Below are 45,995 nucleotides of genomic sequence, written 5' to 3'. Positions count from 1 at the left end.
GCGCTGCACCTGCCCGGCATCCCGCCCCTGCCCGGCCCGCCGCCCGGCCCCGCGCGCGGCGCCGAGCTGCCCACGCTCCTTGCCGAGGCAGCGCAGTCGCCGCCCTACCTCCCGGCTGCGCAGCCGGTCCGCGAAGGCGCACGGCCCCGGCGCTGGTCGGCCGATGCCTGGGCCTTCTGGCGCCAAGGATCGGAGACCGGGGCGCCGGTCTCGCAAGGGCGGGTGCCGATCTACGGGGCGAGCCAGATGGGCGCGATCCTGCATTACCGGCTCGGGATGCTGGGCGGACACGCGCCCCGGCTGCACCTGCGCGGCTACCGCGCGCTGATCGCGGGCGGGGAAAGCGAGGCCGCGTTCGGCGCCTCGCTGCGCCCGCTGCCGCGCGTGCCGCTGCGGCTGTTCGCCGAAGGCCGCTACACCGCCCCGGCGAGCGGCAAGGGCGAGCTTCGCCCGGCGGCCTATGCCGTCACCGAGATCGCGCCGGTCGCCCTGCCGCTCGGCACCCGGCTCGATGCTTATGGGCAGGCAGGCTGGGTGGGCGGCAGCTTCAACACCTGGTTCGCCGACGGGCAGGCGACCCTCACCCGCGAGCTGGGCTTCACGCGCCGCTTCAGCAACGATGCTGTCGGCCTAAGCCTCGGCGCGGGCGCGTGGGGCGGGGCACAGAAGGGCGCGCAGCGGCTCGATGTCGGGCCGACGGCGCGGCTCGACTTCCGGCTGGGCCGGGTGCCCGCCCGCGTCTCGGTCGACTGGCGCCAGCGGGTCGCGGGCGATGCCGCACCCGGATCGGGCGTGGCGGCGACGATCGCGGCGGGCTTTTAGGGTTCGCCGGCGCGAACCGCGGGGCGGGCGGTCTGCGCCACCCCAGGAGGCACGCAAACACGACGTTTGCATCGCGCGCCCGCGCGATCGGCGAACAAGTAGCGCTCGCGGCTTCAATCCTTCCGGCGCCTCGGCTAGCGTCCGCGGCATGGACGTGTACCTGCCCATCGCGAATCTCTCGGTCAACGGGCTTTACATCGTCCTGCTCGGCGGGCTGACCGGCATCCTGTCCGGCCTGTTCGGGGTCGGCGGCGGCTTCCTGACGACGCCGCTGCTGATCTTCTACGGCATCCCGCCGACGGTCGCAGCCGCCTCGGCGGCGACGCAGGTGACCGGCGCGAGCGTGTCGGGCGTGCTCGCCCATTCGCGGCGCAAGGGGGTCGACTACCGGATGGGCGGGGTGATGGTCGCGGGCGGCATGGTCGGCGCGCTGATCGGGGCGGGGCTGTTCAGCCTGCTCCAGCGCGCCGGGCAGATCGATGTCGTGATCTCGGTGCTCTACGTGCTGATGCTCGGCTCAATCGGGTCGCTGATGATGCGCGAGGCGATCGAGGCGCTGCGCCCGGGCCTGCTCGGCAAGGCCGGGCCCCGCGTGAAGAAGCGCCGCCACCACCCGCTCGTCGCCAGCCTGCCCTATCGCTGGCGGTTCTATGCCTCGGGCCTCTACATCTCCCCGCTCGCCCCGCTGCTGCTGGGGATGGGGGTGGGGGTGCTGACCATGCTGCTGGGCGTGGGCGGCGGCTTCCTGCTGGTGCCGGCGATGCTCTACATCCTCGGCATGAGCGGCAACGTCGTGGTCGGCACCTCGCTCTACCAGATCCTGTTCGTGACCATGGTGACGACCATGACCCACGCGCTGACCACCCGCGCGGTCGATCTTGTGCTGGCAGGCCTGCTGCTGCTGGGATCGGTGCTGGGCGCGCAGTTCGGCACGCAGATCGCGATGAAGGCCAGGCCCGAATACCTGCGCCTCGCGCTCGCCACGCTGGTGCTGCTGATTGCCCTCAGGATGCTCTACGGCCTCGGCGTCGCGCCGGACGAGATCTACACCGTGGAGCGCCTGTGAGGGGCGCGGCGTGAGCCTCGCCGCGCGTCTCGTGGTGGTGCTGGTCGCCTGGGCCGCGCTCACCGCCCAGCGCGAGCCGGTGTTGGTCCCCGAGGTCAGCCAGTCGCTGATCGAGGTGCGCCAGGGCTTCACCGGCGCGCGGCTGCTCCTCTATGGCGCGGTGATCGACCCGGAAGGCGCGGGCGGCTCTGGCGACTATGACATCGTCGTGGTGCTCAAGGGCCCGACCGAGCCGGTCCGCATCCGCGAGAAGGCGCGCATCGCCGGCATCTGGATGAACGCGCAGGACAGCGACTTCCGCTCCGCGCCCTCGTTCTTCGCGGTCGCCTCCTCGCGCCCCATCGGCGACATCGTCGACGAGCGCACCGCGGCGATATACGAGCTCGGCACCGAGTTCATCCAGCTTTCGCCCTCGGGCACGATCGACCCGGAAGAGCAGGCCCGCTTCGCCCGCGGCCTTGTCGAGCTGCGGCGCAAGCAGGGCCTGTATCAGGAGAACCCCGGCGGGGTCCGGATCAGCGAGAAGGTGCTCTATCAGGCGCGCATCGACCTGCCCTCCAACGTCACCACCGGGCGCTACACCGCGGAAACCTTCGCCATCGCCCGCGGCCGGGTGGTGGCGAGCGCGACGGCGCGGATCGAGGTGGTGAAGGCCGGGCTCGAGGGCCAGGTGGTGACCGCCTCGCAGCGCTTCGCATTCTTCTACGGCCTCGGCGCGATCGCCCTGTCGCTGGGCATGGGCTGGCTCGCCGGTCGGCTTTTCGCGCGCGGTTGAACCTGCATTACTTCGCAGGAAAGCGCAGCGTTGACCCCATCTTAACTTCGTCCCGGCTACAGCCGCGAAGGCCAGCAGGGGGCGCGCGAGGAAGGGCGCAGATGAGCGAAAGTTACGGGCAGAATTTCGAACGCTTCACCGGGCCGGGGCCCGCGACCGCCGATGAAGCGACCGCCGCCTACGCGCGCGGACCGCAGGACAATGCCCGCCTGCCGATCGGCGTGGTGCTGGAAATCTCCGGCTCGGGCTCGCAGATCGCGCTCGATATGCAGCGCATTACCGAATGCATGGCCGATGCCGATCCCTCGATCGCCATGACCGGTCAGGTCGGCAGCCAGATCAAGATCCGCGTCGGCGATGCCTGGCTGCTCGCCAACGTGCGCGACCAGCGCAAGGACCGCCGCACCGATGGCGGGATCATCGCCCATATCGACTTTTTGGGCGAGGGCGGCGAGGAGAAGCTGACGGGCCGCATCCACGGTTTCAAGCGCGGCGTCACCCGCTATCCGATCCCCGGCGCGCTGATCTACCCGGCGACGACCAAGGACCTCGAACAGATCTACGCCAGCGACGGCCGCGCCAGCATCACCATCGGCAAGGTCTTCCCGACCAAGGACATCCGCGCCGGGCTCTATATCGACGCGATGCTCGGCAAGCACTTCGCCCTGCTCGGCTCGACCGGCACCGGCAAGTCGACCAGCGCCGCGCTGATCCTGCACCGCATCTGCGAAGCCGCACCCAAGGGTCACATCGTGATGATCGACCCGCACGGGGAATATTCCGCCGCCTTCCGCCAGACCGGGCAGATCCTTGACGTCTCGAACCTCCAGATGCCCTACTGGCTGATGAACTTCGAGGAACATTGCGAGGTGCTGCTGTCCTCGAGCGGGAACGAGCGGCAGACCGACAGCGACATCCTCGCCAAGTGCCTGCTCGCCGCGCGCAGCAAGAACCGGCTGGCGCAGACGATGGGCAAGATCACGGTCGACAGCCCGATCCCCTATCTGCTGAGCGACTTCGGCGCGATCCTCCAGGACGAGATGGGCCGCCTCGACAAGGCGACCTCGAGCGCGCCTTATATGCGCATCAAGCAGAAGCTCGACGAGCTGAAGGCCGATCCGCGCTACCAGTTCATGTTCTCAGGCATGCTGGTGGGCGACACGATGGTCGAATTCATCGGCAAGATCTTTCGGATGCCCGGCCACGGCAAGCCGATCTCGATCATCGACGTCTCGGGCGTGCCGTCCGACATCACCTCGACGGTGGTCGCGGTCCTCTCGCGCCTCGTCTTCGACTTCGCGATCTGGGGCCGCGACGAGAAGACGCGCCCCGTGCTGCTGGTGTGCGAGGAAGCGCACCGCTACGTGCCCAACGAGAAGAACGCCGACGGTTCCTCGGTGGGCAAGATCCTCTCGCGCATCGCCAAGGAAGGCCGCAAATACGGCATCAGCCTCGGCCTCATCACCCAGCGCCCTTCCGACCTTGCCGAAGGCGTGCTTTCGCAGTGCGGCACGATCATCTCGATGCGCCTCAACAACGACCGCGACCAGGCCTTCGTCAAGGCCGCCATGCCCGAAGGGGCGCGCGGCTTCCTCGATTCGATCCCCGCGCTCAGAAACCGCGAATGCATCATCTGCGGCGAGGGCGTCGCGATCCCGATCCGCGTGACCTTCGACGCGCTCGAAGAACACAAGCGTCCGGCCTCCGAAGACCCGAGCTTCTCCGAGCTGTGGAGCCGCGACGGCGGCGAGGAAGAGCTGGTCGAGCGCGTGGTGATGCGCTGGCGGAGTCAGGGCTAGGTCAGGGCTGCTTCACATCGTCGAACACCGCCTTGCGGTAGCTGCCGTCGATATCGAAGATGCGCCATCCGCCGGGCACCGCGATGAGATCGAGCGTGCGCTTCTGCGATGTGCCGAAATTGGTGAAGGTCACCACCGCCTTGGCCCTGTTGCCGTCGAAGGTGATGCTGTCGATGGCGTGCGAGACCTCGCCATAGTCCTGGCAGGCGCAGATCGGGTCGGCATCCTGCGAGGCTTCGATCATGCCGGTCTTCTCGGTGCGCTCGTTCAGCGCGGTGATGGCGGCGGCGAGTTCGGGCTCGAAGCTTTCGTTCGGCGCGAGGAAGAGGTTCGGCTCCCCATCGTTGGCATAGGCGGCGAACAGCGTGTCGACGAAGGCACGCGCCGCCGCCTCGTCGCCCGTCGCGGGGCTCGTCGCGGCTGGCGGCGTCTCCGCCGCGACCGCTTCGGCCGTGTCGCCAGGAGCCGCGCCGCCGCATCCGCCGAGCGCCATCGCCAGTGCGCCAGCCGCGCCAAGCGTCGCCCATCGTGTCTTGATCATCATACCCCCCTTGTTCGCGCCCCTCAGGTCCCCCGTGTATCCCCATACAGGTGGATATGCATCCGGTCGCTCATCCTGAAGCCGTGTTCGAGGCATAGCGCGCTGAGCCACGCCTGCCGCGCGCGCAGGGTCGCGCTGTCGGTGCCCTCGGCCATCAGGAACACGCGTTCGGGGCGGAAGCGGTAGCGGCGGTGGAGGGCGAGCACCTCGTCTACATCCTCCGGCGCGGCGATCACGAACTTCAGGAAGGCGCGCGGTTCGGTGGCCCAGGCGTCAAGGCGTTCGGGGATCAGCGCAAGGCCGGCAGGGTTGCCCGAGTGCGCAAGCTTGGGGCTGACATTGTACTGGTCGACCCGGATATCGAGCCGCACCGGCGGGGCGACGGTGCCGTTGGTCTCGATCTCGACCGTCATGTCGGGCAGGTGCTCGAGCATCTCGGCGAGCGCGCCCGCCTGAAGCAGCGGCTCTCCCCCGGTGATGACAAGGCGTTTCTGGCCCAGCGCGGCGATCCGCGCGGCGGTTTCCTCGGGCGAGAGCGTCACCTGGTTCGCCTTGCGGTCGAACGCGATCCCGTCCCGGTGGGGCCGGTTGTCGCCCTCGAACCGCCAGGTGTAGGCCGTGTCGCACCACTGGCAGGCAAGGTTGCAGCGCGACAGCCGCACGAAGGCGACCGGCACCCCCATGCTCGGCCCCTCGCCCTGGAGCGAGGCGAAGATTTCCGGCCCGCCGGTGTCGTCGGTGGCGAGTGTGAGGTTCATATCCTCCCCCACCGGGGGAGGGGGACCATGCGCAGCATGGTGGAGGGGCAGGCGCGCGCGATCCGGACGGGCGCGCAAGCGGAACGGGGCGCGCGCCCCTCCACCCCGCCGCTGCGCGGCGCGGTCCCCCTCCCCGGTTCGGGGAGGATCGCCATCACCCCAGCCGCGCCAATGCTGCCGTTAGCCGCTCGACCTCACCCGTGTGGTGGGCGAGATCGGCGCGGGCCTTTTCGACGGCTTCGGGCTTGGCCTTCTCGGCGAAGGCGGGGTTGGCAAGGCGGCCTTCGAGGCTTTTGGCTTCCTTGCTGCTGGTCGCGAGCGCCTTTTCGAGCCGGGCCTTTTCGGCTGCGATGTCGACGATGCCTTCGAGCGGGATGACGAACACGTCCTCGCCCGCGGTCACCTGCATCGCGGGGCCAGCGGGGGCCTCGCCGATGGTCACCGGGGTGAGCCGCGCGAGGCGCTCGATCGCGGCGCTGGAGCGTTCGATGGTGCGCGCCGCGACGTCAGAGGGTGAGGCCAGCCACGCCGCCAGCTTCGCGCCGGGCGCGATGCCGAGCTCGTTTTTCGCGCTGCGGGTGTTGGTGGTGAGGTCGATCACCCAGTCGATCGCGTCGGTCGCCTCCTTGCTGACTTCCGCTTCGGGCGCGGGCCATTGGGCGACGATCAGCTCGTAAGGCCGCTCACCCAGCTTGTGCCACAGCTCTTCGGTGATGAAGGGCATGAAGGGGTGGAGCATGACGAGGATCTGGTCGAGCGCCCAGCCGGCGACGGTGCGGGTTTCTTGCGCCGGCGGGCTGTCGGTGTCCCCGGCGAAGACCGGCTTGATCAGCTCCAGATACCAGTCGCAGAACTTCGACCACGTGAACTGGTAGATCGCGTTCGCCGCCGCGTCGAAGCGCAGGTCGGCCATCGCCTTTTCGATTTCCGAGACGCAGGCCTGCACTTCGCCGATGATCCACTGGTTGGCGGCGAGGCGGGCTGCGGGCGCCTTGATCGTGTCCGAAGCGCCGATGCCGTTCGACTGGCAGAACCGCGCCGCGTTCCACAGCTTGGTCGCGAAGTTGCGGTATCCCTCGACCCGCTTTTCATCCATCTTGATGTCGCGGCCCTGGCTCTCCATCGCCGCCATGAAGAAGCGCAGCGCATCGGCGCCGTACTGGTCGATGAGGCCGAGCGGATCGACGACATTGCCTTTGGACTTCGACATCTTCGCCCCGTCCGCCGCGCGCACGAGGCCGTGGAGATAGAGCCTGTCCCAGGGCTTCTGCCCCATGTTGTAAAAGCCCATCATCATCATGCGGGCATCCCAGAAGAACAGGATGTCGAAGCCGGAGATGAGGAGGCTGTTGGGGAAGTGTTTTTGGAGGAGGTTCCCTTGTCCGTTCGCCTCGAGCGAAGTCGAGAGGCCGGGCTGAGGTGTCTCGACTTCGCTCGACACGAACGGAGTGTCCGGCCACCCCAGCGTGGCGAAGGGCCACAGCGCGGAGGAGAACCATGTGTCGAGCACGTCGGGGTCTTGCCTCAAGAAGATCTTTGACGGCTCCTTGCCATCATTAACATAATCAGCGATTTGACGAAGATTGGCCCACGGGTTTTCGGTAAAAACGATCTCTTTCGTTTCTGCATGGCGACCATAAAATTCGCGCGCCTGAGCGAGGCAATCTTCCGAGCTGAGAGCGACAAAAACCTTGTTTTTTGAGCTATCGCTCATGTTGTAAGACAACCCATCATCTTTGATGATAGGCCCAAACCAAGCCGGAATCCGGTGCCCCCACCACAATTGCCGGGACACACACCACGGTTGGATATTCTCCATCCAGTTGAAGAAGGTCTTCTCCCAGGTCTTGGGCACGATCTGGATGTCGCCCGAGCGCACGGCTGCGATCGGCTTCTTCGCCAGTTCCGCGGCGTTCACATACCACTGGTCGGTCAGCCACGGCTCGATCACCACCCCGCCGCGGTCCCCGAAGGGGGTGGCGATCTGGCGCGGTTCGGCGTCGTGTTCGACGTCGTTGCCGTCCTTGTCCTTGGTGATGTGCGGGATGAGCAGCCCAAGCTCCTTCATCCGCGCGACCACCAGCTCACGCGCGCCGTCGACGCCGTCGCGGCGAAAGCGGTGGAGGCCGAGGAATTCCTCCGGCACTAGCCCGTCCGCTGTCTGGCAGACGTTCGCCTCGGCATCGAGCATATTGAGCATCTCGCCCGCGGCAAAGCCAGCGCGCTTGCCGACCTCGAAGTCGTTGAAGTCGTGCCCCGGGGTGATCTTGACGCAGCCCGAGCCGAGTTCGGGATCGGCGTGCTCGTCGGCGACCACGGGAATGCGGCGACCGGTCAGCGGCAGGATCACGTGCTTGCCGACGACGCTCGCGTAGCGCTCGTCCGCTGGGTTCACCGCCACCGCCATGTCGGCCAGCATCGTCTCGGGACGGGTGGTGGCAACTTCGAGATAATCGCGCCCGTCGTCGAGCCGCGCGCCATCCGCGAGCGGATATTTGAAATGCCAGAAGCTCCCCGCAATCGTCTGCGTCTCGACCTCGAGATCGCTGATCGCGGTCTTGAGCTTCGGGTCCCAGTTCACCAGCCGCTTGTCACGGTAGATGAGGCCGTCGTTATAGAGGTCGACGAAGGTCTTGATGACGGCCTTCGTGAAGTGCGGGTCCATCGTGAACTGCTCTCTGGACCAGTCCATCGAGCAGCCGAGGCGCCTGAGCTGGTTGGTGATCGTGCCGCCGCTTTCGGCCTTCCACTCCCACACCTTCGCGACGAATTCCTCGCGCGAATAGTTGGTGCGCTTGTCCTGCCGCGCCTCCATCTGGCGCTCGACCACCATCTGCGTCGCGATCCCGGCATGGTCGGTGCCGACCACCCACAAGGCGTCCTTGCCGCGCAGCCGCTCGTAGCGGATCACCACGTCCTGCAGCGTGTTGTCGAGCGCGTGGCCGATGTGCAGCGAGCCGGTGACGTTCGGCGGCGGGTTGACGATGGTGAAGGCCTCGGCATCAGGCCGCTCGGGGCGGAACAGGCCCTGCGTTTCCCAATGCCGATACCAGCGCGCCTCGATGGCGGCGGGGTCGAAGGTGGTGGGCAGGGTGGTGTCTTGTGCGTCGGGCATGATGGCCCGCGCCATGCCAGCACCGATGGTGCGATGCAATCGGGGAAGGGCGCCGCGCGGGCCCGCCAAGCCTTGCGGGGGGCGCGGAAACTCCCCATAGCCCCAGGCGGGATGCAAAGCGCCGCGCAACATTCGCTCATCGACGACGGCGCCGGCGGCGCCCGGCTGGTGCTGTCCGGCGAACTCACGCTCGCCCGTATCGGCCCGCTCGAACGCGAGCTGCGCGCGATGGAAGGGCCCGTGGCGGTGATCGACCTTGCCGAGGTCGAGGAGATCGACACGGTCGGCGCCTATGTCGTGTGCCGCTTCGCGAGCGCGCATGGCAGCGACATCGCCGGGGCGAGCCCCGAGGCCGAGCGCCTGCTCGCCGCGGTCCGCGATCTCGAGACGATCGGCGACAACCACCCCCATCGCCTGCCGGTGTGGGAGCGCGTCCCCTACAAGCTCGGCGAGCACGTCTTCAATGCGCGCAGCGGCGTCTACGGGGTGATCGGCTTTCTCGGGCAGATCCTGATCGGCGCGGCCAACCTGCTGCGCCATCCGAGCCGCTTTCCCTTGAAGGCGCTGGTCCACCAGATGGAGCTGGTCGGCGTCTCCGCCCTGCCGATCATCGGGCTGATGAGCTTCCTGATCGGCATCGTCATCGCCCAGCAGGGCTCGGTCCAGCTCGAGCAGTTCGGGGCCGAGGCGCTGACCGTCAACCTCGTCGGGCGCATCACCCTGCGCGAACTGGGCGTGCTGATGACCGCGATCATGGTCGCAGGCCGATCGGGCAGCGCCTTTGCCGCGCAATTGGGGACGATGAAGCTGACCGAGGAGATCGACGCGATGCGCACCATCGGCATCTCGCCCATCGAGGTGCTGGTGATCCCGCGCATCCTCGCGGCGACCTTCATGATGATCCTCCTCGGCTTCTACGCCTCGGTCGTGGCGATCGTCGGCGGGGCGGTGGTCGGCCAGTTCGGGCTCGGCATCCCGTTCGTCACCTTCCTGCTGCGCATTCAGGAGGTGGTGCCGATCCACGACCTGTGGGTGGGCCTCATCAAGGCACCGGTGTTCGGCCTGATCGTTGCACTGGCAGGGTGCTACAATGGCCTCCAGGTGCGGAGCAATTCCGAGGAGGTCGGCAGGCGCACCACCATGGCGGTGGTCTCGGCGATTTTCGCGGTGATCGTGCTCGACGCCTTCTTTGCGGTGTTCTTTACCGAGGTGGGCTGGGAATGACGCCATGCGGATGAAGGCCAATCCCGATGACGATACCCCGGCGATCGTGGTCGAGGGGCTCGTCAACCGGTTCGATGATTTCGCGGTCCACGAAGGCCTCGACCTTACCGTCAGGAGGGGCGAGATTCTCGGCGTCGTCGGCGGATCGGGCACCGGCAAGTCGGTGCTGATGCGCTCGATCATCGGGCTCCAGCAGCCCGAAGCGGGGCGCATCACCGTGCTGGGCCGCAACCTGTGCGGCGAAGGCGCGGAGACCGATCTCGTTGTGCGCGAGCGCTGGGGCGTGCTGTTCCAGGGCGGCGCGCTGTTTTCGACCCTGTCGGTGGGTGAGAACGTGGAGGTGCCGATCAAGCAGTTTCACCCCGAGCTCGACCCAGGCCTCAGGGCCGAGATCGCGCGCTACAAGGTGATGCTCACCGGCCTGCCGGAAAGCGCGGTGCAGAAATACCCTTCCGAGCTGTCGGGCGGCATGAAGAAGCGCGCCGGCCTGGCCCGCGCGCTGGCGCTCGATCCGGAACTGCTGTTTCTCGACGAGCCGACCGCCGGGCTCGATCCCATCGGCGCGGCCAAGTTCGACCGCCTGACGCGCGAATTGCAGGAGACGCTGGGGCTCACGGTGTTTCTCATAACCCATGATCTCGATACGCTCTACGAGATCTGCGACAGGGTGGCGGTGATCGCCGACAAGAAGATCATCGCGGTTGGCACCATTCCCGAACTGATCGCCACCGGGCACCCGTGGATCGAGGATTACTTCAACGGCCCGCGCGGCCGCACCGCGCACAAGGCGCACATGAGGGGTGAGGCGTGAGCGGCGTGATGCCCCGGATAATGTTGGACAAGCGCGCCCGCCGGGCCGCATAGGAGCGCCATGGAAACGAGGGCCAATCATCTGTGGGTGGGCGCGGTGACGCTGGTGCTGCTGGCGGCGCTGGCGGCGTTCATCGTCTGGCTCGCGCGGCTCGGGCAGGGCGATGTCGAGGAATACGACATCTTCTACAACCAGTCGGTCTCGGGCCTCAACAACGGCAGCCAGGTGACCTTTGCCGGGGTGCCGGTCGGCCAGGTGACCGAGATCGCGCTCGCCAAGAACAATCCCGAATTTGTCCGCGTGCGGATCAGCGTCAAGCCCGACGTGCCGATCCTGGTCGGCACCGTGGCGACCATCCAGGCGAGCTTCACCGGGGTCTCGACGATCCTGCTCGACGGGGCGCGCAAGGACAATCCGCCGATCACCTGTCAGACCACCGCCTGCCCCGAAGGGCGCCCGGTGATCCCGCCGGGGCGCGGCGGCTTCGGCGAGATCGTCGCCAACGCCCCGCTGCTGCTCGAACGGCTGGCGACGCTGACGGAGCAGCTGAACGTGATCCTCGGCCCTGAAAACCAGGAGGAGATCGCCGGGATCCTGCGCAACACCAACCGCCTGACTGCGGGACTTGCGGACACGACGCCCGAATTGAACGCCAGCCTCAAGGACTTCCGCACGACGCTCGCCGAGCTCAACCAGACGCTCGACGCGGTCGAGAAGGTGGCAGTCACCACCAACGGGGTGCTTGACAAAGAAGGCCAGCCGCTCGCGGCCGAATTGCGCGGCACATTGCGCAGCGCCAACGCCGCGCTCGCCTCGCTCTCGGCAACGCTCGAGGACAGCCGCCCGGCGGTGCGCCAGCTGCGCACGAGCACGCTGCCCAACGCGGAGGCGACGCTCGAGGATCTGCGCGCCACCACCCGCTCCCTGCGCGCGATCACCGAAAAGCTCGAAAGCGAGGGCGCGCGCGCCCTGGTGGGCGGCAAGTCGCTGCCGGATTACAAGCCGTGAGGATGACCACCGCGATGAAACGGCCCGCTCTTCTCGCCCTGCCGCTGCTGCTGGCGCTGCCCGGCTGCATCAGCCTCGGCGGCACGCCGCCCGAGAGCCTGCTGACCCTGAGCCCGGCGAGCACCGCGCCGGTCGGGGCGGGCGCGGCAAGCGGCACCGCGCAGCCGGTGATCGCGGTGCTCAACTTCGACGCTCCCGCCAAGCTCGACGTGCTGCGCGTGCCGGTTGCCGTCAGCGCCACCGAGATCGCCTATCTCCAAGAGGCCTACTGGGTGGAAAAGCCCGCGCGCCTGTTCCGCCGCCTGCTGGGCGAGACGATCCGCGCCGGCGGGGCTGCGATGGTGGTGGATGGCGATACGACCGCGACGCTTGCCGACACGGCCTTGCGCGGCACGCTGATCGACATGGGCTATGACGCGCCTTCTTCTTCGGTGCTGGTGCGCTTCGACGCGGTGCGCACCGACAAGGACGGCAAGGTCACCACCCGCCGCTTCGAAGCACGCGAGAGCGGCATCCCGGCCGAGGCGCGGGCGGTCGGCGCAGGCCTCAACACGGCGGCGAACCGGGTCGCGGCCGAGGTCGCTGCGTGGGTGGCGCAAGGCTAGCGATTGCCGTTCGACCTGAGTGTATCGAAGGGCTGCCGCTCTCTTCGCGGCAAGAGCGCCGAGTGCAGGGAAGGCAGGGCTTCGACAAGCTCGGCACCGACCGGATTGAACGTCAGGCCCTCGCCATCCGCGCGAAGGCTGAGGCGCGCAGGAAATCCGCCTCGCGCCGCGCGCGGCGTTCCTCCGCTTCCTCGTCCCGGCCCCACAGCTCGGCCTGCCATTCCTCCTCGAGGCTCGCCGCCTGCCACAGGGCGAGCGGTTCTTCGGCATCGAGCGCGGCGAGCCCGATGACCAGCGAAGCGGCAAGCTTGGTCATCGCATCCACCCCGGCGAGCGCGAAGGGATCGAGCGCCTTCAGCCGCGCCTCCAGCACCGCAAGGCTTGCGGGCGGCTGGGGGCGGTGCAGCACGCCGCTGACCCGCGTGAGCGTGATGGCGTGCGCCTGCTCGAACCGCGCGAGGATCGGCTCCCACACCGCCTGCTGGCGGGCGTGGAGCGGCTCGTCGGGATCAGCGCGGTAGCACAGCGTGTCGGTCTCGGCATAGGCGAGGAGCCCCTCGGCTGCGCCTTCGGGGTCCGGGGCAAGGATGTCGATCGCGTAGTCGGCCATGTCGCGCAAGGGGAGGCTCCTTGGGTCGATCGTCTCGCCCTGATCGCGCCACTCCGCCGCCAGCGCTTCGCCCAGTGCTGCGGTCGGCACCACCTGCGGCGCGCCGCCGACGGTCTTCACGCCGCGCCCGTCGAGCAGCACCTGCCAGCCGCCGCCGGGCTGCGCGGCGAGCGTGACCTCTTTGTAGAAGCGCCGGATCATTGCTTGCGGCTTTCCTCGGTCCTGAAGCTGCGGGCGACGAGGCGCGGCACGAAGAAGAAGTCGAGGAAGCCCGCCACGGCCAGCACCACGCCGGCCGCATAGGGCAGGTCGATGAGCCCGCGCACCACCGCAAAGCCCGCCACGATCATCGCGATGCCCGAAAAGCGCGCCGCACTGATGACCAGCCATCCGGTGCGCGCGCGCGCCTCGTCCGCTGCGCGGTCTCGGCGCGCGGTCACGGCAGCACCTCGGCGAGTGCGGCGGCAAGGGCGGGGGTGTCCTCGGCTACCTGCCGCGCCCCGCTCGCCAGCAGCTCTGCCGCGCCGTGGTAGCCCCAGCCGACCCCGATGGCGGCGACCCCGATGCTGCGCGCCATCACCATGTCGAAGCTGGTGTCGCCGATCATCACCGTTTGGTCGCGCTGAGCGCCGGCCTCGAACAGCGCGGCCTCAAGCATCGCCGGGTGCGGCTTGGACGGGTGGCGGTCGGCGGTCTGGAGCGAGACGAACAGGTCGGCGATCCCGTGGGTCGCAAGGCAGGCGGCGAGGCCCCGGTCGGACTTGCCGGTGGCGACCGCGAGGCTCCAGCCGGCGGCGTGGAGGTCGCGCAGCAGCGCGGCGATGCCGGGGTAGAGCGGTTCGTCGAGCAGCCCCTCCTCGCGCCGCGCGCGGAAGGACGAGCGGTAAAACTCTGTGACGTCGCGGTTCTGCGCCTCGGTGAGCTGCGGCGCGAGGGCGCGCACCGCCGCGGGGAGGCTCAGGCCGACGATGCGGCGCACCTCGTGATTGTCGGGGGCGGGGAGCCCCGCGCGGGTGAAGGCGCGCTCCATCGCCCAGCACACGTCCGCCTGCCCATCGACCAGCGTCCCGTCGCAGTCGAACACCGCGAGACGGGTCATGCGGCGATGTTCCGGACGAGGTGCGCAAGGGCGGCATGGCCGGCGGCCTCGAGCCCGGCGGCGATCGCCGAGCGTTCCTCGGGCGTCTTGTTCTGCGAGAGCTTGAGGGTGGGCCGCCAGGCGAGCACCTCCATCTCGAAGCCGACGATGCCTCTGAACAGTCCGGACCAGACCTTCGCCGAGGATTCCTCCGCCCGCCACGGCGTGCCTTCGAGGCGGCCCTCGTGCTTTTCGATCGCGGCATGGAGGAAGGCTTCGAGCCCCTCGTCGGCCATGCGCCGCACCCGGCCCTCGAGTTCGAGGGCGACGTAGTCCCAGGTCGGCACCGTGTCCCGGTTGGCGTACCAGCGGGGGCTGACATAGGCGTCCGGGCCGTTGACGACGATCAGCGCTGCGGCTCCGGCGGCGAGATGGCGCGACAAGGCATTGCCGCGCGCGAGGTGGAACTGCACCGCGCCGTCGCCGGTCGAGATCAACGGCGTGTGCGCGACGCGCGGGCCGTCGAGGGTCTGGGCGAAGACCATGCCGAAGCCGATTTCCTCGACGAGCGATTCCATCAGCGCCCGGTCATCGGTGCGGTAGAGCGGGTTGGGGTGCATCAGCGTTTCGCCCCCGGCTTGCCGCCCGTTCTCCCTTGGGGCTTGCCCTTCGCCGGCGCCTTGCCCTTCGCCTTGGGCTTGCCCTGCGGCTTGGCCGCCCCGCGCGCACGGCGGGGGGCGCGGGTTTCCTTCCGCGCCTGCTTGAAGTGGCGGCGGGCGGCCTGCTTCTTCTCTTCGGGCGTCTTCTCGGGGACCTCCTCGCGCAAGGGGGAGGCGTCGGACATCCCGGGATCGAAGCCCAGCACCTCCATGCTCTGCGCGAAGTGCGGCGGGAGTTCGGCGGTCACATCCAGCTTGCCGCCGGAACCTTCCCCGGCCTTGGGTTCGGTGATGATCAGGCGGCGGGCGTGGAGGTGCATCTTGCGGCTCACCGCGCCGGTGAGGAAGGCGTCCTGCCCGCCATACTTGCCGTCGCCCACGATCGGGTGGCCGATCGCCGCCATGTGGACGCGCAGCTGGTGGGTGCGCCCGGTGAGCGGCTCGAGTTCGACCCACGCGGCGCGCTGGCCCGCCCGGTCGACCACGCGGTAGCGGGTCTTGGCCGCTGCCCCGTTTTCCTCGTCGATATGCATCTTCTCGCCGCCGGTGCCCGGCTGCTTGGCGAGAGGGGCGTCGATCACGCCTTCGGAAAGCTGCGGGTTGCCGACCACCAGCGCCCAGTAGACTTTCCGTGCGCTGCGGCTGGCGAACCGCTTGGAGAAGCTCGCGGCGCTGCCCGGCGTGCGGGCGATCAGCAGCACGCCCGATGTGTCCTTGTCGAGCCGGTGGACGAGGCGCGGGCGGGGCGCGTTGCCTTCCACGAAAGCATCGAGCAGCCCGTCGACGTGCTTGGTCGTCTTGCTCCCGCCCTGCGTGGCAAGGCCCGGGGGCTTGTTGAGCACGATCGCGGTCGGCGTCTCGCGGATCACCATGCCTTTGGCTTCGGCGATCTGTTCGGGGGTAAGGGGGCGCGCTCGCGGCTTCGCCGCTTCGCGCGGCGGTTCGTCACCGCCCGGCGGCACGCGCAGCACCTGCCCGGCCGCGAGGCGATCCTCAGGTCTCGCGCGCTTGCCGTCGACGCGGACCTGCCCGGTGCGCGCCCAGCGCGAGACCGTGGCGAAGCCGACCTGCGGCAGGTTGCGCTTGAACCAGCGGTCGAGGCGCACGCCGTCGTCGTCTTCGCCGACCGTGAACTGGCGGACCTCGTCCCGATCGCCCTGAGCTTGTCGAAGGGTCATGCGCCGGTCCCCTGCGCGGCGACGAGGCCGATGATCACCGCGGCCATGCCCGCGACCAGCGAGGCAGCGGCGTAGCCTGCGGCGAGCGTGCCCTGCCCGCGGTGGACCATGGTGACGAGCTCGGCGGAAAAGGCGCTGAAGGTGGTGAAGCCGCCGAGCAGACCGACGCCGATCAGCAGCCGCGCGCTCTCCGCCGCTTCCTCGGCGAGGGTGCCGCGCGCGAACCAGCCGACGAGCGCGCCCATCGCGAGGCTGCCGAGGATGTTGACCGCGAGCGTGCCCCAGGGGAAGGCGTTCCCCGCCCCGGCGAGCCCCGCCACCGCACGCCCGACATGATAGCGCAGCATCGATCCCACCGCCCCGCCGACGGCGACGTTGAGGCTTGCGACGAGAGGGGAGATTTCACCGGCCATCCGCCGCCCATAGCGAGGCTCGCCCCGCGTGGCTAGCGCACCGCGACGCTGGCGGCTTGCCTTTCGGGCGGTGTTGGACTATCGGGGCGCGGTTTCGAGGGCGGCTCCCCTGTGGGAATCGCCCGAATCCCGTTTCAATACACCCGCGCACCCCCGCCAATTCGCACCCCGGGGCTCTGTGATCCGGAAATGAGGTAGTCGTCGTTTATGCAAATCATGGTTCGCGATAACAATGTCGATCAGGCCCTGCGCGCGCTCAAGAAGAAGCTGCAGCGCGAAGGCGTTTATCGCGAGATGAAGCTGCGCCGCCACTACGAGAAGCCGTCGGAAAAGCGCGCCCGGGAAAAGGCCGCTGCCGTGCGCCGCGCCCGCAAGATGGAGCGCAAGCGGATGGAGCGCGACGGGTCGAAGTGATCCGGTCGCTCGGGCGGTGATCCGGAGCCGGAACCGCTTGAAACCCCCTTTCCGATCAGCCATCAGGGCGCGGCATCGAACCCGCGCCCTTTTGGCGTCATAGCGCCGCGCCGATCAGCGCGGCCCAGCAGGACCAGACCATGACCGAGATCACCCGTGTTCCCATCAAGCCCATCGCCAAGGGCTCGCTGACCAAGCTGTGGCTCGGGGTGATCCTGGCGGTGCTGGTCGGCGCGGGGCTCGCCTGGGCGGCGGTGCCGCGCGGGCTCGATGTCGACGTGCTGCAGGCCGGCACCGGGCCGACCCCCAAGGCCGGCGAGGTGATCTTCATCCGCTACAAGGGCACGCTCGCCGCCAATGGCACGGTGTTCGAGGACGTGCAGAAGGGCCCCTTTCCGGTGCAGGGCCTGTTCCCGGACGGCCAGCCGCTCCTCTATGAGGAAGGCCAGATGATCCCCGGCTTCTACCAGGGCCTCAAGAATGCGCAGAAGGGCGGCAAGTACCGCATCTTCATCCCCGCCGACCTCGCCTATGGCGCCACGCCCCCGCCGGGCGCGCCGATCCCGCCCAATTCCGATCTCCAGTTCGAGGTCGAGGTGGTCGACATCCAGAGCCGCGAGACGGTGGAGCGCAACCTCCAGATCATCCAGCAGATGATGCAGCAACAGCAGCAGCAGGGCGGCGCCCCGCGCGCTCCGGCCGAGGGGGCCCCCCAGGCGCAGGCGCCGGCCGCCGGTCCGCAGGTCCAGTAGGCGACAGGAGGGGCGCATATGTCGGTCGACAAGGCAACCGTCGTCAGGATCGCCAGTCTCGCGCGCATCCGCATGGACGACGCGGCGCTCGAACGGATGGTCCCGGAACTGAACGGCATCCTCCAGTGGGTCGAGCAATTGGGCGAGGTGGACGTAACCGGGATCGAGCCGATGGCGGCGGTGATCCCGAACACGCTGCGCCTGCGCGAGGATGTGGTCGATGCCGATCCGCTGACGGGCGGCGGCAAGCGCGAGGACGTGCTCGCCAATGCGCCTGCGGCCGAGCACGGCTTCTTCGGGGTTCCGAAGGTGATCGAGTGATTTTGCGCTTTGCCCGCCTGTCCCCCTCCCGCAGCCCCCGGCTTTCGCCGGGGCGGGTATCGGGGTTAGGGGTGGGCACGAACAACAAGACCTCCGTCTGCGGTCTGGCCCACCCCCGGCCCCTCCCGCAGGCGGGAGGGGAGACGATATGACCGACCTTACCTCTCTCGGCGTCAAGGACATCCGCGACGGTGTCGCCAAGGGCGATTTCACCGCGCGCGAAGTGGCGGAAGCCTTCAACGCCGCCGTGGCCGAGGCCGCCACCCTCAACGCCTTCATCGTCACCACCCCCGACCATGCGCTCGCCGCCGCCGACAAGGTGGACGCCGCGCGCGCTGCGGGCGGGCAGCTGGGCAAGATGGCGGGCGTGCCGATCGGGATGAAGGACCTCTTCGCCACCCACGGCGTCCAGACCACCGCCGCGAGCCACATCCTCGAGGGCTTCACGCCCCGCTACGAATCGACCGTCAGCCAGAAGCTGTGGGACGCGGGCGCGGGGATGCTGGGCAAGCTCAACCTTGACCAGTTCGCGATGGGCTCCTCGAACGAGACCTCCTATTTCGGCAATGTCACCTCGCCGTGGAAGAAGGCGGGGAGCAACGCTGCCATGTCGCCGGGCGGTTCCTCGGGCGGTTCTTCCGCCGCCGTCGCCGCGCGCATCGCCCCTGCTGCGACCGGCACCGACACCGGCGGCTCGATCCGCCAGCCTGCCGCCTTCACCGGCATCTGCGGCATCAAGCCGACCTATGGCCGCTGCTCGCGCTGGGGCATCGTCGCATTCGCCTCGAGCCTCGATCAGGCGGGGCCGATGGCCCGCTCGGTCGAGGACTGCGCGATCATGCTCGGCGCGATGGCGGGGTTCGATCCGAAGGATTCGACTTCGCTCCAGATGGAGGTGCCCGATTGGGAGGCCGCGCTGAACGCCGATCTGCGCGGCAAGAAGGTCGGCATACCGCGCGAATACCGGATGGAGGGCACCGATCAGGCGATCTTCGATTCGTGGGAGCAGGGCAAGGCATGGCTGAAGGACGCGGGCGCGGAGATCGTCGACGTCTCGCTGCCGCACACCAAATATGCGCTGCCCGCCTACTACATCGTCGCGCCGGCCGAGGCCTCGAGCAACCTCGCGCGCTATGACGGGGTGCGCTACGGGTTGCGCGATCTGCCCGACGGCGTGGGCTTGCAGGACATGTATGCCGCGACCCGGGCCGCCGGTTTCGGAGACGAGGTCAAGCGCCGCATCCTGATCGGCACCTATGTGCTCTCGGCGGGCTTCTACGACGCCTATTACACCCAGGCCCAGAAGGTCCGTGCGTTGGTCGCCCGCGATTTCGAGCGCGCTTTCGCCGAATGCGACGTGATCCTCGCGCCCACCACGCCGACGGCAAGCTTCCCGCTCGGCTCGATGACCGACGATCCGCTGACGATGTATCTGAACGACGTTTTCGCGGTCCCCGCCAGCCTCGCCGGCCTCCCCGCGATGAGCGTGCCCGCCACGGTCAACGCCGATGGCCTGCCGCTCGGCCTCCAGCTGGTCGGCAAGCCCTTCGACGAGCAGGGGGTGCTCGACGCAGGCCTCGCGATCCAAGAGCGCGCGGGCTTTACTGCCAAGCCGGAGAAGTGGTGGTGATCGCCGACACGCCGCTGCTGATCGCCGGGATCGGCATCATGCTGGCGGTGCCGCTGACCTTCATGTTCGCCAATTGGGTAAGGAAGAACGTCGATCACGGCGAGATGCGTTTCGGGCCGGATGGCAAGGCGATCGAGGATGAGCGACCGCGCGGCGAGGATTGATCGCTGCCATGGGACGGCTTGACGGTATTACCTCCACGACGTAATACTTTTGCCATGCGTTACGAAACCTCCATGACGGTCAAGGGTCAGATCACTGTGCCCAAGGACGTGCGCGACCTGCTCGGGCTGAAGCCGGGGCAGAAGGTGCAGATCGAAATGGACGAGGACGGGATCGTGCGGATTTTGCGCGCGGATGCCAATGCTGATCGTGAAGCGCGGCTGGCGCGGGTGCGTGAAGCACAGGCAGCGTTCAAGGCACAGGACCCGATGCCGGGGATGGATGGGCTGACCTTTCAGCGATGGATCCGCGGCGACGGGCCCGAAGTTTGATATTCGACAGCAACATCGTCCTCGATCTGCTGGATGCACCGCCGGAATCGGAACTCTACGGTGCGATTGACGCTGTGCGCGGGCCGCGCGTCCACGTGAACGAAATTGTCTATGCAGAGGTTGCGGCGCGATTCGTCTCGCCCGGCTTGCTCGAGACGAGCATCGCGGCACTCGACCTTGTCGTGGAGCCATTGACGCTCCTGGAATGTCATCGTGCCGGGCAAGCCTTTGCCGAATACCGTCGGCGCGGAGGGGCGCGCATCGCGATACTCCCCGATTTCCTGATCGGCGCGCAGGCCGCGACAAGGGGCTGGCCTCTCGTCACCCGCGACCGTAAGGGCTTTGCCAGCTATTTCCCCGAACTCACCATCATCGATCCTTTGGAACACATCGCATGAGCAACTACCGCATCCAGGGTGCCACCGGCGAGTGGGAGGTCGTGATCGGCCTCGAAGTCCACGCGCAGGTCACCTCCAACGCCAAGCTGTTCAGCGGCGCCGCGACCGCTTTCGGGGCGGAGCCCAATGCGCAGGTGAGCCTCGTCGATGCGGCGATGCCGGGGATGCTGCCCGTGCCCAACCGCGAGTGCATCCGCCAGGCGGTGCGCACCGGCATGGCGATCGAGGCGCAGATCAATGCGTGGAGCCGGTTCGACCGCAAGAACTACTTCTACGCCGACCTGCCGCAGGGCTACCAGATCAGCCAGCTTTATCATCCGCTTGTGGGCGAAGGCTCGCTGCTGATCGAGGCGGACGAGAAGGCCGGCATCCCCGAGGACAAGGTGATCGGCATCGAGCGCATTCACGTGGAGCAGGATGCGGGCAAGCTGATGCACGATCAGCACCCGACGATGAGTTACGTCGACTTGAACCGCAGCGGCGTGGCGCTGATGGAGATCGTCTCCAAGCCCGATATGCGCTCGCCCGCCGAAGCAGGGGCTTACTTGAGGAAGCTGCGGGCGATCCTGCGCTATGTCGGCTCGTGCGATGGGAACATGGAAGAAGGCTCGATGCGCGCCGACGTCAACGTCAGCGTGCGCAAGGTCGGTGAGCCCTTCGGCACCCGCACCGAGACCAAGAACGTGAACTCGGTGCGCTTCGTCATGCAGGCGATCGAGCACGAGGCGATGCGCCAGGTCGACGTGCTCGAGAGCGGCGGGACGGTGGTGCAGGAAACCCGCCTGTTCGACCCCGGCACCGGCACCACGCGGACGATGCGCAGCAAGGAAGACGCGCACGATTACCGCTACTTCCCCGATCCCGACCTGCTGCCGCTGGTGCTGGAGGACGACTTCCTCGCCGAATGCCGCGCCAGCCTGCCCGAACTGCCCGACGCCAAGCGTCGCCGCTACATCGAGGCGCTGGGCCTCACCCCCTACAACGCGCGCGAGCTGACCGCCGAGGTCGAGACCTTCGCCCGCTTCGAGACGCTGCTGGCGGAGACCGCCAAGGCCATCGGCAAGGATGAACCCGCCGTGGCGACGCAGGTCGCCAACTGGTCGCTCTCGGTCGCGCCGGGCGTGATGAAGGCGCTGGGCGAGGAGGCCGACCCCGCCAACGCCACCGCATCCGCGCAGGCGAGCATCCTCGCCATGCAGGACAAGGGCGAGATCAGCGGCGGGCAGGCCAAGGAGATCTTCGAGATCGTCCTCAAGACCGGCCGCGATCCGCAGGAGATCGCGGAAGCCGAGGGCCTCAAGCAGGTTTCCGACACCGGCGCCATCGAGGCCGCCATCGACGCGGTGATCGCCGCCAACCCCGACAAGGTCGCCGAATATCGCGCCGGCAAGGACAAGCTGTTCGGCTTCTTCGTCGGCCAGGTGATGAAGGCGATGGCGGGCAAGGGCAATCCGGGCGTGGTCAACCAGCTCCTGAAGGACAAGCTGGGCTGATGACGCTCACCTGCCTATGCGGCGGCATCGCGGTGACGACGCCGGGCAAGCCTGCATTTCTCCATGCCTGCAACTGCGACCTGTGCCGCAAGGCGGGGGCGCGGTGGGGCTATTTCGATCCGGCCGAGGTCAGCGTCACCGGCGCGAGCGCGACCTATCGGCGCGGCGACAAGCCCGAGCCGGGCGTGGACGTGCACTTCTGCCAGACCTGCGGCGCGACCACCCACTTCCGCATGACGCCGGCGGCGATCGCGAAGCACGGCGATGTCATGGCCGGCGTAAACATGGGCCTTGCCGACGAGGGTGATCTCGTCGGGGTCGAGGTCCGCTACCCCGACGGCAAGGCGTGGTCGGGCGAGGGCGCTTTCGGCTACTACCGCAAGGCCCGGGTGATCGGCGCCGACTGCTGAGCGCCGTGACCGCAGCGGGCCCCGCCATCATACTCGTCCAGCCCGAGATCCCCGGCAATACCGGGGCGGTGGGGCGGACCTGTGTGGCGCTGGATATGGAGCTGATCCTGATCCATCCGCTCGGCTTCACCATCGACGACAAGCGGGTGAAGCGCTCGGGCCTCGATTACTGGCCGCATGTGCGCCTCACCGAATATGCCAGCTGGGAGGCCTTCCTCGACGCGCGCACCCCGCGCGCGGACCAGCTGTTCCTGTTCGAGGAGTTCGGCGCGCGCTCTTTCTATGAACCCGAATACCCCGATGACGCCTTCCTCGTCTTCGGGCAGGAGACCAAGGGCTTGCCCCGGGCGATTCTCGACCGCCATCCCGACCGGCTGTTCCGCCTGCCGATGCGTTCGCAGGTGATCCGCTCGCTGAACCTCGCCAACACGGTGTCGGCGGCGGCCTATCAGGCGCTGAGGGGCAAAATCTAGGCGTCAGGCGCGGCGTTTGCCGACCAGGAGGCCCTTGGTGCCCGCGCCTTCGTAAGCCCACACGAAATCGGGCCAAGCCTTCTTCCAGCGCCGCGCGACATAGCGTTCGCCCGGCCGGGCGGCATCGTCGAGCAGCACAGTGCCGCCCGGCGCGATCAGCGGGAAGAGGCGTTCGGCCATGCCGCGCGCGAAGGGGTGGACCGCCCAGGGCGGGCCGTCGATCACGAGGAGGTCGATCGAGCCCGGCACCTCGGTAAGGCCATACCACAGCCCCGGCCAGCGCACGTCGCGCGTGGTCAGCGGAGCGTAGCGGAAATCTGCCTCGAGCGCGTGTTCGGCGAGCCACTCGTGCATCGCCGAGACGAAAGGCGCGTGGCTGTCGTAGGAGTGGAGCCGCCCGTTGCCATGCTGGGCCAGCGCCTTGGCGATCACCAGCGAGGTTGCGCCCGAGCCGAGCTCGACCACCGTGGCGGGCCGTGCCGCCTCGATGGTGTCGACGATGCGGTGAAGCAGGTAGGTATCCGCCTTCCAGCTGCCGAGATGCGGGAGCGCATCGGCCTCGAGCCCCAGCCGGTCGAGCAGGGCCTGCTTTTCCGCCTGCGTCCCGCCGTAGAGGCTGCGTAGGAGCCAGGGCCATTGCACCGCCCCGAAAGCGATCTGGAACAGCCGCTCGCCCGGCGTGCATCGCACGTCCGCATCGGTGTCACCGGTCTTGGCAAGCAGGCCGGTCAGCATCTTCGTTGTCATGGAATGGGGTCTCTGGCGGCCACTGGTCGGATCGGATGAAGAAGGGCGCAGGGTGCGTCAATCGGCACCGCCGCATCTGGGCGCCATGCGCGCCAGAATGTGGCAAGATTGCGGCAAAAACGCAAACGGCAAGCTATTCGAGCCCCAAGGCGCGCAGGTTCATGGTCGCGGCATTGTAGCTCGCCTCGGCGAGACGGCCGGCCAGCTGTGCGCGAATCGCGCCGATCTGCGCGTTGGCGGCGGTTTCCTCGCGGGCGTTGACCAGGAAGAACTCGCCCGCGCCGAGGCGGAAGCGGGTGCGTTCGGCCTGCACCATCCGGTTGGCCTGCTCGACCTCTGCATCGGCAAGCTGGGAGAGCTTCACCGCCGCCGTGAGGTTGGCGAGGATGTTGGCGACCTCGGTGGTGATCTGGTCGGCGATGCGGCGCTGGCGCAGCTCGGTCTCGCGCAGTTCGGCCTCGGCGCGCTGCAAGGCGCCGCGCGCCGCGCGCCGTTGCAGCGGCACCGAGAAGGTGAGGCCGACCACCGTGTCGGTCGAATCGAAGCCCGGCCCGCCCGGGCCGATGCGGCCGAAATCGCGCGACAGCTCCACGCTCGCGTTGAGCGAGGGCTGGAGGTCGTTCTCGCGCAGCAGCACCCGGTTGGCGGCGCGTTCCAGCGCGAGGCGGAAGGTCTGGAGTTCGGGCCGCGTGGTGATCACCTCGTTGACCGGCCGGGCCGCGATCGTCTCGGCCGGGGGCACGGCCTTCATTAAGGAGAGATCGGGCAGCATCTCGCGGGTCGGCACGATCATGCGCCCGTCTTCGGTGCGCAGGTAGAAGCCGAGCGAGTTGGCCGCGGTATCGAAATCGCGCCGCGCCTGTTCCAACAGGGTGCGGCGGCGCAGCAGGTTCTGTTCGTTCTCGGTCAGCGCGATGCGCGCGCGCGCGCCTTCGCGCACCTCGCGCGCCAGGCCGATCTGGCGCGCCTCGGCGATCTCGAGCAGTTCCTCGAAGACCCGGATCTCCTCGCCCGCCGCAACCCAGCGCCAATAGGCGCGCAGCGCCTCGTGCTGGACGTTGAGGCGCACCAGCATCACGTCGAACCGCGCCTGGCTGGCCGCGAGGCGGGTGTCCTCGATTGCGAAGCGGCGACTGTCGATGTCGCGGTTGCGCAGCAGCGAGAACAGCGCGCCCACCTTCGCCTCGCCCAGCTGGTTGGTGTAGTTGTAGTTCTCGTAGGTCGGGAAGGTGCCGTCCGAGACGCGGTAGGAGCCGAACACCTCGGCGCCGTAGGGGCGCAGCGGCTGGCGGGCCTCGACCTTGCCGAAGCCGCCCGAATAGAAGCCGGTGATGCGGTCGTAATACTCGCCCTTCAGCATGAGGTCGAAGGCGCCGTCGGCGGCGAGCTGGTCGGCGCGCGCGGCGGCCTCGCGCTCGAAGGCCTCGAGCACCGAGGGGAAGGTCAGCGCCGAGGAGCGCAGCACCTCCTCGGGCAGCAGCGCGCCGGTGGTGAGCGCCGCCTCGAGCGGCTCGGGATTGGCGGCGATATCCTGCGCGCCGGCCGGCGTGCCCGCAGCCGCCAGCGCCAGCGTGGCCGCGCCGATAAGCCCGATGCCGCGCGCAAGGATCACTTCTTCGTCGCCCCGGCGCTCGTCTCGCCCGCCGGCAGCTGCGGCGGGAAGTTGTTGAGCTGGCGCCAGATCTCGTAACCGACCGGCACCGTCTCGAGCAGCACCCATGCCTGCACCGCGGCGCCGAAACGCACGTAGCGCTCCTCGGGCCAGGCGTGGCCGTCGAACGTCTCCTCGGCGATCAGCACCCGGAAGCGCCCGTCGATCTGGGCCGAACGGTCGACCGCGATGACCCGGCCGCCGAAGGTGCCGACCGCGACCGAGGGCCAGCCCGAGAACTGCACCGCCGGCCAGCCTTCGAACTGGACCCGCGCCTGGTCGCCCGGGCGCACGAGCGCCACGTCGCGGCCGTCGATGAAGATCTCGATCACCCGCTGCGCGCCGTCGGGCACGAAGGTTGCGAGCACGTCGCCCGCCTTGACGACCGTCGCCGCATCGCCCGCGTTGAGGCTCTGGATGAAGCCGTCGCGCGGGGCGCGCACGATCTGCACCGATTGGCGGGCGATGTTGACGTCGGCACGGTTCAGGGCAGCCTGCGCGGCGGCGACCTGGCCCTCGCGCTCGGCGATGCGGATCTGCGCCTGTTCGAAATCGCGCCGCGCGGCGAGCCCGGCCTCGAACAGCTCGCGGCTCCGGCGCTCGTCGATGCGGGCGGTGGCGAGCGCGGACTGCGCGGCCTGGAGCTGGAGGGCGAGCTGCGCGCGTTCGGCCTGCAAGCGCTCGATTAGGTTGGGGTCGATGTCGGCGATGCGCACGATCGGGTCGCCCTGCTTCACCGAGCTGCCGTCGCGCACGTACCATTCCTCGATACGGCCCGGCACCAGCGCGTTGATGTCCTGCTTGCGCTCGTTCGGGCTCAGCGTCGTCACCACGCCCGGCCCGGAGGTGGTCTGCACCCAGGGCACGTAGATCAGGAAAGCGACCCCGATCACCAGCGCGAAGAGGATCATGTAGAAGATCGCCCGCATCACGCGCGGCACGCGGATCCCCGCAAGCGTCGTGAAATGCGCCATGTCCTGTTTGAGCATCGCCATATCACGCACCTCCGCGGATGCCGGGGGCCGCGCCGGGACCGGTCGGCGGCGGATCGTCGGGAAGGCCCATCGCCGCGCTGAACGCCTCGAAGGTGTCAAAATAGCGCTGCTGCCCGGCCTCCAGGAACAGGAAGCGGTCGAAGCCCAGGTCGATGCGCCGGTTCGAGAAGTAGATCACGGTGGTATAGGCCTGCGCGCGCAGTTCGGCGACGGCGCGGGCGATCGGTTCGGGGTCGAGCAGGTCGAACAGGCGGCTGAGCACCAGGATGCGCGGGCGTTCGAGCAGGGCGTTGGCGAGCTTCAGCTGCTGGAGCTCGACGGTGGAAAGCGGGTGGCCGGTCGATGCGAGCGGGGTGTCGAGGCCCTTGGGCAGGGTCGCGATGGTTTCCGCCAGCCCGACCGTCTCGAGCGCGGCGATCATGCGCTGCGGCGCGGTCTCCGGGCAGGACAGGGCAAGGTATTCGCGGATCGTCATCTCGACGATGGTCGGGCGGTCGAGCACATGGACGTTCTTGCGCAGGTGGTGCGCCTCGATCGCCTTGATGTCGATCCCGCCGAGCGTCGCGATGCCGCTTTGCGGCACGTCGTGAAGCTTGAGGATGTTGGTGAACAGCCGCTGGATGCCGTGCTGGCTGGCGGCGGCCATGATGATCGCGCCCGAGGGGATGTCGAGATCGAAGCACACCTCCTCGTTGCGCGCCGTGCCGCACACGCCGCGCATGACGATCGCGTGGTCCGGCCCGTCGAAGGGATCGGCGCCCTTGGGCTGCTCCTGCTCGACGTCGTAGAACTGCGAGATCTCCTCGACCGCGGCGAACAGGTCGTAGAAATACCCGAGATAGGTCCCGAGGTGCGACACCCCGACGAAGGCGGCCGACAGCACCAGCTCGGCCGCGACCAGCTGGCCGAGGGTCAGCTCGTTCTGGATCACCAGCCAGCCGCCCAGCCCCAGCAGCGCGGCGCTGGCGGCGGCATACATGACGAGGAAGGCGAGGGTCTGCGAGAACAAGTGGCGGAAGTGGCGCTTGCGCTGCGTGATGTAGCTGCGGGTCTGGTCGTCGGTCTTGTCGAGCGCGTAGTCGATGCGGCGCTGCGACTTGAAGAAGCCGTTGGAGCCGCCGATCGTCTCGAGCCAGGCGGCGGTGGTGTGCTTGGCGTGGCTGACGTCCACCCCGGTGCGCAGCGCCCGCGCGCCCCACAGCAGCCACACCACCCAGATCAGCGCGATCATCACCAGCGTGAAGCCGAGGAAATAGGGGTGGTAGAGGCTCACCAGCACGAAGCCGACCGCGATCTGGAGCAGCGCGGTGAAGCCGCCGATCATCAGGTTGGGGACCAGCGACTGGACGTAGATCACGTCGAAATAGCGGTTGAACAACGAGCTCTTCTTGACGTCGCCGAAGAAGGGGTCCTGCGCATAGACCGAAATCAGCGAGATCTCCGCGACCATGCGGGCGTAGAAGCGCCTGGCGAAGATCTCCATCAGGTGGATCCGCAAGGCATAGAGCAGGCTGGAGAGCAGCAGCAGGCCGAACAGGGTGAAGCTGAGCATCACCAGCGGCGCGGTCATCGCGGTGTTGGCGATGGTGTTGATGAGCATCTGCACCGAGATCGGCGTGGCGAGGCTGAGCAGGCTGATGCCGATCCCGTAGACCGCGGCCAGCCAGTAGAAATTCGCCTCCGGCTTCAGGATGTCGAAGAATATCCTGAAGAACTTCACCAGGCTGATCTGCGATCCGTAACTCGGGCCTTCGCCTGCCATGTCAGCCTTTCCGTCCGAAACCGCGCCATGCGCCTGTCCGGGCAGTGCCGGTAGGCGCGCGCCGGAGATGTTGATGATGTCCCTTGCTGGCAAAGCCGTCGCCCCGCAAGACGTCAATCCGCAGCATCGTCTGCGGTTCCGGTGCGGCGACCAGCCTGCAAGTTCCTGAATATATGAGCATTAGAGAGGTTTATGCGAGGTGACCCTGTATCACGGCCCCGTTACCGAGCGAAGCTTGCGCTGCGATGAACCGGGGCCGAAGATGCGCGGGTGATGCAAATGCGGCGGGCTGCTGGTGAGAGAGACGCACATCGGGTGCTGCTGCTGGTCGGCGGCGGCCATGCCCATGTCGCGGTGCTGGCCGACCTCGCGCGGCGCGGCGTGCCGGAGGGCGCGCGGGTGGTGCTGCTCACCCCCGAGCCTGCCTTGCGCTATTCGGGCATGGTCCCGGGCTGGCTCGCCGGGCAGCACGGGCAGGGCGAGGGGCTGGTCGATCTCGCCGCTCTGGCGGCGCGCGCCGGGGCCGCCTTCGTGCCGGGCCGCTGCGTCGCCTTCGACCCCGAGGCGCGGGTGGTGCAGACAGACGCCGGCGCGGCCATCGCCTTCGACTGTGCCTCCTTCGACACCGGCGGCGAGGGGCAGGCGGCGGCGCTGCTGGGCGAGGACCCGCGTCTCCTCGACGTCCGCCCGATCGGCGCCTTCGTGGAACGCCTCGCCGCCCTGCGGGCGTCTCGGCACGGGCGCTTGCGTGTGGTGGTCGCGGGCGGCGGGGCGGGCGGTATCGAGCTCGCCTTCGGCTTGCGCAACCTCGCCGGCGTGCCCGCGCGGCCGCAGGTGACGCTGGCGACGGGGCAGGCGGGGCTTCTCCCCGGCTTCGCCCCGGCGGTGCGGCGGCGCGTGGCACGGGCGCTCGAGCGGCAGGGAATCGCGGCGATACCCGTGGACGTCCGCTTCGCAGGCGGCGCGCTGGTGGCAGATGGCTCTGCGGACCCGTTCGCTTCGAGCGAAGTCGAGAAGCCTGTCGCGGCGGCGGGCGTCGCCCCCCGATCGGCAGGAACCGGGAAAAGCGTGTTCCAATCCCTCGAGCCGGCCGACCTTATCATCGCCGCCCTCGGCAGCGCCGCGCCGGGGTGGGTGCGGGCCTCGGGCATCGCCACCGATGCGGCGGGCTTCCTGCTGGTCGACGCGCAGCAGCGCTCGGTGTCGCACCCGCACATCTTCGCCGCCGGGGATGTCGCTGCGCGCGCCGACCGGCGCCTCGCGCATTCGGGCGTCCATGCGGTGTTCGCCGGCCCGGTGCTCGCCGCCAACCTGCGCAGCGTACTGGAGGGCGAGGCTACGCGCGCCACCTACCGCCCGCGCCGCCACAGCCTCTATCTCCTGAACACCGGCGACGGCTCGGCCATCGCCAGCTACGGGCCGCTCTGCGCCGAGGGGCCTTGGGTGCTTGCCCTCAAGCACCGGATCGACAAAGGCTGGATCGCGAAATACGCCAGCCTCACCGGGGCGTCAGGGGATCAGGATTGAAAAAGCTCGCCATCCTTGCCGCGCTCGCCGCCGTGATCGCCGCCTATGTGGTCTTCGACCTCGGGCAATACCTGACGCTCGCGGGCATCAAGGGCGCGGTGGCGCAGTGGGAGGCCTTCTACGCCGAGAATCCCGTGGCGGTGTTGGCGGGCTTCTTCGTGATCTATGTCGCGGTCACCGCCGCCTCGCTGCCGGGCGCCGCGCTGCTGACGCTGGCGGCGGGTGCGCTGTTCGGGGTGGTTACGGGGACGATCCTCGTCTCCTTCGCCTCGACGCTGGGCGCGACGCTCGCCTTCCTCTCCTCGCGCTACGTGTTGCGGGATTCGATCGAGGCGCGCTTCGGGGAGCGGCTGAAGGCGATCAACCAAGGGGTCGAACGCGACGGGGCCTTCTATCTCTTCACCCTGCGGATGATCCCCGCCTTCCCCTTCTTCGTGGTCAATCTCGTGATGGGCCTCACCCGCATCCGGACGTGGACCTATGCCTGGGTCAGTCAGGTGGGGATGCTGCTGGGCACCATCGTCTACGTCAACGCGGGCACGCAGCTTGCGCGCATCGAGAGCCTGTCGGGGATCGCCTCGCCGGGCGTGCTGGGAAGCTTCGTGCTGCTCGGCATCGCGCCGTGGCTGGCGAAGCTGGTGATCGGTGCCTTGCAGCGGCGCAAGGTCTATGCGGGGTTCACGCGGCCGCGAAAGTTCGACCGCAACCTCGTGGTGATCGGCGCAGGCTCGGCGGGGCTGGTCAGCGCCTATATCGCCGCGACGGTCAAGGCCAAGGTGACGCTGGTCGAGTCGGGGGAGATGGGGGGCGATTGCCTCAACACCGGCTGCGTGCCCTCCAAGGCGCTGATCAAGAGCGCCAAGGTGGCCGCGACGATGCGCCATGCCGACCGCTATGGCCTCGCCCCCGCCGAGCCGGAGGTGCCGTTCCGCACGGTCATCGCCCGCGTGCTCGAGGCGGTGAAGACCATCGCGCCGCATGACAGCGTCGAGCGCTACGAGGGCCTCGGCGTCGATGTGGTGAAGGGCTATGCGCGCATCCTCGATCCGTGGACGGTCGAGATCGCCCGCGCCGATGGCGGCACCCAGCGCCTCACCACCCGCGCCATCGTCATCGCCACCGGCGCCGAGCCGGTGATCCCGCCGATCCCCGGCCTCTCGCAGAGCGGCTACCTCACCAGCGAGACCATGTGGGAGGCCTTCGCGCAGATGGACACGGCGCCTGCCCGGGTCGCGGTGCTCGGCGGCGGGCCGATCGGATGCGAATTGTCCCAGGCGCTCGCGCGATTGGGCTCGCAGGTGACACAGGTCGAGATGGCGGACTCGCTGCTGGGGCGCGAGGATGCCGACGTTTCGGCGCTCGCGAAGGCGGTGCTCGAGGCCGACGGGGTGCGCGTTCTCACCGGCCACAAGGCGGCGCGGATCGAGGGCAAGGTGCTGGTCGCCCAAGCGGGCGGCACGGACGTGCGCGTCCCCTTCGACGTGCTGATCGTCGCGGTCGGCAGGAAGGCGCGGCTGACCGGCTTCGGGCTGGAGGCACTCGGCGTCGAGACCGACAAGACCGTCGTCACCGACGCATTCCTTGCCACGAAGTTTCCCAACATCTTCGCCGCCGGGGACGTCGCGGGGCCCTACCAGTTCACACACACCGCAAGCCACCAGGCCTGGTATGCGAGCGTCAACGCGCTGTTCGGCACCTTCCGCAAGTTCAAGGCCGATTACCGGGTGATCCCCGCCGTCACCTTCCTCGATCCCGAATTTGCGCGCGTGGGGCTGAACGAGCGCGAGGCGGCCGAGCAGGGGATCGCGGTGGAAGTCACCCGCTACGAATTGGACGATCTCGACCGCGCCATCGCCGAAAGCGAGACGAAGGGCTTCGTCAAGGTCCTCACCCCCGCCAGCGGGAAGGACACGATCCTCGGCGCGACCATCGTGGGCAGCCACGCGGGCGAATTGCTGGCAGAATATGTGCTGGCGATGAAGCACGGCATCGGCCTCAACAAGATCCTCGGCACGATCCATTCCTACCCCACCTTCGCCGAGGCCAACAAGTTCGCCGCCGGCAACTGGAAGAAGGCGCACAAGCCCGAAGGCCTGCTCCGCTGGGTCGAGCGCTACCACGCGTGGCGGCGCGGATGAGCGCTGCCGAGCTGTTCGACCAGACGCGCGGGCTGATCGGCATCGCGGTGCTGATGGGGATCGCCTGGGCGCTCAGCGAGAACCGGCGCGGCCATCCCGGCTGGCGGTGGATGGCGGGCGCGCTCGCCATGCAGGGCCTGCTCGCGCTGCTGATCGTGCGCGTGCCGCCGGTCTGGGCGGCGGTCGGCCTCGTCAACGATGCGGTGGGCGCGGTGGAGGCGGCGACGCTCAAGGGATCGAGCTATATGTTCGGCTATCTCGGCGGGGCGGAACTGCCCTTCGCGCTGAAGCCGGGCGCGCAGCCGCCGCTGGTGATTGCCTTCCAGATCCTGCCGCTGGTGATCGTCTTTTCGGCCCTGTCGGCGCTGCTGTGGCACTGGGGGGTGCTGCGCTGGATGGTGAACGGCCTCGGCTATCTCCTGCGCCGCTCGCTCGGCGTGTCGGGCGTGGTGGGGCTTTCCGGGGGCGCGAGCGTGTTCCTCGGGGTGGTCGAGGCCCCGCTCGTCACCCGCGCATGGTTCGGCCGCATGAGCCGCGCCGAGCTGTTCCAGATCATGGCGCTGACCATGGCGACGATCTCGGGGGCGATCCTGATCCTCTACGCGACGACCCTGCGCGCGGTGGTGCCGGACGCGGTCGGCCACATGATCGCCGCTTCGCTGATCTCCCTGCCCGCCGCGCTGCTGGTCGCCCGGCTGATGGTCCCGCCGGGGGCGGAGGACGCCGCCACCGAGGTCGACACGGCGGACCCGGGCCTGCGCTACGAAGGCAGCATCGATGCCATCGTCAAGGGCACGATGGACGGGATGCAGCTGTTCCTCGCGGTGATCGCGGTGATCATCACCGTGTTCGCGCTGGTCGCGCTGGTGGACATGGCGCTGGCGCTGCTGCCGCTGATCGACGGCGCGCCGCTGACCCTGAAGCGCATCCTCGGCTGGGCGCTGGCGCCGCTGATGTGGCTGATCGGCGTGCCGTGGAGCGAGGCGCAGGCGGCGGGCGGCCTGATGGGGACCAAGGCGGTGCTCAACGAATATGTCGCCTATCTCGAACTCGCTGCGCTCGCGCCGGGCACGCTCGGCCCGCGCGCGACGCTGATCGTCACCTACGCGCTGTGCGGCGTCGCCAACCTGGCGAGCGTCGGCCTCTTGGTTTCGACCATCGGCACCTTGGCCCCGGAGCGCCGCGCCGAGGCGGCCGGGCTGGGCATGAAGAGCTGGGTCGCGGGCAATCTCGCGAGCGCCATGACGGGCGCATGGATCGGGCTGGTCACCCTTGCTTGACGCCCGCCTGCGCCCCCTCATCGACCCGCCGCTCAATGCGGCGGGCCGCGCGCTGGCGGGCGTCGGGGTCACGGCCAATGCGCTGACCTTCGCCGGTCTCGCGCTGGGCCTTGCGGGCGCAGCGGCGATCGCCTTCGACCACCTCGGCTGGGGCCTTGCGCTGATCTGCGCCAACCGCCTGCTCGACGGGCTCGACGGCGCGGTGGCGCGCGCCCGCGGCCCGTCCGATCTTGGCGGCTATTTCGATATCGTCGCCGACTTCGCCTTCTATGTCAGCGTGCCGCTCGCCTTCGGCCTGCGCGCCCCGGGCGACACTCTCCCGGCGCTGGTGCTGGTCGCGAGCTTCGTCCTCACCGGCGTCAGCTTCCTCGCCTTCGCGGTCATCGCTGCCAAGCGCGGGGCGACGACCGAGGCGCACGGGCGCAAGAGCTTCTTCTATTCCACCGGCCTTGCCGAGGGGACCGAGACCATCGCGGTGTTCATCGCCATGTGCCTCGCGCCCGCATGGTTCGGCGCGATCGCCTATGGCTATGCGGGGCTCTGCGTCGTCACCGTCGTGCAGCGCAGCGCGATGGCGGCGGCGATCTTTCGCGACTAGCGGCTCGCCGCCCCCAGCAGGCCTTGCGTCTTTTCGCGCAGCTCGAGAATGCGCGCCGTGTTCGCGCCGAGATCGCTCGCGCCCACCCGGCTGACCGAGCGGAAATCGATCTGGGTCTCCCCGACACGCGCCACCACGTCGTCCCTGAAGCCGAACCAGAAGGTCGTCGCCACGCCCTCGACCATCCCGGTCTCGGGATCGGAGCGGATGTCGCCGAGGCCCATCTGCCCCATCGCCGCCGCCACTGCCGCCACGCCTTCGGCCTTGCTCGCGCCGCCCAGAGGCAGCGGGGCGGGGCGGTCGGCGCGGTCGGTGATGATCTGCGCGTGGCTCTTCACGGCGAGCTCGGGCGACAGGCCCTTGTCCTGCCAGAAGGGGATCTGGCCGAGCGGCGTCTGGTAGTCGGCGAGCGGATTGGCCCCCGCCGCCTCGCGCGCGGCCATGGTGCCTTCGGAAAAGGCGGGCGGGTTGGCGGTATCTGTGGAGATGTCGTGGATAGGGTTCGCCGCGCCCTTCGCGCCCGCCGCAGCGAACAGCGCGCCCGCGCCGAGCGGCAGGAGCAGGCCGAGGATCGCCACCGCGAGGAGGCCGCCCCGGCGCGGCTTGGCGCGCAGGGTGATGACCAGCGAGACCAGCGCGACGAGCGCCAGGAGGCCGAGCAGGATCACCCCGCCGCCCAGCGTCATCGTCAGAAGGCCGAATTTCCAGCCGAAGATCCCGATCCTGGTGCCGAAGGCGGCGATCAGGAAATAGATCGGCAGGAGGGCGAGGAGGACGAGGAGGATCCTCGTGTGAAGGGGAAATCTGTTGAGCATGGGGGCGACCATAACGGCTGTGAGGCGCATGGCAATCGCTCAGCCGTTCGTGATGCGGCGCGCGGGAACCCCTTTCCCACGCTTCGCGTTGGGGTTATGTCGCACCTTGGGAGAGAGGGGTTCAAGATGGGTTCACCAGCCGCGAAGTCCCGCTTTTCTTGGCCGGGAATCTGGTCTAAATCCCCCGGGGGATGCGGGAGGAACCAATAAGTGTTCAGAGGACAAATCACCATGAAGCGTAATTTCCTGATGGGCGCGGTCGCGCTGGCGAGCCTTGCCACCCTTTCGGCCTGCGGCGGCGGTGCCGGCAGCGATGCCAACGCCCCGGCCCCTGCGGCCACTGAAGATGCCATGGCCCCGGCTGAAACGCCGGCCGCCACCGAAACGCCGGCAGCCGCCGCCGCCGCCGATGGCGCCGCGCTGCAATATGCCAGCTTCACCACCGATGCCGCCGCAGGCGAGAAGGTCTTTGCCGCGTGCCGCACCTGCCACGTCCTCGAAGACGGCGTGAACCGGGTCGGCCCGTCGCTCTACAAGGTCGTCGGCCGCAAGTCGGGTTCGGTCCCGGGCTTCAGCTACTCGGACGCCAACAAGAACAGCGGCGTGACCTGGGACACGCAGACCCTGTTCACCTACCTCAAGGACCCGAAGGGCTTCATGCCGGGCACCAAGATGGCCTTCCCGGGCGTCAAGGATGACCAGGCGCGCGCCAACCTCGTCGCCTATCTCGAGCGCGAATCGGCCAAGTAATCCGGAAGGCTCCTCGGGGCCGGATGTGAAGGGGCGGCGCAGGCGACTGCGCCGCCCTTTTCCGTGCGCGGGGGAGGGCGGCGTGTCTCACCTCCCGCTTGCGGGAGGGGCCGGGGGCGGGGACCCTTGTCACCGGGCACGCATCGCTCGGGCCCAACGCTCACCCTTCCCGCGAGCGGGAGGGGGGTAGGCGTGCCCCCGTGTCAGGCCGCCAGCAGACTCGCGTCGGCCGGGCAATGGCGCGCGAGGTAGTCCTCGTGGCTCGGCAGGCCCGCCACCGCGCGCTGCGTAATGGTCTTCACGTTGGCGAGAAATTCGGCGAGCTGGGCGGGGCTCACCTGGTCGGCCATTGGATCATGATCGGCGGGCATTATCCCCTGGCCGAGCATCACCTGCACCCAGCTTGCATCGCGGAACAGGTCGTCGACGTCGCGCCCCACCCGGCCCGAGGCAGCGAACAGCGCCATCTTGTGCGTGAGGCTGTCGGGCACCTCCATGTGCCTGCAATAGCGCCAGAACTCCGAATCCTCGCGGGTTGTGAGGTGGTAGTGAAGGATCAGGAAATCGCGGATCTGCGCGAACTCGGCGGAGCACCGCGCGTTGTATTCGGCGCGCATCGCCGCCGGATCGCCGCTGCGGGGGAAGAGCTGGATCAGCCGGCTGACGTGGCTCTGGATCAAGTGGATCGAGGTCGATTCGAGCGGCTCGAGAAACCCGCTCGACAGGCCGATCGCCGCGCAGTTGTGCGCCCAGAAGCTCTCTCGCCGCCCGGTGGTGAAGCGGATCGGGCGCGGATCGCCCAGCGCCTTGGTGTCGAGGCCCTGCACCAGCGTGTCGGCGGCGTCCTCGTCGCTGGTGAAGCCCGAGGAATAGACGTGCCCGTTGCCGGTGCGGTGCTGCAAGGGGATGCGCCATTGCCAGCCCGCGTCCCGCGCGGTCGCGCGGGTGTAGGGGACCAGCACCGGCAGCCGCTCGCTCGGCACGGCAAGCGCGCGGTCGCAGGGGAGCCACTTCGACCAGTCGCGGTAGCCCACCCCCAGCGCCTCGCCCAATAGCAGGGCGCGAAAGCCGGTGCAGTCGATGAAGAAGTCGCCCTCGACCCGGCGGCCGTCCTTGAGGGTGATTGCGGTCAGGTCGCCCGATTCGCCGTCACGTTCGACCGATTCGACGATCCCCTCGGTGCGCGTGACCCCGCGTCCCTCGGCATAGGCGCGCAGGAACAGGGCGTAGCGGCTCGCGTCGAAGTGGTAGGCGTAGGCGAGGCCCGTCATGCTGGTGTTGCCGATCCGGTCGAGCTTGCCGAACCGCGCCCCGTCGGCGGCCATCTGGTGGAGCGACCATTCCCACAGCGAGGAGGGCGCCCCTTCCGCGACGCTCCTGCGCCAGTAGTGGTGGAAGCCGACATTGCCGAGCGCCATGCCGGTGTCGCCGAATGTGTGGAGATAGCGCGCGCCCTTGCGCCCCCAGTCGACGAATTCGATCCCGAGCTTGAAGGTGCCCGAGGTCGCGCGGAGGAATTCGTTCTCGTCGAGGCCGAGGATCGCGTTCAGGCGGATGATCTGCGGGATCGTCGCCTCGCCGACGCCGACCGTGCCGATCGCCTCGCTCTCGACGAGCTCGATCGCGAGGCGTTGCCCAAGCAGCCGGGCGAAGGCCGCCGCGGTGATCCAGCCGGCGGTGCCGCCGCCGACGATCACCAGTTTCCTGACTTCAGGCTGACCCATGTCCCGTCCCCATCGTCTTGTCACGCCGCCGCCGGGCGGAAGAATGCATTGATCGTCAGCCGGCCCTCGCGGGGGTCGGCGGACAGCGGCGCGGCGTTGTCGATGACGCCGCTATGGAGGATGTTGCCGCGGTAGAACACCGCCGCGTTGAACTCCCCCGGCACCGCGTGGGTGCGCGCAAAGTGCGGCGCGCCGTCGGTGGGATAGGCGGCGGGTGGCAGGCCGGTGCGGCCGTACTCGGCCTGCACGGCGGCGGCGTAGCGCGGATAGGTCTCGGCGGTGAGCGCCTCGAGCCCCGTCGCCAGGTGCCGGAAGAATGCCGTGCCCCCGTGCCCGGTGCGGTGGAGGTAAAGCATCATCGCCACCTGCGCTGGGTCGGTCCCGTCGACATGGGGCAGGCGCTGGATCGGCAGGAGCGCGGCGGGCGGGGTGGTGACGAGCGAGAACCACGCCTGCATCTGCCACCCACGGGTCGCTTTGCCGAAATGAGCGTCGAGCAGCGGCGCGAGCGCGGCGATCCATGCGCGGCAGACCAGCTCCGGAAGGGCGGCACGCAGGCCAGGATACTGCGGCGTGATTTTTGCAAATTTTTGCAAAATTGCTGCGGCGATGGCCGTGTCGGGGGCCTTCATGAAGCCCGCAACGGTGACAAGGTCATGGCCCGGCCCCCCGAAGCGCTCCGCACGCGCAGCGCCTAGGGCGATCTCCCAATCGGGCGCGAGGCCGGGCGAGGCGGGCAGGGGCGTCATGCCGAGCAAGCCTAACAAAGACACGTGGAGGCTCCAAGCAGGATCATTAAGTTGCGCGAAACGTGTGATAAACAAGCGTATCGGCCTAATCGGGCGCAGGGGCGACATGCGGTGCTCCGCAGCGGTCGGCGAGGCTGGCCAAGCATCGCGAGAACTGTGACTATCTCGCAACATTTGCGGCTCCACGGGTCGGTAAACCTGCCTGAGCGTGCAATCATACCATTGAGAAAGCAGCGAATTTCAGGAATTCTGCCAACTCGGGCCCGCAGCACCGATTGGCGATTTACGCGGGCCTTGCCATCGGCTATGAAAAAATCTGCAAAAGCGTCGACTGAATGACGTCAGCGGAGGGGACTTCTGATGAAAATTGACGGGATCAATGCAAGCGCGCGCCTGCTGTGCGGGGCGGCGACATTCCTCGCGCTGACCGCCACCGGCGCGCCGGTGCTGGCGCAGACCACCACCGATGCGCAAGTCGCCGCCGCAGCCGAAGGCAAGGGCGAGCCGCAGGACGAGGTGGACGAATCCACCACCATGGTCGTCACCGGCATCCGCAGCTCGATCCAGTCCGCGCTCGACGCGAAGAAGAACGCCACCTCGATCGTCGAAGTGATCGCCGCCGAAGACATCGGCCTGCTGCCCGACCAGTCGATCGCGGATTCGCTCGCACGCCTGCCCGGCGTCACCGCCCAGCGCGTGCGCGGCCGTTCGCAGCAGATCTCGATCCGCGGCCTCGGTCCGGACTTCAGCCTCGCGCTGCTCAACGGGCGCGAGGTGGTGTCGGCGGGCAACAACCGCGGCATCGAGTTCGACCAGTTCCCGTCCGAGCTGATCGGCTCCGGCGTCGTCTACAAGTCGGGTGACGCGCAGCTCGCCGCGATCGGCATCGCCGGTGCCGTCGATCTGCGCACCATCCGCCCGCTCGATTCGAACAAGCGCCAGCTCACCGTGTCGGCCACCTACACCTTCAACGACAACGGCCAGCTCAACCCGGATTTCCCCGGCGACGGTTATCGCTTCTTCGGCAGCTACATCGATCAGAACGCCGATGGCACGATCGGCTGGTCGCTGGGCATCACCCACCAGTCGAACCCCAACCCCTTCATCAGCCGCGAGCTTAAGACCAACCAGTTCCAGGTTGCGCGCACCCCGCAGGGCCTGATCTATCCCGCCGACAACCCGCGTCAGGGCGTCGTCAGCCGCAGCTTCGAGCGCACCTCGATCGCCGGCAGCCTCCAGTTCGAGCCGACCGACCGTTTCTCGCTGACCATCGACGGCTTCTTCACCGACAGCAGCGACAGCGGCATCTTCCGCGGCACCGAAACGCCGATCGCCAGCTGGAGTGGCGCCAACTTCGTCAGCGCGACCGGCGCCGGGCCGTTCGCCGACAGCGCGACCTATTCGGGCGTCGTGCCGATCCTGCGCACCGACACCGAAGGGTCGAAATCGCAGATCTTCGCGATCGGCGGCAACATGGAGTGGAAGGCGACCGACAACCTCGGCTTCGTGCTCGACTACGGCTATTCGACGCTCGACCGCGATGACATCGACTTCGAAAGCTACGCCGGCACCGGCCGCGCGCGTTCGGGCGCGCAGGACCGCCTGACCTTCACCTTCCCGCGTGACGGCGCCTATCGCATCGCGGGCCAGCTCGATTACACCAACCCCGCCAACGTGCTGCTCACCGATCCGGGCGGCTGGGGGCAGGTCGGCTTCGTCAAGCAGCCGCAGATCAATGACGAGCTGCACCAGCTGCGCGCCGAGACCTACTGGGAGTTTGACGGCGGCCTGATCGACCGCATCACCGTGGGCTGGCTCTACACCGACCGGGAGAAGGACTTCGATTCCAACGAAAGCTTCCTGCGTCCCACCGCCGCTTTCGGCAACGGGCTGCGCGTCCCGGCTTCCGCGATCCGCGGCGCGACCGGCACCAAGAGCCTCGGCAACAACATCCTGGCCTATGATCCGTCGAGCTTCCTGACCGATGGCACCTACCTCGTCGAGAAGGCGACCTTCGACACGCAGTGGGTGGTGGGCGAGCGGGTCCACAACTTCTACATCCAGGCCAATATCGACGGCGATCTCGGCTCGGTGCCGGTGCGCGGCAATATCGGCCTGCGCTATGCCGACACCCGCCAGACCTCGACCGGCACGATCACCGGGGCCCGGCCCAACACCGTCACCTATGACTTCGACAACTGGCTGCCGAGCGCCAACCTCGCCTTCGAGGTCGCGCCCGATACCTTCATCCGCCTTGCCGCAGCCAAGACCGTGACCCGCGCGCGGCTCGATCAGCTGGCGGCGAACCAGAACCTCGGGTTCAGCAACCAGGTCTGTCTCGACAGCAACGGCGATCAGATCCCCGACACGCTGATCCCCGGCGCCTTCAACCCGCCGCAGCGCGTCTGCTACACGCTGGGCGGCGGCAACCCGCGGCTCGAGCCCTATCGTTCGACCTCGTTCGATATCTCCTTCGAGAAGTATTTCTCGCCGGGCACCGCGATCATCATCGCCGGTTTCCACAAGGAGCTGGCGGACTGGGTGCTCGATCAGACCTCGACCCTCAACCTCACCCGCGAAGTCAATCTCGCGGGGTGGCAGGGCCTGCTCAATGCCAACCCGCAGCTGGCGACGGGGACCTTCACCGGCCCGACCAACTTCGCCGATGGCTCGATCACCGGGATCGAAGGCACGCTGCGCGTCAACTTCGGCGATCTCACCCAGGCGCTCGACGGGTTCGGCGGCTTTGCCAGCGTGACCTATGCCGATGCCGAGATCGAAAGCCCGACCGCCAATGTGGCGATCCCGATCCCGGGCTATTCGGAGCTGACCTCGGCGGGCGACATCTTCTACGAAAAGCACGGCTTCCGCGCGCGGCTCGGGGTGCGCTACCGCAGCGGCTTCCTGTCGGAAGTGCAGAACTTCGACGGTTCGCTGGCCGGCGCCAATGCGCAGCCCGAACTGCTGCTGGAAGCGCAGATCGGCTACACCTTCGAGAAGCCGGGCAGCGTCCTCAACGGTCTGCAGATCCTCGCGGAAGTGGCGAACCTCACCAACGAGCCCTTCGTGACCGAGAACGACCTGTTCAACGCGCAGGGCGCGGTGATCGGGACTTTCCCGAGCCGGCACGAAAGCTTCGGCCGGACGTTCAACTTCACGGTCCGCAAGAACTTCTAGGATAACGAGCCCCAAAGGGTCGCGGAAAAGGGGCTCGCCGGCAACGGCGGGCCCCTTTTTCCTTGTGGGGTGCTTGCGCGCGCAACGCGGGGCTTCGCCCGGGTCCAGCCCCGGCCTAGCCTCGGTTTGGTCGCATCCAGACCCCCGCTAGCGGGCGGTCCGGGCGCTGTTTCACGTGAAACAATCAGGCCGCGATGGGCGGCGCGGCGCAATGCCGGGCGACGAATTCCCCATGGGTCGGCGCCCCCGCCACCGCCTCGTCCATCGCCTGCCGGATCTGTTGGAGCCGCTGCGCGACCGGCACCCCGGGGCGCATCGCCGCCAGCGCAGGCGCGCGTTCGGGTAGGATTCCCTGGCCGAGATAGACCGCGATCCAGCTGGGGTTGGCGAACAGCTCCTGAGGGTCTGCCACCAGCATCCCTTGCTCGCGAAAATGGTCGATCTTGTAGGCGAGGCTGTCGGGGATCGGCATCGCTGCGCAATAGCGCCAGAGCTCGGAATCGTCCCTTTCGGTGGCCTTGTAATGGAGGATCAGGAAGTCCCGGATCAGCTCGTATTCCCTTGACGTCTGGGCATTATATTCCCGCGCCAGCAGGGGCGACATGGCGGCGTCGGGGAGCAGGGCGATCAGCCGCAGGATGCCATACTGGATGAGGTGGAGGCTGGTCGATTCGAGCGGCTCCATGAAGCCTGCCGACAGGCCGATGGCGACGCAGTTCCGCTCCCAGAACTTGGCTCGCTTGCCGGTGACGAACCGCAGCGTGCGCGGGTCCGCCAGCGGCTTGCCGTCGAGATGGGCGAGCAGGGTCGCTGCGGCCTCGTCCTCGCCAAGGAACTGGGAACAATGGACATATCCGTTGCCGGTGCGGTGTTGGAGCGGAATGCGCCACTGCCACCCGGCCTCGCGCGCGGTCGAACGCGTGTAGGGCGTGAATTCGCCGCGCTCGCAAGGGACCGCCACCGCGCGGTCGCAGGGGAGCCAGGCTTGCCAGTTGTCGTAGCCTGCGTGCAGCGCTTCCTCGATAAGAAGCCCGCGGAAGCCGCTGCAATCGATGAAGAATTCGCCCGCGATGCGGGTGCCGTCGTCGAGCGTCACGGCCGCGATGAAGCCGTCCTCGCCGCGCAGGGTGACGTCGACGACCTTGCCTTCCTTGCGGGTGACGCCCCGCGCCTCGGCATAGCGCCGCAGGAACGCGGCATAGAGCCCGGCGTCGAAGTGATAGGCATAGTCGAAGGTCGACTGGATCAGGCGCCGGTCGGGTGAAGGGTGGGCGAACTTGCCCGCCTTCGCCAGCGCCCAGCACATCGAGAAGTCGTCGATCGGGCCTTGGATGCGCCCCGCCAGGCTCTCGCGCATCCAGTGGTGGTAGAAAGGAACGCTATCGAATTCAGCACCATACTGGCCGAAGGGGTGGAAATAGCTGTGCCCCTTGCGGCCCCAGTCGACGAACTGGATGCCGAGCTTGTAGGAGCCTTGCGTCTCGCGCACGAAGGTCGCCTCGTCGATGCCGAGACGCTGGTTGAAGTGGCGGATCGGCGGGATGGTCGCCTCGCCGACGCCGACCGTGCCGATCGCCTCGCTCTCGACGAGAGTGATCGCGCAGGCCCCTCCCACTGCCTCGGCAAGCGCTGCCGCCGCCATCCACCCGGCGCTGCCGCCGCCGACAATGACGATGGATTTCAGCGGCCTGGCTTCGCGCATCGTGATTACCCCCCGCAGCTTTCGCGGATCAGCAGGCTGGTCTCGAGCCGCTCCGAAATCGCCGGGCCATCGCCCTTGTCGATCAGCTTGGAGACCAGCATCCGCCCGGCAAGGTTCGCGTCCTGATCGATCGTGGTGAGCTGCGGCGTCACCAGCCGCGCGGCGGGGATGTTGTCGTAGCCCACTACCGAGACGTCCTCCGGCACCCGCAGGCCGGAGCGGGTCAGCGCCCGGATTGCGCCTATCGCGATGAGGTCGGATGCGGCGAAGATCGCATCGAACCGCAGGCCCCCCGCCACCGCGCTGCGCACTGCGGCCTCGGCCGAGTGGACTTCGAAATGGGCGGGTAAAACAAGGCTTTCGTCGAACGGGAGCCCGGCCTGATCGAGCGCCTGGCGATAACCGCGCAGGCGCTGTTCGGCCTCGGGCGCCTCGCTGTCGCCGAGGAACAGGATGCGCCGCCGCCCGAGCCGCGCGAGGTGCGCCGTTGCCCGCCTGCCGCCGGCAAGGTTGTCCGAGCCGATCACGCAATACTGCGCGTCGGGGAACTCCGCGCCCCACACCACGAAGCGATCGTCGTGGGCGGCGAGGGCGTTGAACTCGTGGTGGAGCGAGGACTGGCCGATGAAGATCACGCCGGTCGCACGGCTGGTGCTCATCGCGTAGTCGAGGTCGCCCCCGGCGCGGGGGGAGAGATGGCTGACGAGAAGGTCGGCGTTGCGCTCGCGCGCGGCTTCGGCGATGCCGGCGAGAAGCTCGAGGAAGAATGGGTCCGACACCCGGCTGTCGCGCGCCTGCGGGGCGGGGACGACCACCGCGATGGTTGCGTCGGCCCCGATCGGGCCGCTCGGCATCGAGGCGCGGAACTCGTAGTCATGGGCGCGGGCGATCTGCCAGATCTGCTGCTTGGTCCGCCGCTTGACCGAGGGGCTGTCGTTCAGCGCCCGGCTGACGGTCGAGATCGACACCCCCGCCTCGCGCGCGATATCCTCCAGCGTGGCGCTGCGCCGCGCGGCAGGTGAGGGGGGCGGGCGATCGGCCATGCGGTGTGTCAGTCTCCCAGTATCGCCCAGTAGCCAGTCCTTGGCGCGAGCGCTTCGGGTACATTGCCGTCTCCCACAGCGTCGTGCGTGGCGATCACTCGGGCCTTGCCGCACTCCGTGGGCGGGGTCCAGTGGCTGAGCGCCTCGCCGAGGTTGAAGACGCACAGCACATCGCCCGCCGCGTCACGGCGCAGGAAGGCGAGGATGTCCTCGGGCGTGTCGAGAATGGCGATGTCGCCCCGGACGAGCGCCGGGTGATCGCGGCGCAGGCGCAGGATCGACCGGGCATAGGCGAGGGTCGAGCCCGGATCGGCCGCCTGCCGGTCGACGGCGAAGCCGGCATGGGCCGGATCGCGCTTCAGCCAGGTGCGATTGGCGCTCGAGAAGCCGGCCTGCGGGGCATCGGCCGCCCAGGGCATCGGCGTGCGCGCCCCGTCACGGCCCAGGGTGTGCGGCCAGTTGGCGATCGCTTCGGGATCGAGCAGGTCCTCGAAGGCGACCTCGCCCTGCGGCAGGCCCAGTTCCTCGCCCTGATAGATGATCGGGTTGCCCCTGAGGCTCAGCAGCAGCAGCAGGTTCAGCCGCGCCGCGCGCGCCATATCGCCGTCCAGCGTCCAGCGCGTGACGGCGCGCGGGGCGTCGTGGTTCGAGAAGGCCCAGGACGGCCAGCCCTCGCCTTCCTCGCCGCTCCATTGCTGGAGCGAGGCGCGCACCAGCGGGGCGGTGAGGCGGGGCGCGTAGAGGAAGTCGAAGTTATAGGCGCTGTCGAGCCGCTTGCCGCCTTGCGTGAAGGCCTTCATCTCGGCCAGCGGCTCCGGCCCGCCCACTTCGGCGACGGTGAAGCGGCCGGGGAATTCTTCGATCGTCGCGCGGATCCGTTCGAGAAAGCCGACGATGTCCGGGTGCGACTGGTTGTAGCGCTTGATCTGCATATCGAAGGGCCGGGTGACTTGGCTCATCGGCAGGCCCGAGGGCGGATTGTCGCGCAGATCGGGATCGTGCATCGAGAAGTTCAGCGCATCCAAGCGGAACCCGTCCACTCCGCGCGCCAGCCAGAAACGGGCGACGTCCAGCAGCGCGTCCTGCACCTCGACGTTGTGGACATTGAGATCGGGCTGCGAGGTCAGGAAGTTGTGGAGGTAGTACTGCTTGCGGGGGCCGTCCCACTGCCATGCCGAGCCGCCGAACACCGATTGCCAGTTGGACGGCGGCGAGCCGCAGGGCTTGGGATCGGCCCACACGTACCAGTCGGCCTTGGGGTTGGTGCGGTCTTGCCGGCTCTCCTGGAACCACGCGTGTTCGTCCGACGTGTGCGAATAGACCTGGTCGATGATCACCTTGAGGCCGAGCGCGTGGGCCTTTTCCACCACCCGGTCGAAATCGGCGAAGGTGCCGAAGCTGGGGTCGATCCCGCAATAGTCGGCGACGTCGTAGCCGAAATCCTTCATCGGCGAGGTGAAGAAGGGGCTGATCCAGATGCCGTCGACGCCGAGGTCGGCGATGTAGTCGAGCCGCTCGGCGATGCCGGCAAGGTCGCCGATCCCGTCAGCATTGGTGTCGGCGAAGCTGCGCGGATAGATCTGGTAGATGACCGCGCCGCGCCACCAGGCGAGCGCGCTGGCGGTGTCGGCATGGGGGCCCGGGAAGGTCTGGGCGGATGCCATCAGTCGTCACTCTCCAGAAGGCAGGCGGCAAAGCCGAAGGCGGGCAGCGTGACCGCGAGCGCGCCCGGCGCGGCCAGCGCGGCGCGGCAGGGCCCGACGAGCGGCGTCACCCGGCGCGCGCCGTAGCTGACCTCTACGCTGCGCGAAAGCGGGGTCTCGCCGGTGTTGAACAGCACCAGCACGCGCTGTCCCGAGGCGGGATCGTGACGCTCGACGGCGAGGAGCCCGGGTGCGGCTTCCTCGAAGGCGCGCACGGTGCTGAGCCCCCGGCGCAGCGCCGGGCTGGCGGTGCGCGCCTGCGCGAGCTCGCCGATCAGCCGATAGAGCGGGTGGGCGGCGTCGAAGTTGCTCTGTGCGGTCGTCGCGCTCGTGCCGACCAGCCGGTTGTCGTTGTAGACCGAGACCTTGCTGGCGAACATATCCTCGCGGGCGAGCTGATCGTTGCCGTCGGAGATGAAGCCCTGCTCGTCCCCGTAATAGACGGTCGGTACGCCGCGCAGCAGCAACATCAGCGCATGGCCGAGCTTCACCCGGGCAAGGAGCGTGTCGGGCGCGTCCGACCCGCTCATGTCGCGCACGAACATCGCGAAGCGGCCGAAATCGTGGTTGCCGAGGAAGGTCGGCAGGCCGAGCGCGGTCTTCGCGCCGCCGGGATAGATCGCGTCCTGGGCAAGGAACTCGGCCATGAGGCGCGGCGGGCTCTTGCCGCTCGCGACCATCTGCGCGGCCTTGGCGAAGCCCATGTCGAGCGCGTAGGGCAGGCGGCTGTCGGCCATGACCTGCGCGGCGAGGGTGGCGGTCGGCTCCTCGTAGGCGATCTCGCCGA

The 45,995-nt window shown here is 68.5% G+C and carries 43 protein-coding genes and 1 pseudogene (1 of these 44 cut by a window edge); 24 read left to right on the top strand and 20 right to left on the bottom strand.

Translation table 11 applies throughout. The features are described from left to right. The 4 genes and pseudogenes from OPU67_RS07810 to OPU67_RS07795 form a co-directional block, all read left to right on the top strand. A pseudogene (locus tag OPU67_RS07810) lies at window positions 1–822 on the top strand (hypothetical protein); the annotation flags it as partial. Window positions 823–970: 148 nt separating this feature from the next. Then, window positions 971–1,888: a sulfite exporter TauE/SafE family protein gene (locus tag OPU67_RS07805; RefSeq protein ID WP_267618934.1), complete on the top strand. Its 918-nt coding sequence runs from the start codon at window positions 971–973 to the stop codon at window positions 1,886–1,888. Between the two features lie 10 nt (window positions 1,889–1,898). Continuing rightward, a complete protein-coding gene (locus tag OPU67_RS07800; RefSeq protein WP_267618932.1) occupies window positions 1,899–2,663 on the top strand; it encodes a TIGR02186 family protein in 765 nt (254 codons plus the stop codon). Between the two features lie 101 nt (window positions 2,664–2,764). Continuing rightward, the gene (locus OPU67_RS07795; RefSeq protein WP_267618930.1) at window positions 2,765–4,462 is read left to right on the top strand and encodes an ATP-binding protein; all 1,698 of its coding nucleotides are present in this window, start codon (window positions 2,765–2,767) and stop codon (window positions 4,460–4,462) included. Window position 4,463: 1 nt separating this feature from the next. On the opposite strand, the gene OPU67_RS07790 is transcribed toward OPU67_RS07795, so the two are convergent. The 3 genes from OPU67_RS07790 to OPU67_RS07780 all read right to left on the bottom strand — a co-directional run bounded on the left by OPU67_RS07790 (window position 4,464) and on the right by OPU67_RS07780 (window position 8,876). Next, complete coding sequence (locus tag OPU67_RS07790) at window positions 4,464–5,003, bottom strand: hypothetical protein (protein WP_267618929.1); 540 nt, start codon at window positions 5,001–5,003, stop codon at window positions 4,464–4,466. A gap of 23 nt (window positions 5,004–5,026) precedes the next feature. Next, window positions 5,027–5,761 (bottom strand): 7-carboxy-7-deazaguanine synthase QueE, encoded by a 735-nt coding sequence (locus OPU67_RS07785; protein WP_267618926.1) that lies wholly within the window; start codon window positions 5,759–5,761, stop codon window positions 5,027–5,029. Between the two features lie 154 nt (window positions 5,762–5,915). Further along, window positions 5,916–8,876, bottom strand: coding sequence for a valine--tRNA ligase (locus tag OPU67_RS07780; protein WP_267618923.1), 2,961 nt, complete (start codon window positions 8,874–8,876; stop codon window positions 5,916–5,918). Window positions 8,877–8,987: 111 nt separating this feature from the next. Here OPU67_RS07780 and OPU67_RS07775 point away from each other — a divergent pair, with 111 nt between their 5' ends. Genes OPU67_RS07775 through OPU67_RS07760 form a run of 4 tightly spaced genes read left to right on the top strand, consistent with a single transcriptional unit; the run spans window position 8,988 to window position 12,524 of the window. After that, a complete protein-coding gene (locus tag OPU67_RS07775) occupies window positions 8,988–10,100 on the top strand; it encodes an ABC transporter permease (RefSeq protein ID WP_267618921.1) in 1,113 nt (370 codons plus the stop codon). Window positions 10,101–10,104: 4 nt separating this feature from the next. Next, the gene (locus OPU67_RS07770; RefSeq protein ID WP_267618920.1) at window positions 10,105–10,911 is read left to right on the top strand and encodes an ABC transporter ATP-binding protein; all 807 of its coding nucleotides are present in this window, start codon (window positions 10,105–10,107) and stop codon (window positions 10,909–10,911) included. A gap of 60 nt (window positions 10,912–10,971) precedes the next feature. Then, complete coding sequence (locus OPU67_RS07765) at window positions 10,972–11,919, top strand: MlaD family protein (protein ID WP_267618918.1); 948 nt, start codon at window positions 10,972–10,974, stop codon at window positions 11,917–11,919. A 2-nt stretch (window positions 11,920–11,921) separates the two neighbouring features. Then, complete coding sequence (locus OPU67_RS07760) at window positions 11,922–12,524, top strand: ABC-type transport auxiliary lipoprotein family protein (protein ID WP_267618949.1); 603 nt, start codon at window positions 11,922–11,924, stop codon at window positions 12,522–12,524. A gap of 112 nt (window positions 12,525–12,636) precedes the next feature. Here the strand turns inward: OPU67_RS07760 and OPU67_RS07755 are convergent, their stop codons facing one another. The 6 genes from OPU67_RS07755 to crcB are packed head-to-tail and all read right to left on the bottom strand — an operon-like array spanning window position 12,637 to window position 16,462. Further along, window positions 12,637–13,332 carry an ATP12 family chaperone protein gene (locus tag OPU67_RS07755; RefSeq protein WP_420708979.1) on the bottom strand — a complete coding sequence of 232 codons (696 nt, stop codon included), beginning with the start codon at window positions 13,330–13,332 and terminating at the stop codon, window positions 12,637–12,639. Further along, on the bottom strand, window positions 13,332–13,574 hold the full coding sequence (locus tag OPU67_RS07750) for a hypothetical protein (protein WP_267618913.1): 243 nt from the start codon (window positions 13,572–13,574) through the stop codon (window positions 13,332–13,334). The genes OPU67_RS07755 and OPU67_RS07750 overlap by 1 nt, the downstream gene beginning before the upstream one ends. Further along, window positions 13,571–14,233 carry an HAD-IA family hydrolase gene (locus OPU67_RS07745; RefSeq protein WP_267618912.1) on the bottom strand — a complete coding sequence of 221 codons (663 nt, stop codon included), beginning with the start codon at window positions 14,231–14,233 and terminating at the stop codon, window positions 13,571–13,573. The genes OPU67_RS07750 and OPU67_RS07745 overlap by 4 nt, the downstream gene beginning before the upstream one ends. Further along, the gene (locus OPU67_RS07740; RefSeq protein WP_267618911.1) at window positions 14,230–14,832 is read right to left on the bottom strand and encodes an FMN-binding negative transcriptional regulator; all 603 of its coding nucleotides are present in this window, start codon (window positions 14,830–14,832) and stop codon (window positions 14,230–14,232) included. The genes OPU67_RS07745 and OPU67_RS07740 overlap by 4 nt, the downstream gene beginning before the upstream one ends. Next, a complete protein-coding gene (locus OPU67_RS07735) occupies window positions 14,832–16,049 on the bottom strand; it encodes an RluA family pseudouridine synthase (RefSeq protein ID WP_267618910.1) in 1,218 nt (405 codons plus the stop codon). Before OPU67_RS07735 ends, OPU67_RS07740 begins: the two co-directional genes overlap by 1 nt. Continuing rightward, entirely contained in the window at window positions 16,046–16,462 is a 417-nt protein-coding gene (crcB, locus tag OPU67_RS07730) for a fluoride efflux transporter CrcB (RefSeq protein ID WP_267618909.1), read from the bottom strand. The genes OPU67_RS07735 and crcB overlap by 4 nt, the downstream gene beginning before the upstream one ends. 207 nt (window positions 16,463–16,669) lie before the next feature. On the opposite strand from crcB, the gene rpsU reads away from it, so the two are divergent. From rpsU to OPU67_RS07680, 10 genes are all read left to right on the top strand, one after another. Then, a complete protein-coding gene (gene rpsU / locus OPU67_RS07725; protein WP_017664771.1) occupies window positions 16,670–16,876 on the top strand; it encodes a 30S ribosomal protein S21 in 207 nt (68 codons plus the stop codon). Between the two features lie 140 nt (window positions 16,877–17,016). After that, on the top strand, window positions 17,017–17,628 hold the full coding sequence (locus tag OPU67_RS07720; RefSeq protein WP_267618902.1) for an FKBP-type peptidyl-prolyl cis-trans isomerase: 612 nt from the start codon (window positions 17,017–17,019) through the stop codon (window positions 17,626–17,628). Window positions 17,629–17,646: 18 nt separating this feature from the next. Continuing rightward, on the top strand, window positions 17,647–17,949 hold the full coding sequence (gene gatC, locus OPU67_RS07715; RefSeq protein WP_267618899.1) for an Asp-tRNA(Asn)/Glu-tRNA(Gln) amidotransferase subunit GatC: 303 nt from the start codon (window positions 17,647–17,649) through the stop codon (window positions 17,947–17,949). Between the two features lie 148 nt (window positions 17,950–18,097). Beyond that, window positions 18,098–19,579 (top strand): Asp-tRNA(Asn)/Glu-tRNA(Gln) amidotransferase subunit GatA, encoded by a 1,482-nt coding sequence (gatA, locus tag OPU67_RS07710; protein WP_267618896.1) that lies wholly within the window; start codon window positions 18,098–18,100, stop codon window positions 19,577–19,579. Beyond that, window positions 19,576–19,743 carry a glutamyl-tRNA amidotransferase gene (locus OPU67_RS07705; RefSeq protein ID WP_267618893.1) on the top strand — a complete coding sequence of 56 codons (168 nt, stop codon included), beginning with the start codon at window positions 19,576–19,578 and terminating at the stop codon, window positions 19,741–19,743. Before gatA ends, OPU67_RS07705 begins: the two co-directional genes overlap by 4 nt. 54 nt (window positions 19,744–19,797) lie before the next feature. Continuing rightward, entirely contained in the window at window positions 19,798–20,073 is a 276-nt protein-coding gene (locus OPU67_RS07700) for an AbrB/MazE/SpoVT family DNA-binding domain-containing protein (RefSeq protein WP_267618892.1), read from the top strand. Beyond that, window positions 20,070–20,471, top strand: a complete 402-nt coding sequence (locus OPU67_RS07695) for a type II toxin-antitoxin system VapC family toxin (protein WP_267618890.1) — start codon at window positions 20,070–20,072, stop codon at window positions 20,469–20,471. The genes OPU67_RS07700 and OPU67_RS07695 overlap by 4 nt, the downstream gene beginning before the upstream one ends. Further along, complete coding sequence (gene gatB / locus OPU67_RS07690; protein ID WP_267618888.1) at window positions 20,468–21,964, top strand: Asp-tRNA(Asn)/Glu-tRNA(Gln) amidotransferase subunit GatB; 1,497 nt, start codon at window positions 20,468–20,470, stop codon at window positions 21,962–21,964. The genes OPU67_RS07695 and gatB overlap by 4 nt, the downstream gene beginning before the upstream one ends. Next, entirely contained in the window at window positions 21,964–22,374 is a 411-nt protein-coding gene (locus OPU67_RS07685; protein ID WP_267618887.1) for a GFA family protein, read from the top strand. Before gatB ends, OPU67_RS07685 begins: the two co-directional genes overlap by 1 nt. 5 nt (window positions 22,375–22,379) lie before the next feature. Beyond that, window positions 22,380–22,847: a tRNA (cytidine(34)-2'-O)-methyltransferase gene (locus OPU67_RS07680; protein WP_267618885.1), complete on the top strand. Its 468-nt coding sequence runs from the start codon at window positions 22,380–22,382 to the stop codon at window positions 22,845–22,847. Between the two features lie 3 nt (window positions 22,848–22,850). On the opposite strand, the gene OPU67_RS07675 is transcribed toward OPU67_RS07680, so the two are convergent. The 4 genes from OPU67_RS07675 to OPU67_RS07660 form a co-directional block, all read right to left on the bottom strand. Beyond that, on the bottom strand, window positions 22,851–23,594 hold the full coding sequence (locus tag OPU67_RS07675; RefSeq protein ID WP_267618883.1) for a class I SAM-dependent methyltransferase: 744 nt from the start codon (window positions 23,592–23,594) through the stop codon (window positions 22,851–22,853). A 133-nt stretch (window positions 23,595–23,727) separates the two neighbouring features. After that, complete coding sequence (locus OPU67_RS07670; RefSeq protein ID WP_267618882.1) at window positions 23,728–25,206, bottom strand: TolC family protein; 1,479 nt, start codon at window positions 25,204–25,206, stop codon at window positions 23,728–23,730. Continuing rightward, on the bottom strand, window positions 25,203–26,240 hold the full coding sequence (locus OPU67_RS07665; RefSeq protein WP_267618881.1) for an HlyD family secretion protein: 1,038 nt from the start codon (window positions 26,238–26,240) through the stop codon (window positions 25,203–25,205). The genes OPU67_RS07670 and OPU67_RS07665 overlap by 4 nt, the downstream gene beginning before the upstream one ends. 1 nt (window position 26,241) lies before the next feature. After that, window positions 26,242–28,002, bottom strand: coding sequence for an ABC transporter ATP-binding protein (locus tag OPU67_RS07660; RefSeq protein ID WP_267618879.1), 1,761 nt, complete (start codon window positions 28,000–28,002; stop codon window positions 26,242–26,244). 315 nt (window positions 28,003–28,317) lie between these two features. Between OPU67_RS07660 and OPU67_RS07655 the strand changes: the two genes are divergently transcribed. Genes OPU67_RS07655 through OPU67_RS07640 form a run of 4 tightly spaced genes read left to right on the top strand, consistent with a single transcriptional unit; the run spans window position 28,318 to window position 33,545 of the window. Beyond that, window positions 28,318–29,529, top strand: a complete 1,212-nt coding sequence (locus OPU67_RS07655) for an FAD-dependent oxidoreductase (RefSeq protein WP_267618877.1) — start codon at window positions 28,318–28,320, stop codon at window positions 29,527–29,529. Next, the gene (locus OPU67_RS07650; protein WP_267618874.1) at window positions 29,526–31,667 is read left to right on the top strand and encodes an FAD-dependent oxidoreductase; all 2,142 of its coding nucleotides are present in this window, start codon (window positions 29,526–29,528) and stop codon (window positions 31,665–31,667) included. The genes OPU67_RS07655 and OPU67_RS07650 overlap by 4 nt, the downstream gene beginning before the upstream one ends. Beyond that, entirely contained in the window at window positions 31,664–32,947 is a 1,284-nt protein-coding gene (locus tag OPU67_RS07645; protein WP_267618872.1) for a NupC/NupG family nucleoside CNT transporter, read from the top strand. The genes OPU67_RS07650 and OPU67_RS07645 overlap by 4 nt, the downstream gene beginning before the upstream one ends. Continuing rightward, on the top strand, window positions 32,940–33,545 hold the full coding sequence (locus OPU67_RS07640) for a CDP-alcohol phosphatidyltransferase family protein (RefSeq protein ID WP_267618870.1): 606 nt from the start codon (window positions 32,940–32,942) through the stop codon (window positions 33,543–33,545). Before OPU67_RS07645 ends, OPU67_RS07640 begins: the two co-directional genes overlap by 8 nt. Here OPU67_RS07640 and OPU67_RS07635 read toward each other — a convergent pair. Further along, the gene (locus tag OPU67_RS07635) at window positions 33,542–34,360 is read right to left on the bottom strand and encodes a DUF1499 domain-containing protein (RefSeq protein ID WP_267618868.1); all 819 of its coding nucleotides are present in this window, start codon (window positions 34,358–34,360) and stop codon (window positions 33,542–33,544) included. The two genes, OPU67_RS07640 and OPU67_RS07635, sit on opposite strands and share 4 nt — an antisense overlap. 231 nt (window positions 34,361–34,591) lie before the next feature. Here OPU67_RS07635 and OPU67_RS07630 point away from each other — a divergent pair, with 231 nt between their 5' ends. Further along, on the top strand, window positions 34,592–35,110 hold the full coding sequence (locus OPU67_RS07630; RefSeq protein WP_267618866.1) for a c-type cytochrome: 519 nt from the start codon (window positions 34,592–34,594) through the stop codon (window positions 35,108–35,110). A gap of 203 nt (window positions 35,111–35,313) precedes the next feature. Here OPU67_RS07630 and OPU67_RS07625 read toward each other — a convergent pair whose 3' ends face one another. Both OPU67_RS07625 and OPU67_RS07620 read right to left on the bottom strand, forming a co-directional pair. Then, on the bottom strand, window positions 35,314–36,834 hold the full coding sequence (locus OPU67_RS07625) for a tryptophan halogenase family protein (RefSeq protein WP_267618864.1): 1,521 nt from the start codon (window positions 36,832–36,834) through the stop codon (window positions 35,314–35,316). A gap of 20 nt (window positions 36,835–36,854) precedes the next feature. Beyond that, window positions 36,855–37,583, bottom strand: coding sequence for a DUF6445 family protein (locus OPU67_RS07620; RefSeq protein WP_267618863.1), 729 nt, complete (start codon window positions 37,581–37,583; stop codon window positions 36,855–36,857). 360 nt (window positions 37,584–37,943) lie between these two features. On the opposite strand from OPU67_RS07620, the gene OPU67_RS07615 reads away from it, so the two are divergent. Then, complete coding sequence (locus tag OPU67_RS07615; protein WP_267618861.1) at window positions 37,944–40,760, top strand: TonB-dependent receptor; 2,817 nt, start codon at window positions 37,944–37,946, stop codon at window positions 40,758–40,760. A gap of 184 nt (window positions 40,761–40,944) precedes the next feature. Here the strand turns inward: OPU67_RS07615 and OPU67_RS07610 are convergent, their stop codons facing one another. The 4 genes in view from OPU67_RS07610 to OPU67_RS07595 are tightly spaced (at most 8 nt apart) and all read right to left on the bottom strand, a layout consistent with a single transcriptional unit that may run on beyond the window. After that, window positions 40,945–42,462 carry a tryptophan halogenase family protein gene (locus OPU67_RS07610; protein WP_267618859.1) on the bottom strand — a complete coding sequence of 506 codons (1,518 nt, stop codon included), beginning with the start codon at window positions 42,460–42,462 and terminating at the stop codon, window positions 40,945–40,947. 5 nt (window positions 42,463–42,467) lie between these two features. Next, window positions 42,468–43,505, bottom strand: a complete 1,038-nt coding sequence (locus tag OPU67_RS07605; protein ID WP_267618858.1) for a LacI family DNA-binding transcriptional regulator — start codon at window positions 43,503–43,505, stop codon at window positions 42,468–42,470. A gap of 8 nt (window positions 43,506–43,513) precedes the next feature. Further along, window positions 43,514–45,169, bottom strand: a complete 1,656-nt coding sequence (locus OPU67_RS07600; protein WP_267618856.1) for an alpha-glucosidase — start codon at window positions 45,167–45,169, stop codon at window positions 43,514–43,516. Then, window positions 45,169–45,995: the 3' portion of an alpha-amylase family glycosyl hydrolase gene (locus OPU67_RS07595; protein WP_267618855.1), read on the bottom strand. Its footprint extends 1,024 nt past the window's final position; the window shows 827 of its 1,851 coding nt (coding positions 1,025–1,851); its start codon lies beyond the right edge, outside the window — the gene reads right to left on this strand; the stop codon is at window positions 45,169–45,171. The genes OPU67_RS07600 and OPU67_RS07595 overlap by 1 nt, the downstream gene beginning before the upstream one ends.

It is taken from the genome of Erythrobacter sp. WG, assembly GCF_026586795.1.
Taxonomy (GTDB): domain Bacteria; phylum Pseudomonadota; class Alphaproteobacteria; order Sphingomonadales; family Sphingomonadaceae; genus Erythrobacter.
The sequence above is the reverse complement of the archived record's forward strand: the minus strand, read 5'-3'. Positions and strand labels throughout refer to the sequence as shown.

Coding starts and splice junctions, on each gene's coding strand:
- OPU67_RS07805 (WP_267618934.1), top strand. CDS start 971: ATGGACGTGTACCTGCCCATCGCGAATCTCTCGGTCAACGGGCTTTAC.
- OPU67_RS07795 (WP_267618930.1), top strand. CDS start 2,765: ATGAGCGAAAGTTACGGGCAGAATTTCGAACGCTTCACCGGGCCGGGG.
- OPU67_RS07790 (WP_267618929.1), bottom strand. CDS start 5,003: ATGATCAAGACACGATGGGCGACGCTTGGCGCGGCTGGCGCACTGGCG.
- OPU67_RS07785 (WP_267618926.1), bottom strand. CDS start 5,761: ATGAACCTCACACTCGCCACCGACGACACCGGCGGGCCGGAAATCTTC.
- OPU67_RS07780 (WP_267618923.1), bottom strand. CDS start 8,876: ATGCCCGACGCACAAGACACCACCCTGCCCACCACCTTCGACCCCGCC.
- OPU67_RS07775 (WP_267618921.1), top strand. CDS start 8,988: ATGCAAAGCGCCGCGCAACATTCGCTCATCGACGACGGCGCCGGCGGC.
- OPU67_RS07770 (WP_267618920.1), top strand. CDS start 10,105: ATGCGGATGAAGGCCAATCCCGATGACGATACCCCGGCGATCGTGGTC.
- OPU67_RS07765 (WP_267618918.1), top strand. CDS start 10,972: ATGGAAACGAGGGCCAATCATCTGTGGGTGGGCGCGGTGACGCTGGTG.
- OPU67_RS07760 (WP_267618949.1), top strand. CDS start 11,922: ATGACCACCGCGATGAAACGGCCCGCTCTTCTCGCCCTGCCGCTGCTG.
- OPU67_RS07745 (WP_267618912.1), bottom strand. CDS start 14,233: ATGACCCGTCTCGCGGTGTTCGACTGCGACGGGACGCTGGTCGATGGG.
- OPU67_RS07740 (WP_267618911.1), bottom strand. CDS start 14,832: ATGCACCCCAACCCGCTCTACCGCACCGATGACCGGGCGCTGATGGAA.
- OPU67_RS07735 (WP_267618910.1), bottom strand. CDS start 16,049: ATGACCCTTCGACAAGCTCAGGGCGATCGGGACGAGGTCCGCCAGTTC.
- crcB (WP_267618909.1), bottom strand. CDS start 16,462: ATGGCCGGTGAAATCTCCCCTCTCGTCGCAAGCCTCAACGTCGCCGTC.
- rpsU (WP_017664771.1), top strand. CDS start 16,670: ATGCAAATCATGGTTCGCGATAACAATGTCGATCAGGCCCTGCGCGCG.
- OPU67_RS07720 (WP_267618902.1), top strand. CDS start 17,017: ATGACCGAGATCACCCGTGTTCCCATCAAGCCCATCGCCAAGGGCTCG.
- gatC (WP_267618899.1), top strand. CDS start 17,647: ATGTCGGTCGACAAGGCAACCGTCGTCAGGATCGCCAGTCTCGCGCGC.
- gatA (WP_267618896.1), top strand. CDS start 18,098: ATGACCGACCTTACCTCTCTCGGCGTCAAGGACATCCGCGACGGTGTC.
- OPU67_RS07700 (WP_267618892.1), top strand. CDS start 19,798: ATGCGTTACGAAACCTCCATGACGGTCAAGGGTCAGATCACTGTGCCC.
- gatB (WP_267618888.1), top strand. CDS start 20,468: ATGAGCAACTACCGCATCCAGGGTGCCACCGGCGAGTGGGAGGTCGTG.
- OPU67_RS07685 (WP_267618887.1), top strand. CDS start 21,964: ATGACGCTCACCTGCCTATGCGGCGGCATCGCGGTGACGACGCCGGGC.
- OPU67_RS07675 (WP_267618883.1), bottom strand. CDS start 23,594: ATGACAACGAAGATGCTGACCGGCCTGCTTGCCAAGACCGGTGACACC.
- OPU67_RS07665 (WP_267618881.1), bottom strand. CDS start 26,240: ATGGCGATGCTCAAACAGGACATGGCGCATTTCACGACGCTTGCGGGG.
- OPU67_RS07660 (WP_267618879.1), bottom strand. CDS start 28,002: ATGGCAGGCGAAGGCCCGAGTTACGGATCGCAGATCAGCCTGGTGAAG.
- OPU67_RS07645 (WP_267618872.1), top strand. CDS start 31,664: ATGAGCGCTGCCGAGCTGTTCGACCAGACGCGCGGGCTGATCGGCATC.
- OPU67_RS07635 (WP_267618868.1), bottom strand. CDS start 34,360: ATGCTCAACAGATTTCCCCTTCACACGAGGATCCTCCTCGTCCTCCTC.
- OPU67_RS07630 (WP_267618866.1), top strand. CDS start 34,592: ATGAAGCGTAATTTCCTGATGGGCGCGGTCGCGCTGGCGAGCCTTGCC.
- OPU67_RS07625 (WP_267618864.1), bottom strand. CDS start 36,834: ATGGGTCAGCCTGAAGTCAGGAAACTGGTGATCGTCGGCGGCGGCACC.
- OPU67_RS07620 (WP_267618863.1), bottom strand. CDS start 37,583: ATGACGCCCCTGCCCGCCTCGCCCGGCCTCGCGCCCGATTGGGAGATC.
- OPU67_RS07615 (WP_267618861.1), top strand. CDS start 37,944: ATGAAAATTGACGGGATCAATGCAAGCGCGCGCCTGCTGTGCGGGGCG.
- OPU67_RS07610 (WP_267618859.1), bottom strand. CDS start 42,462: ATGCGCGAAGCCAGGCCGCTGAAATCCATCGTCATTGTCGGCGGCGGC.
- OPU67_RS07605 (WP_267618858.1), bottom strand. CDS start 43,505: ATGGCCGATCGCCCGCCCCCCTCACCTGCCGCGCGGCGCAGCGCCACG.
- OPU67_RS07600 (WP_267618856.1), bottom strand. CDS start 45,169: ATGGCATCCGCCCAGACCTTCCCGGGCCCCCATGCCGACACCGCCAGC.